Origin of the sequence: Pseudomonas sp. JY-Q (assembly GCF_001655295.1) — a bacterium.
GTDB classification, from domain to species: domain Bacteria; phylum Pseudomonadota; class Gammaproteobacteria; order Pseudomonadales; family Pseudomonadaceae; genus Aquipseudomonas; species Aquipseudomonas alloputida.
The window spans coordinates 5,440,001-5,496,957 of sequence record NZ_CP011525.1 but is presented as its reverse complement, the minus strand read 5'-3'; the positions used below and the strand labels follow the sequence as shown (position 1 = coordinate 5,496,957).

The window sequence follows — 56,957 nt, the reverse complement described above, 5'->3', positions numbered from 1 at the left end:
TGCCGAGTATGACGCAGAATGGGATCCTGAGACAGCGAGCCCCTGTGTCGGCGCACAGCCTTGGAACCTTGCGCGTGCCCTGTAGGAGCGGCTTCAGCCGCGAACACCGGCGAAGCCGGTGCCCTCGACCGTGTTGCTTCTTCGCGGGCCCGCCCGCTCCCACAGGTGCCACGTTACCTTCAAGGTGCAATCAGCGCACACCAGGTGAAACGATGATCTTCACGTTCTCCTCTTTGTTGTTCACCAGTTCCTCGAAGCCCAGCTCGACAATCTGCTCCAATCCGATCCGGCCGGTTACCAGCGGGCGAATATCCAGCCGACCATCAGCAATGAAGGCAATCACGTCAGCAAACTCGCCGTTGTACGCCAACGCCCCCAGCACCTGTTTCTCGGTGGACACCAGCTCGAAGAAGTTGAACTCGCTGGGCTCTTCGAAAATACCCACCAGCACGCACTTGCCTGCTTTGCGGATGGTGTCGATGGCCAGCTTGGCCGTATGTTTGTTGCCGATGCACTCAAAACTCACATCGGCGCCCAGCCCTGCAGTCAGTGCGCGGATTTCCGCCAGGGCATCGCACTGGCTGGGGTCCAGCACCACGTTGGCGCCAACCTCTTTGGCCTTGGCTTTGCGTGCTGAGGACATTTCCAGGGCGATAACCTGCGCTGCGCCCGCGGCTTTGGCGCACATGATGGTGCAAAGGCCGATGGTGCCGGCCCCCACCACTACAACGGTTTGCCCAAGCAGGCTGCCGGCCTTTTTCACCGCGTGCATACCCACCGCCAGCGGTTCGATCAGTGCCCCGGCTTCGGCAGGGAAGCCCTGCGGCAGCCGGTAGAGCAGGTTGGCGGGCACGTTGACCAGCTCGGCGAAGGCACCGTTGTTCATCAGGCCGGTGAACGCCAGGCGTTCGCAGATGTTGTACAGGCCATGGGTGCAGTAATAGCAGGTGCCGCAATGCTGGCACGCGTCTGCCGCCACCGGGTCGCCTACCGCATAGCCTTCCACGCCTTCGCCAAGCTTGGCGATGTGGCCGCAGAATTCGTGGCCGAGGATGCACTGGCCCTGAATGCCGGTCAGCGGGTGCGGGGCCTCTACCGGGATGAACACCGGGCCGGCAACATATTCGTGCAGGTCGGAGCCGCAGATGCCGCACCAGTCCACCTTGATCTGCACCCAGCCCGGCGCTGGGTCGGCCGGCAAAGGTACCTGTTCGACACGAATATCGTTGCGGCCATGCCAGACGGCCGCGCGCATGTGGGTGTGGCTCAGGTCATTCATTGTTGTTCTCCAGGCTCACGAAAAGGGCTTAGTGCTTGCGCAGGAATGCGAGCAGTTGCTGGTTGACCTGTTCGGCCGCCTCCATCTGCACCATGTGGCCGGCCTCTGGCAGCACCTGTACTTCGGCTTCCAGGCCCTCGGCGTGGCTGGCCGGGATGATCGCATCCTTGCCACCCCACACCACCAGTGCCGGGTGATTGCCAAGGACCCCGCGCAAGTCGTGGCGCTGCCGGTCGCCGTCGGCGAGCGCCCCTGCCAGCTGCTGCAGGGCCTGGTCCACACCTTCCAGGCGCTTGAACTTGAGCATGTCCTCCAGCATTTGCCGGGTGACCAGCGCCGGGTCGGCAAACAATTGCACCATCTGCGGTTTGAGTGCATTGCGGTTGGCCGCGGTGACGAAACCTTGCAAGTACTGCCCGTTGATCGCTTCGCCCAGACCGGCGCTGGCCACCAGGCTCAGGCTGGCCACCCGCTGCGGGGCCAGGCGCGCCACGTTGAGGCTGACGGCACCGCCCATGGAATGGCCGGCCAGGTGGGCCTTGGCGATGTCCAGGTGGTCGAGCAGGGCGAGCACGGTTTCGCTCAACTCATCCAGGTCGCCCCGCTGCAGGGCCTTGGCCGACTCGCCGTGGCCCGGCAGGTCGAGGGCGATGACCCGCCGCTCGGCAGCCAGTGCCGGGTGGTTGAACAGCCAGTTGTTGAGGTCACCGCCAAACCCGTGCACCAGCACCAGCGGTGTGCCGCCTTCACCCAGCTCGAACCAGCGCAGCAGGCGCCCGCCGACTTCCGCCTTCTGAGGGGCCGGCCCCTGGCTCTGGTCGGCGCCGCCTTCGGCGACGAACTCGGCCTGGAAGCGCTGTACCACGGCATCGATCTCGGCCTCTTCTGCTTCGCCTTCGACCACCACCGCCAGCAGTGCGCCGACGGGCAGGGTTTCATCCGGCTTGGCCACCTGGCGGCGCAGCACGCCGCTGAACGGCGCTTCGACGCTGCTGCTGATCTTGTCGGTCTCGACGTCCAGCACTTCGTCGCCCTTGCTGATTTCGTCACCTTCCTGCTTGAGCCAGGTGTCCACCCGGCCCTCGGTCATCGACAGGCCCCACTTGGGCATGGTCAGGGTATGGATCTGGCTCATGCGGCACTCCTTGCGGCTTCGATCACCTTGCGCACGGCGGCTTCGATCTTCGCCGCGTCAGGGATGTACAGGTCTTCCAGGGCGTCGGAGAACGGCACCGGGGTATGTGGCGCGGTGACCATTTCGATCGGCCCCTTGAGTGCGGCAAAAGCCTTCTGTGCCACCAGCGCGCTGATGTCGGTAGCCATCGAGCAGCGCGGGTTGGCTTCATCGATCACCACCAGGCGGCCAGTCTTCTCCACACTTTCCAGAATGCTGTCCTCGTCCAGCGGGCTGGTAGTGCGCAAGTCCAGTACCTCGCAGTCGATGCCCTGGCGGGCCAGGTTGTTGGCAGCCTCCAGCGCCACATGCACCATGCGCCCGTAGGTAACGAGGGTCACGTCGTCGCCATCGCGCAAGAAGTTGGCTTCGCCGAACGGTACGGTGTACACCTCTTCCGGCACCTCGCCCTGCATGCTGTACAGCAGTTTGTGTTCGCAGAAGATCACCGGGTCGTTGTCGCGGATCGCCTGGATCAACAGGCCCTTGGCATCGTAAGGCGAGGATGGGCACACCACCTTCAGGCCGGGGATGTGCGTCCATAGCGAGGTGAGCATCTGCGAGTGCTGGGCTGCCGCACGCAGGCCGGCGCCATACATGGTGCGCATCACCAGCGGGGTCACTGCCTTGCCGCCGAACATGTAGCGGAACTTGGCGGCCTGGTTGAGGATCTGGTCCAGGCAGCAGCCGGCGAAGTCGACGAACATCAGTTCGCACACCGGGCGCAGGCCCTGGGTGGCGGCACCGACGGCCGCGCCGACGTAGCCGATTTCCGACAGCGGCGCGTCAAGCACGCGGCCGGGGAATTGGTGATACAGGCCTTTGGTCACGCCCAACACGCCACCCCAGGCGTCATCCTCGCCGGGCGCACCGGCGCCGCCGGCGACGTCTTCGCCAATGATGAACACTGTGCTGTCGCGGCGCATTTCCTGGGCCAGGGCCTCGTTGATGGCCTGCTGGTAGCTGATCTTTCTTGCCATGGTGGTTCTCCTGTTGTTCTTGTAATCCGCGGCTCAGGGGTAGGCGACGTAGACGTCGGTGAGCAGGTCGGCGGGCTGTGGCTTGGGATCGGATTTGGCGCGGCGTACGGCGTCTTCGATCAGGTCCTCGACGCGGGCGTCGATGGCGTCCAGTTGCTCGGCCGTGAGCAGGCCGGCGCGGGTGGTCTTGTTGCGAAATTGCATGAGGCAGTCGCGGGATTCGCGCAGGTTCTTCACTTCATCAGGGGCGCGGTAGGTTTGCGCATCGCCTTCGAAATGGCCGTAGTAACGGCTGAGCTTGACCTCGATCAGCGACGGCCCTTGCCCGGAGCGGGCGCGCTCGATGGCAGCGCCGGCGGCCTCGTAGACGGCAAAGAAGTCAAAGCCGTCGATGGTGACCCCTGGCATGCCGAAGCCGGCAGCGCGGTCGGCAATGTGGTCGCAGGCTACGGACCAGTTGGAGGCAGTGGCCTCGGCGTAGCCGTTGTTCTCGGCCACGAAGATGCAGGGCAGGTTCATGATCGACGCCATGTTCATGGCCTCGAACACGGCGCCCTCGTTGGATGCCCCATCGCCGAAGAAGGCTACCGACACGTCATCGCGGCCCTTGAGCTTGGCCGCCAGCGCCGCCCCGGCCACCAGTGGTGCGCCGGCGCCGACGATACCGTTGGCACCGAGCATGCCCTTTTCCAGGTCGGCAATGTGCATCGAGCCGCCCTTGCCGCCGCACACGCCGGTTTTCTTGCCGTAGATCTCGGCCATCATGCCGTACACGTCCACGCCTTTGGCGATGCAGTGGCCATGGCCGCGGTGGGTCGAGGCGATGCAGTCGCTGTCGCGCAGGTGGGCCATGACCCCGGCTGCAGAGGCTTCTTCGCCGGCATACAGGTGGACGAAGCCGGGAATTTCGCCGGTGGCGAACTCCACATGCAGGCGTTCTTCGAAGGCGCGGATGGTCCGCATGACTTCATAGGCATGCAGCAGTTGATCAGTACTGAGTTGATTGGACATCTTGTTGTTCTCCGGGGTTGTCTCAACACGGGTTTGCAGGGTGCAGCCGGTGGCCGCGCGGGACGGCCAGCAGGTGGTGGCGGGCGGCATGCGCCAGCACGGCCTCGACGTCCACACTGAGTGGGCCTTGGTGGTCGAGGGTGATGGTGGGGGTGTCATGCTCGGCAAATTCGATTTCGCGTTCGCCGTCCAGGGCCAGGGTGCCGCTGGCGAGGCTCAGGCGCTGGGCGACGCCGGGCGTCAGCTGACCGCAGGCGGAGATGCCGCAGGCTTGCAGCAGGCCGGGCGCCAACGGCGCCAACAGCGCCTGTTCGGCGTCGGGGGCCAGGCGTACCCAGGCGCCGTGCGGGTCTTGCCGTGACACCGGGCACCACAGACCGCACAGGGCCGACAGGCCGATGGCGTGGGGTTCGGCGAAGCAGGCGAAGACTTCGCAGAGGTCCTCGCTGCGGCTGAGCGCACGGGCACCGATGAAGCGCTGCGGCGACACGGCCACCTCGACCAAGGCCCATTCGGCCAGCTGTTGTTCAGGCACGTTCACCAGTAAGCGTTTGTTGCGGCGCAAGCCGATGCTGGCCGGTACCCGGCCACTGGCAAGCAGGCCACCGGCCAGGCCCGCGCTGGTGGCTTCACGAAGTTCGGGGAAGGCGTTGTTGGTGCCGGTGGACAGGGTCAGCAGCGGCACGTCAGCGGCCTCGGCGGCGACCGCCTTGTGGGTGCCATCACCGCCCAGCACGGCGATCATCGCCACGCCGCGCTCGACCATGCGCCGGGTTGCCAGGCGGGTATCGGCCACGGTCTGGGTCAGTGGCAGGTCGAGGATCTCGATGGCCGGCCAGTGCTGGTCACGGGCCCCTGGGCCCTGGCTGGCCTTGAGCACTGCGGCAGCGATGCCGGTCATGTCGCTGGGCAACAACACCTGGCCAATGCCGGTGGCGCCGAAAGCGGCCAGCAGGCGCTGGATAGCCGAGGCCTTGTCGGTGCTCGAATAGAGCCCGGCATTGGCGGTCAGGCGGCGCAGGTCGCGGCCAGAGGCAGGGTTGGCAATGATCCCGACAATCGGGGCGGGTAGCGGCATGGCGCACCTCATATTTTTGTTTGCAAGGGGAGGAGCAAGCGGGGTGCCAGCTTTCTTCGCGATGGCTGAAGTGGCCGGGCTAGAGGGTTCTGGTCGTGTTCGGGCAGGTCTTCACGGGTGTGGCGGCGAGACGCCGGGTGCCAGCGCCGGGCCGGCGTTGCCGAGACGCTGAGACGCTGCGTCTCAAGCCAGCCGGTAATCACACAGTGCTTGTCGGGGCATGCCCAGAGGCGCTTAATGGCCGGACAACGATAAAAACAGTAACGAGAACCGGAGGGCCTGAATGCTTGCCGCGAACTCCCGAGCCCATGTGGACTGCGTCAGCAGGGTGTTGAAGAATGCCGACCGCCTGCCGCAGGCGCCGGTACCACCGCTGATCCTCGATTCATGGCGCCGCTCCATGGATGTGTACCGCCTCGACCCCGGTTCCCAGCAGGGGCCGCGGATCCTTTCCCAAAGCCTGCTCAACGAATGCCGCGAACGCGCCGAGCTGTTCCTGCGCATCGCCAGCGATGCCGTGGCGCGCTTGCACGAACGGGTGCGCGGCGCTGACTACTGCGTGCTGCTTACCGATGCCCAGGGGCGCACCATCGATTACCGGGTCGAGTCGGCCATCCGCAACGACTGTCGCAAGGCCGGGCTGTATCTGGGGACCTGCTGGTCGGAGGGCGAGGAGGGCACATGCGGTGTGGCGGCGGTGCTGACCAGCAAGGCCCCGGTCACGGTGCACAAGCGCGATCACTTTCGCGCCGCCTTCATCGGCCTGACCTGCACAGCGGCGCCGGTGTTCGACCCATTGGGCGAGCTGCTGGGCGTGGTCGATGTGTCGGCCTTGCAGTCGCCGGACGATCGGCGCAGCCAGCACCTGATCCGCCAACTGGTCGAGCAGACCGCCCGCGAGATCGAAAACGCTTTCTTCATGCACAGCGCCCAGGGCCACTGGGTGATGCGCGCGCATGGCACGCCGGGCTATGTGGAGAGCCAACCCGATTACCTGCTGGCCTGGGATGCCGATGGCCGTTTGCAGGCAATCAACAGCCTGGCGCGGCAACGGCTGGTGGAGCGCCTGGGGCGCTTGCCTGAGCATATTGGCGAACTGTTCGACATCGACCAACTGCGCCGGGTGAGCGCGTCGTCCGCCCAGCGCCTGCCTGGTCTGGGCGGTTTGTATGGCCGGGTCAGCGCACCGCAGCAACGCCAGCGTGCGCAGCCTTTGCGCCAGGCCCAGGACACCCGTATCGAGCAACACCTGCGGTTGGCCACGCGGGTCAAGGACTGCAACCTGGCGGTGCTGGTACTGGGTGAGACCGGGGCCGGCAAGGAGGTATTCGCCCGCCAGCTGCACCAGCAAAGCCAGCGCTGTGATGGCCCGTTCGTTACCCTGAACTGCGCGGCCATTCCGGAAACCCTGATCGAGAGCGAGTTGTTCGGCTATGTGGCCGGGGCCTTCACCGGTGCTTCCAGCAAAGGCATGCAAGGGCTGTTGCAGCAGGCCGATGGCGGCACGCTGTTCCTCGACGAGATCGGGGACATGCCGCTGAACCTGCAAACCCGCCTGCTGCGGGTGCTGGCGGAGGGCGAGGTGGCGCCGCTGGGTGCGGCGCGGCGGGAGCGGGTGGATATTCAGGTGATCTGTGCGACCCATCGCGATCTGGCGGCGATGGTGGAGGACGGGCGATTTCGTGAAGACTTGTACTTCCGCCTGGCCAATGCCCGCTTTGAGCTACCCCCCTTGCGTGAGCGTGATGACCGGCTGGGGCTGATTCACCAGTTGCTGGCCGAAGAGGCGGCGGCCTGCGGGGTGGAGGTGGTGTTGGCGGATGACGCGCTGCAGGCGCTGCTGGTTTATCGCTGGCCGGGCAATTTGCGCCAACTGCGGCAGGTGTTGCGGTATGCCTGTGCGGTGAGTGAAGGCGGGCAGGTGCGGCTTCAGGATCTGCCGCAGGAGGTGCGCGGTGAAGCGGTTGGCTCGGCTGAAAGCGGGGTGTCGTGCCCGGCACGGCAGTTGTTGCTGGACGCGCTGATTCGCCATCGCTGGAAGCCGGCTGATGCGGCGCGGGCTTTGGGTATTTCGCGGGCGACGCTTTATCGGCGAGTGCATGAGCATCGCATCGACATGCCGCGGATGAAGGGGTAGAGCCCTGGGGGCGCGCTGCGCCCCTTTCGCGACGCAAGGCCGCTCCCACAAGGACGGCGTCAGTCCTGAGGCATGCGCGCAACCTGTGGGAGCAACTGTCTTGCTCAATTTCTAAAAGCGGGCGCGATCCCTGTGGGAGCGGCCTTGTGTCGCGATAGGGCCGCAACGCGGCCCCAGCTTCAGGCAGGCAATAAAACAACCTGGCACAGAGCCGGGGTGCCCACAAGGACGGCGTCGGTCCTGAGGCACGCGCGCAACCTGTGGGAGCGGCCTTGTGTCGCGATAGGGCCGCAACGCGGCCCCAGCTTCAGGCAGGCAATAAAAAACCCCGGCACAGGGCCGGGGTTCTGGTACATCACACTACACGATCACTCCTGGTTGGCCAGTTTGTGCTCGAGGTAGTGAATGTTGACGCCGCCTTTGCAGAAGCCTTCATCACGCACCAGGTCGCGGTGCAGCGGGATGTTGGTCTTGATGCCGTCGACGACGATCTCGTCCAGGGCATTGCGCATGCGCGCCATGGCTTCGTCGCGGTCCTTGCCGTAGGTGATCAGCTTGCCGATCAGCGAGTCGTAGTTCGGCGGAACCGAATAACCGCTGTACAGGTGCGAATCGACGCGTACGCCGTTGCCGCCCGGGGCGTGGAAGTGCTTCACCTTGCCTGGGCTCGGGATGAACTTCTTCGGGTCCTCGGCGTTGATCCGGCACTCCAGCGAGTGGCCGCGGATCACTACGTCTTCCTGGCGGAACGACAGCTTGTTGCCAGCGGCGATGCTCAGCATCTCCTTGACGATGTCGATGCCAGTGACCATCTCCGACACCGGGTGCTCAACCTGCACGCGGGTGTTCATCTCGATGAAGTAGAAGCGGCCGTTTTCGTACAGGAACTCGAAAGTACCCGCACCACGGTAGCCGATCTCGATGCACGCATCGACGCAGCGCTTGAACACTTCCTGGCGGGCTTTCTCATCGATGCCCGGGGCTGGTGCTTCTTCCAGGACCTTCTGGTGACGGCGCTGCAGCGAGCAGTCACGGTCGCCCAGGTGAATGGCGTTGCCCTGGCCGTCGGACAGTACCTGCACTTCCACGTGACGTGGGTTGGTCAGGAACTTCTCCAGGTAAACCATCGGGTTGCCGAAGGCAGCACCGGCTTCGGTACGGGTGAGCTTGGCCGAGGAAATCAGGTCCTCTTCCTTGTGCACCACGCGCATGCCGCGACCACCACCGCCACCGGCGGCCTTGATGATCACCGGGTAGCCGACGTCACGGGCAATCGCCAGGGCGACTTCTTCGTCTTCCGGCAGTGGGCCATCGGAGCCCGGTACGGTCGGTACGCCCGACTTGATCATCGCGTCCTTGGCCGAAACCTTGTCGCCCATCAGGCGAATGGTGTCGGCTTTCGGGCCGATGAAGGCGAAACCGGATTTTTCCACCTGCTCGGCGAAATCGGCGTTTTCAGCCAAGAAGCCGTAACCCGGGTGAATCGCGGTGGCGCCAGTCACTTCGGCGGCAGCGATGATCGCCGGGATGTGCAGGTAGGAATCCTTCGACGATGCAGGGCCGATGCAGACCGACTCGTCTGCCAGGCCCAGGTGCATCAGTTCACGGTCGGCAGTGGAGTGCACGGCGACGGTCTTGATGCCCAGCTCTTTGCAGGCACGCAGGATCCGCAGGGCAATTTCCCCGCGGTTGGCGATCAGGACTTTTTCGAGCTTCCCAGACATCGTTGGCTCTCCGCGATTCAAACGATGGTGAACAGCGGCTGGTCGAACTCAACCGGCTGGCCGTCTTCTACCAGGATGGCGTCGATGACACCGCCAACATCGGCTTCGATGTGGTTCATCATCTTCATGGCTTCGACGATGCACAGGGTGTCGCCTTTCTTCACGGACTGGCCAACTTCAGCGAAGTTAGGCGAGGTCGGCGAAGGCTTGCGGTAGAAGGTACCTACCATTGGCGAACGGATCACGGTGCCTTTCAGGGCCGGGGCGGCAGCAGTGGCTTCGGCGGCTGGCGCAGCAGCGGCAACCGGCGCAGCGGCAGGGGCGGCGGCCATAGGCGCCGGTGCGTAGAACTGCTGGGCAGCTGGGGTCTTGCTGTGACGGCTGATACGGACCGACTCTTCGCCTTCCTTGATCTCCAGTTCGTCGATGCCAGACTCTTCCAGCAGCTCGATCAGTTTCTTGACTTTACGGATATCCATTAATCATCAACTCCCAAAGGTTCGGTCAGGGGGCGAAATACAAAAAAACGTATCTGAAACGTTTCTCTCGAACCCCGGCCCACTTAGGCCAGGGTTTTCATCATTTGGGCTGTGCGTTGGCAGCCAGTTGTTCCAGCGCGGACTCCAGGGCCAGGCGATAACCGCTGGCGCCCAGACCGCAGATCACCCCTACGGCAACATCGGAAAAGTAGGAGTGGTGACGGAACGGTTCGCGTTTGTGCACGTTGGACAGGTGCACTTCGATGAATGGGATGCTCACCGCAAGCAATGCGTCACGTAATGCGACGCTTGTGTGGGTGAAAGCAGCCGGATTGATCAGGATGAAGTCCACACCCTCGTTGCGTGCGGCGTGAATGCGGTCGATCAGTTCGTATTCGGCATTGCTCTGCAGGTACTGCAGATGGTGGCCTGCGGCGCGGGCGCGTTGCTCCAGGTCCTGGTTGATCTGAGCCAGGGTCACGGCGCCGTAGTGGCCTGGCTCGCGAGTACCGAGCAGGTTGAGGTTGGGGCCGTGGAGCACCAGTAGCGTTGCCATCTGCGGATTCCTTGGATTTGTAGGGCAATTCGACACAGCGCGGCGAGTGTGCCGTAAAGCAACGGCAAGTGTCCAGTTCCCGGCAATAGCCAGCACGATGTCCGAGGTTCGCGCGAAGTATGTGACCGAATAATTAAATCCGGTCACTCATTTCAGGATTTTTCCCGGCTCGCGGGAAGTTATAGACCGACTTTGCCGCGCACGCGCGTCAGAATCTGCGCAAATTCACCGGCATTTATCTCGCCAATCACCCGATCAGCGGTAATTTCGCTGCCGTTCGCAGCAAAAAACAGCAGGGCGGGGGGGCCGAACAGCTGGTAGCGGTCGAGCAGCGTGCGTTGCTCGGCATTACTGTCGGTGATGTCGAAACGCAGCAGTTTGAAGCCGGCCAGCTGTGTTAGCACCTGCGGTGCATTGAGCACCTCATGCTCGATCACCTTGCAGCTGATGCACCAGTCGGCGTACCAGTCCAGCAGCACTGGCTGGCCGGCGGCCTGGGCCTGCGCCAGGGCTGCGTCCAGAGCATCAGGTGTGGTGATGGTCTGCCAGGCATCGGCTTTTGCCGTCGGGAGGCTGCCGCTGGCGGCCAGTGACGCCCCCGGCAGTGGGCGCAGTGGGTCGCCCTGGCCAGTGAGTGCGCCGTACCAGCAAGCCAGCGCGTACACCAGCAAGGCCAGGCCGAGCAGTTGCGCCAGGCGCTGGGCCGCCGTCTTGACGACGAATTCCAGCGCGCCGAGGAACAGTGCCACACCCGCGGCGAGGAAACCGACCAGCAGCAAGGTCACAGGGCCTGGCAGTACACGGCTGAGCAAACCGATGGCCAGCCCCAGCAGCAGTACGCCAATGGCGTTTTTCACCGTGTTCATCCATGGGCCGCTTTTGGGCAGCCAGGCCGCGCCACCGGTGGCCACCAGCAGCAGTGGCGCACCCATGCCCAAACCCAGGGTGAACAGCTTGAGCGCGCCACCCAGGGCATCGCCGCTGGCGCTGATATAGAGCAAGGCACCGGCCAGGGGGGCCGAGACACATGGAGAAACCAGCAAGCTGGAGAGTACACCGAGCACTGCTGCACCCAGCAGCGAGCCGCCGCGGGTGTGGTTGGCGACGTTGTTCAGGCGGTTGCTCAGGGCCTGGGGCAGCCTCAGTTCGAAGAGGCCGAACATGGCCAGGGCGAACACCACGAAAAACAGCGCGAAAGGTACCAGCACCCAGGCCGACTGCAGGCGCGCCTGCAGGTTCAGGCTTGCGCCGAACAGGCCCATCAGTGCGCCGAGCACCGCGAAGCTGGCGGCCATTGGCAGCACGTAGGCCAGCGAAAGCGCCAGGCCGCGCACGCCACCAACCTGGCCGCGCAGCACCACACCGGAAAGGATCGGTAACATTGGCAGGACGCAGGGGGTGAAGGTCAGGCCGACCCCAGCGAGGAAGAACAGCAGCAGCGACTTCCAGTTCCAGCCGTGTTCGCGGGTGGCTGGCGTGTTTGCAACGCCCTCGCCATCGATACTCAGGCGTGCGGTTTCCGGCGGGTAGCACAGGCCCTTGTCGGCGCAACCCTGGTAGCCCACCAGCAGGGTGAAGGCGCGTGGGTCTTTGCGTGGCAACTCGATATCGAGCACGCCGTGGTACACCTCGACGTCGCCGAAGAATTCATCGTGCTTGGCCTCACCCTTGGGGATGTTCGGCGTGCCCAGGGTGATGTCGGCCGGTTCCGTGTGGAACTGGAAGCGGTGGCGGTAGAGGTAGTAGCCATCGGTGGCGACGAAGCGCAGCTTGATGGTTTGCGCATCGGCCTGGACCAGGTTGAGCTTGAAGGCCTCGTGTACCGGCAGAAAGTCGGCGTTGTTGGCCAGCGAAGCGGCGCCAAGGGTGGCGCTTGGGCGGTTGTCGAGCAGGCCTGCGGCGAAGGCAGGGCTGGCCAGCAGCAGGAACAGCATGAAAAACAGGCGACGCATGGCGGACTCGCGAGGTGGAACGTGCTCGGCATGATAACGGATGCGCAGGAATAATTGGCCCGAAACAAACGTAGGAGTGGGTTTACCCGCGAAGCGCCGCGCGGGCGGCGCTCGATCTCCCAGGCGCAGCACATGTCCCGTCAAACACCACCCAACTGCTACACCTGTCCTGGCGACCACCCCGCTGACTCAGACCCTGAACGCTCGCACGGCCCGGTTCAGCTCACCGCCCAGGCTCAGCAGCTGTTCGCCCTGTTCACGCCCCTCGCCAATGCGCTGCAGGTTGTCTTCACCCAACGCGTGAATCCGCTCGCTGTGGTCACGAATCTCGCTCACCGCGCCACTCTGCTGCGCCGTGACATCGGCAATCCGCACCGCCGTATCGGCAATCGTACGAATGGCACAGACAATCTCATCCAGTGCCCCATCCGCCGCCTGGGCTTGGTTGGCCGTGGCCTCGGCATGTTCCAGTTGCGCGCGCATCCCCGCCACCGAACTTCTGGCGGCCTGCTGCAAGCGGTCGATCAACGCCTGGATTTCGCCGGTAGCCCCCGTGGTGCGCTGGGCCAGCGAGCGTACCTCATCGGCGACCACGGCAAAGCCACGGCCCATCTCGCCGGCACGGGCCGCTTCGATCGCGGCATTCAGTGCCAGCAGGTTGGTCTGCTCGGCAATCGCGCGGATCACCGTCAGTACCCCGCCAATGGTGGCCGACTCTTCCGCCAATTGTTCGATCATGCGGGCGTTGCCTTGCACTTCATCGACCAGCTCACGCAAGCCCGACAGGCTTTGGCCGATTACCGCCTGGCCTTGTTCCACCGCACGCCCGGCATCGCGGCTGGCCTCGGCGGCTGCGCTGGCATCACCAGCCACTTGTTGAATGGTCGCTTCCAGCTCGCCCAAGGCATCGCGGATCTGCCCGGTATCGCCGGCCTGGCGCTCGGCGCCGCCGTGCAGCGCAGCGCTCATGCCGGCCAGGGCGTGGCTGCTGCCGGCCACCTGCTCGGCGTTATGGCGGATGGTGCCGACCAGCTCCACCAGGTACTGACGCAGGCGGTTGAGCGACTCCTGGATGTCGTGCAGTTCGCGGTTGGTCTTGCCCAGGGCGATGGCTTGGGCGAAGTCGCCCTCGGCCCAGCGTGACAGGGCCGGGGCCAGTCCGGTCAGGGTACGGGCCAGGCGCCGTTGCAGCGTATCGATCAATAGGGCGATCAGCAGGATCAGGCCGATCATGAGGCCTTGGATAATGCGCACCTCGGCAGCGATTTTCGCATGCTGGCCGCGCACTTCGGGTTCCAGCGCGGCGATGGCCTGTTGTACGGCTTCCAGGTGCTGGCCGGTGGTGGTGGCCAGCGCGACGCGGCGCTCGATCTGTTCGCGGGTGCGTTGCAGTTCGGCCGGGTAGCGGTTGAGCAGGCTTTGCAATTCACGCTTCAGGCCTACGGCAATGTCTTCCTGCTGGGCACTGGCCTGGGATTCCAGGCCCATCATTGCAGCGAAGTCGTCGGCACCGGATTCGGCAGTGCGGGTTACGCCGAGCAGTGGCAGGCCGTCGACCGTCTGGGCCTGGGCGCGGATCAGTTGCAGCTCGCGCTCCACCTCATCGGCCAGCTCCGGGCGGCCGCTGCTGACCAGCTTGTCGCGAGCCAATGACAGCCGCCCCAGGTGCAGGGTGGCGTCGAGCAAGGGCAGCAAGTAGCGATTGGCCTCGGCGTTGCCACTGTCGCGGGCATAGCTGGCCATCTGCTCGAAGTTCGCCCCCAGCTCCCGCTCGGCTTGCAGCAGCAGGGCTTGTGGGTCGCCGGCCAGCTTACCGGCGGCCAGCAGTTCGTTGGCGGTGAAGGCCTGCAGGCTATCCAGGCTGGGGCGCAACTTCTCGGCCAGCTCTACGGGCCAATCCGTCAGTGCGGCCTGCAACTGCTGGGTCGCCTCCATGGCTGCGGCCTGACGCAGGGCATCGCCACTGCCCAGGTAGGCCTGGATATTGCGCGCCGTCTGGTTCTGGAACTGCTGAGACAGGCCCAGATAGCGCTCCATCAGCTGGTAGGGGCGCTCGAGGGCGCGCTGCGACCACCACAGGGTGGCGCCCAAGGCGATACACACGGTCACCAGCAACAGGGTGTTGAAATTGGTCAGCCACTTCAGGCGCATAGCCGCGAATTTCCTGCGCAGGTGAGAGGTAGGCGCCTGAAGTTATTGCGATTTTGTGACGGGGTGATGACGCCGGGGGCTTGGTGTCAGAAAAAAAAGTGGCACAGTGCCTCTATTGGTGTGGCTGGCACAGTGAGTGCGAATCTCAGGGCTCTACACGAACGACGCAATTACGCCCCGCATGCTTGGCCCGGTACAGCGCCTCGTCCGCTGCACTGGCCATGGTCAGTGCATCCAGCCCCTCATCCAGTTGCACCACCCCTGCACTGAAGGTGCACTGCAAATCGCGCGGCTGCGCCGGGTAGAGAATTTCGGCAAAGCGCCGGCGAATTTCGTCCAGCACCTTGTGTGCGGCGTCCAGCGCGGTATTGGGCATGACGATGGCAAACTCTTCGCCACCGTAGCGGCCAATGAAGTCGGTCTTGCGCAAGCGCTGCTTGAGGAATAGGGCAAGGCTCTTGATCACTCGGTCGCCCATGGGGTGCCCGTGGCGGTCGTTTATCTTCTTGAAGTGGTCGATGTCGAGCATGGCAAAGCTCAACGGCTGCTGCTCACGGCGGGCGCGGAAGCTGCAGTCTTCCAGCAGCTGCAGGATATGGGTGTGGTTGTACAGCCCGGTCAGGCTGTCGCGGACCATGCGTGCCTTCAAATGACGGGCGCGGGCGGCGCGGTTGCGCACGGTAGTGATCAGGTGGCGTGAGCGAAACGGCTTGGTCAAAAAGTCATCACCGCCTTCGCTCATGGCATCCAGTTGCTTGTCCAGGTCGTCCTCGGCAGACAGGTAGATGATCGGCACGCTCACATAGCGGTCACTGTGGCGGATTACCTTGGCCAGCTCCGGGCCGGTGCAAGCCGGCATGTACAGGTCGAGGATGATCAGGTCAGGCTGGAAGTCGGCAAGCTCTGCCATCGTGCGGATCGGGTCGGTCAGGCTGCGGGTGAGCATGCCGGCGCCGGCCAGTACACGCTCGGTGTACAGGGCCTGGGTGCGCGAGTCGTCGATGATCAGCACGCGCAACGGGTCGTGCGGGGCGGTGTTGGTCAGCAGTTCGACCTTTTCCAGCAAGCTGGAAGCTTCCAGGCTGCCGGTGAGAAAGTCCTGACCACCGGCGCGTACTGCGGCAAGGCGGGTCGGGGTGTCGGCTTCGTGATGGCTGAAGAACAGCAACGGAATGGCGCGTGCCAGGCCCTGCTGCACTTGGGCGGCCAGCAGCAAGCCCAGGCCGGCGCCGGTGAAGTCGACATCCATGATGATGGCCGAAGGCGGGTACTCGCTGATCGAGGCGAGAAACGCCGCTGTGCTGGGCAACGCTTGCACCACCAGGCCAAAGAATTCCAGTTGCTGGGCCAGGCGCTGGGCACGCTCGTGGTCCTGCAGCAGGATATACACCGGTTTGCGCACGGGCAGCAGCAGCGGGTCGAGCGGGTCGTCCTTGCGCAGGCCGTTACGCGTCAGCTGTTGGACGGGGCACTGCGGGCTCGGCTCGACTGCTTGGCTCATGTCCTGGCTACTTATAGGTTGGGATGTGCAGGGGCAATGATGGCTCTATGCTAGCAGCTCTTTTCACGTGCGTGAGTGCCCTGCGTCAACAAAGCGGGCAGAACGAATATTCAGTTGCTGACTGAATGGTCGCTTATGCGTACGGTGGTGTCTGCTTTATAGTGCAGCCATTCGGGCTTCCCGTGGCACGCTAGCGCAGGCCTGTGGTCAAAGCCCCTGAACCGTCGTGACTGATTAAGGACAAAGCCATGCTGGACTGGAAAAACCGCGAGGCCAAAGCCGAGCCCCGTGAGCGTGTCGACGGGCGCGGCGCTGCCGCCCGTAGCTACCTTGGCGGCCTTTGGAGCCGTGCCCTGGGGACCCTGATCGGGTTGTACCTGCTGGTGTGTATCGGCCTGGGCTGGTACTGGAGCCAGGAGCCTGCTCTGTTCCCGGTGCAGCAAAACGCCCAGGCCGCAGCCGAACGTACTGGCCAGCAGATGGTGGTGGGCTATACCACCGTCGAAACCCTCAAGACCGTGGCCGGCACCTTGCTGAACAAGCCGGGCGGCTACATTTCCAACGACCGCTTCCCGCCAGGGTTGTGGATGGACAACATGCCAAGCTGGGAATATGGCGTGCTGGTCCAGGTCCGTGACCTGTCCCGTGCCCTGCGTAAAGACTTCGCCCGTTCGCAGTCGCAGTCCACCGAAGACGCCGACCTGGCCAAGGCCGAGCCGCGCTTCAACTTCGACAACAAGAGCTGGATTCTGCCATCGAGCGAGTCGGAGTTCGAAGAGGGCATCAAGTCGCTGACCCGCTACCAGACCCGTCTGGCTGCCGGGGACAAGGGCGCTATCTTCTATACCCGCGCCGACAACCTGAACAACTGGCTGGGTGACGTGGCCACCCGCCTGGGCTCGCTGTCGCAGCGCCTGTCGGCCAGCGTTGGCCGGGTCAAGCTCAACACCACGCTGAAGACCGAGTCGGTCGTTGCCGGCCAGGCGCCGCAGGTGGATGAGGAGTTGGTGGAAACCCCATGGCTGCAGATCGACAACGTGTTCTATGAAGCCCGTGGCCAAGCCTGGGCGCTGTCGCACCTGCTGCGAGCCATCGAGGTGGACTTCGCCGACGTGCTGGCGAAGAAGAATGCCACCGTCAGCGTGCGTCAGATCATCCGTGAGCTGGAGGCCTCGCAAGAGCCGCTGTGGAGCCCGATGGTGCTCAACGGCAGTGGCTTCGGCATGTGGGCCAACCACTCGTTGGTCATGGCCAACTACATTTCCCGGGCCAACGCTGCGGTTATCGATCTGCGTCAGCTGCTGTCGCAGGGTTGATGATGGCTATCAGCCCAACCGAGGCCGCCCATCGGGCGGCTTCCGACCGCGAGCTGGTCACCTGGGTGGACGAAACCGACCAGGTACTGGGCGCCTTGCCCCGTGCCGAGCTGCGCGAGCGTGGCCTGATCGGTCGCTGCACGTTCATTCTGCTGTTCAACAGTGCCGGTGAATTGTGTGTACACCGGCGTACCCTGAGCAAGGCGCTGTACCCCGGGTATTGGGATGTGGCGGCGGGCGGCATGGTCACGGCCGGGGAAGCGTATGCCGAGTCGGCCGCGCGCGAGCTGGCCGAAGAGCTGGGCATCGAGGGCGCCGAGCTGCGCTTTCACGAGCGGTTCTACTTCGACCAGCCGGATAACCGCTTGTGGTGTGCGGTGTATTCGGCGGTGTCGGATGCACCGTTGCGGTTGCAGCCGGAAGAGGTTATTGAAGCGCGCTTCATCGGTCTGGAACAGGCTGAGCAGGAAAGCCTGAGCAAGCCTTATTGCCCGGACTCGTTGGCGGCGTTGCAGCGCTATAAGGCCACTTTGTAGGCTCGGGTTTGCCCGCGAAATACCGGCCCAGACACCCGTTTCGCAGGGCAAGGGCTTTGCCCTTGTTCGCGGGTAAACCCGCTCCTACACAACCGGCGTATTTATCGTTACACTGCGCGCCCTTTTCGGGCTGCCGCAATTCTTGCAGCAGTAGCGCCGCCCCTGCCAGAGTGGGGCTTCGCGGTCGGCCTCAACCCCAAGGCACGACCAGTTTTTGTCCTCAGCACCGAGGAACAAAAGTGGCCAAGAAAGCTTCTTCCTTTTCCGCCCTTGGCGGTCTCGTGTACTCCACCGACGCCGGTCGGCACTGCCCCGACTGTGGCCAGCCGGTGGACGCCTGCACCTGCAAGCAGCAAATCATCCCCGAAGGCGACGGCATTGCCCGCGTGCGCCGCGAAAGCAAAGGCCGTGGCGGCAAGACCGTGACCACTGTCACCGGCGTGCCGCTGCCGCCCGACCAGCTCAAGGAGCTGGCGACCACGCTCAAGCGCCGCTGCGGTACCGGCGGCGCCCTGAAGGACGGGGTTATCGAGATCCAGGGCGACCATGTCGAGCTGTTGATCGGCGAGCTGACCAAACAGGGTTTCAAGGCGAAAAAGTCCGGCGGCTGAGGCCATCGCACGATTTTTTGCCCAGCGCTTTCTAAACTCGTTCCCGTGGTCAGAGTCTATGCCTGAGCACGGATGAATCGTCATTTTCAGCTTTTACACTCGCCCCGCTGCCTGCGGGCAGTGTCTTCGACTTATTTATAGGGGACTTGAATGTCCGTACGACGCACACGCAAAGACGATGGTAGCCAATGGACCGTGGCTGACAGCCGCAGTGTTTATGGCATCCGCCATTGGGGCGCTGGCTATTTCGCGATCAATGAAGCCGGGCGCGTCGAAGTACGCCCCAACGGCCCTCAAAGTGCTCCGATCGACCTGTTCGAACAGGTCGACGAACTGCGCCAGAGCGGCTTGTCGCTGCCCTTGCTGGTGCGCTTCCCTGACATTCTGCAGGACCGTGTGCGCCAGCTGACCGGTGCCTTCGACGCCAACATCGCGCGCCTGGAATACCAGAGCCAGTACACCGCGCTGTACCCGATCAAGGTCAACCAGCAGGAAGCGGTGGTGGAAAACATCATCGCCACGCAAAACGTTTCCATCGGCCTGGAAGCCGGCTCCAAACCTGAGTTGCTGGCAGTGCTGGCGCTGGCGCCGAAGGGCGGCACCATCGTCTGCAATGGCTACAAGGACCGTGAGTTCATTCGCCTGGCGCTGATGGGTCAGAAGCTTGGCCACAATGTGTTCATCGTCATCGAGAAAGAGTCGGAAGTGGCCCTGGTGATCGAAGAGGCTGCCGAGCTCAAGGTGAAACCACAGGTTGGCCTGCGCGTTCGCCTGTCGTCGCTGGCTTCGAGCAAGTGGGCCGACACCGGCGGCGAGAAGTCCAAGTTTGGTTTGTCCGCCGCCCAGTTGCTTTCGGTGGTGCAGCGCTTCCGCGATGCGGGCCTGGATCAGGGCATCCGCCTGCTGCACTTCCACATGGGTTCGCAGATCGCCAACCTGGCTGACTACCAGCACGGTTTCAAGGAAGCCATCCGTTATTACGGCGAACTGCGTGCGCTGGGCCTGCCGGTCGACCACATCGACGTGGGTGGCGGCCTGGGTGTGGACTACGACGGCACTCACTCGCGCAATGCCAGCTCGATCAACTACGACATGGACGACTACGCCGGCGTGGTGGTGGGCATGCTCAAGGAGTTCTGCGACGCACAGGGCCTGCCGCACCCGCACATCTTCTCGGAGAGTGGCCGTTCGCTGACCGCGCACCACGCCATGCTGGTGATCCAGGTGACCGACGTCGAGAAACACAATGACGACGTACCGACCATCGAGAACAAGGAAGCCCTGCCCGAGACCGTGCAGTGGCTGGTCGACCTGCTTGGCCCGACCGACATCGAGATGGTCACCGAGACCTACTGGCGCGCCACCCACTACATGGGTGATGTGGCCGCGCAGTACGCTGATGGCAAGATCAGCCTGGGCGAGAAAGCCTTGGCCGAGCAGTGCTATTTCGCCGTGTGCCGCCGTCTGCACAACTCGCTGAAAGCCCGCCAGCGCTCGCACCGCCAGGTGCTGGACGAGCTGAACGACAAGCTGGCCGACAAGTACATCTGCAACTTCTCGGTGTTCCAGAGCCTGCCAGACACCTGGGCCATCGGCCAGGTCCTGCCGATCATCCCGCTGCACCGCCTGGACGAAGAGCCGATGCGGCGTGCGGTATTGCAGGACCTGACTTGCGATTCCGACGGCAAGATCAACCAGTACGTTGACGAGCAGAGCATCGAAACCAGCATGCCGGTGCATGCGGTGAAGGAGGGCGAGGATTACCTGCTGGGCGTGTTCCTGGTGGGTGCCTACCAGGAAATCCTGGGTGACATGCACAACCTGTTCGGTGACACCGACTCGGTGAACATCTACCAGAATGCCGACGGCAGCGTGTACCACGCCGGTATCGAAACCCACGACACCATCGAAGACATGCTGCGCTACGTGCACCTGTCGCCGGAAGAGTTGATGACGCATTACCGCGACAAGGTCGCCAGCGCCAAGATCACTGCGCGTGAGCGGACCCAGTATCTGGATGCCTTGCGCCTGGGGTTGACCCGGTCTTCGTACCTGTCCTCCTGAAATGCAAAGGGGCCGTTGCGCGGCCCCTTTGACTATCACTCTCGGTGAGCCGTCGCGGTGAGTTCGATTGTGATGGGCAATACTGCGCCACCCTCTTCGAGAAGAGTGGTACTCGAATAGCTGTAGACCTGCTCCTCAGTCCGCGCCGTTATTTTCAGGCCCTCCACGTGCAGCACGGCGCCCGATTGGCGAGTGACCAGGAAAGGCGTCAGCCTTTCAAGGCCCTTCAAGACCCGATCATCGTGCTGTTGTTTTTCAGCCACAAAGTACAAGTAGGTCAGCGGCACTGTCGCCCCACCAGCATCGCTGAGCACCTCATAAATGGCACTCTGCTTGCCAATTGGAGTTTCAGAAACGATCTTGGTCAACACAGGCCTTGCATCTCTGGAGAAGATCCATAGGGTTTGACCGAGGATAAGCAGAAGCAGGCAAGCAATCAGCCATCTAATACCCGTATGATTTGGCATATTCGATCCCTTTTTTGATCCATTCCTGATCCTCGGGGTCGTCGCCATAAGGGGAGCTGCCCCACCATGATCCAAATGCTGAATTACTGGTCCCCGCGCGGCTCTGTGCCCATCCCGCCCCCCTCAACAGGAATTCCTCCGAAAGGCCAGCAGCAGTTCCAGTTGCACCATAATTGAAATTACCTAAAGCCTCATATTGCCTTCCCTGTTGCTTGTAATCCCTCTCGCCTCGATTACGAACCTTCGAATAGAACCACGACACTAGAAAAGCACTGCCGCCATTTTTAAAGTAGTTACGCTCTTTGCTTGCAGCGTGCATGTTGCTAAGTACTGAGACACCTGATGGCGCGGGTGGAGGGTACATGATGGCTCCTTGCTCATAGGCCGTTGGTGTGAGCCCCCTCCATGGGTTCTGCCTTTATCGGCCTGAGGCTTGGAAGCAGTCAATCGAGCATATTTTTCATATTGTGTTTCCGGGCCCTGTGACCCACTTGCCCTCCAGTTTCAGTTTCCATCCAACCCACCCCAACGTCACCGCCCGCAACCCCATGAACCCAAGAAACGCCATCCACAACCCATGGTTGCCCAACCCGCTCATGGCCAGTGCCACCGGCAGCGCAATCAACACCGAAACCAGCATTGCATTACGCATTTCCCGCGCCCGGGTCGCGCCGATGAACAAGCCATCCAGCAAGTAACTCCACACCGCAATCAGCGGCAGCAACGCCAGGTAGGGCAAATACGGATAAGCCGCCGCCCGCACACTGTCGATATCAGTCTGTAAGTCGATGAACAGGTGCCCACCCAGCAGGAACAGCCCGGCAAACCCCACGCTGGTGATCAGTGACCAACCACAAGCGACCACCAGCGAGCGGCGCAAAGTGTCGCGGTCACGGGCACCAATGGCATGGCCGCACAAGGCCTCCACCGCATGGGCCAGCCCATCCAGCGCATAGGCCGTCAGTAGCAGGCCATTGAGCAACAGGGCGTTGGCCGCCACGGTCGCTTCGCCCAGACGCGCGCCCTGCACGGTGATCAGCAGGAACACCAGTTGCAGCGCCAGGCTACGCAGGAAGATGTCGCGGTTCACTGCCAGCAGTGGCCTCCAGGCCTGCCAGCGCTTGAGCGCTGCCCACACGATCTGCCCCGGGTAAGCCCGCAGGGCCGGGCGGGTCAGGGCCAGGCCGAGCAGGGCGGCACTCCATTCGGCAATTACCGACGCCCGCGCCGAGCCCAGTACACCCCAGTCCAGGCCCAGCACGAACCACAGGTTCAAGGCGATGTTCAGCAGGTTGGTGGTCAGCAGGATGGCCAGTGGCGCCCTGGCGTTCTGGGTGCCGAGGAACCAGCCGACCAGCGCGTAACTGGCCAGCGCCGCAGGCAGGCCAAGCAGGCGGGTATGGAAGAAGTCTTCGGTGGATTGCTGCAGGGCTGCGCTGGGTTGCATCGCATGGAGTGCCAGCTGGCTGAAGGGCAGGGCCAGCAGGCCGATCAACAGGGCGAAGCCGACCGCCAGCAGCAGCCCTTGCACCAGTACCTGGCGTAGCGCTGCACCGTCGCCACGGCCGGCGCCCTGGGCAGCGAAGCCGGTGGACCCCATGCGCAGGAAGCCCATCAGGCCGACCATGAAGGTGAACAAGGTGGCGCCCACGGCCACGGCGCCCAGTTGGTGGGCGTGCGGGAGATGACCGATGACCGTGCTGTCGACCAGCGCCACCAACGGTACCGAGATGTTGGACAGGATCATCGGCGCGGCCAGCGCCCAGACCTTGCGGTGGGTGGGGCGGTGGCGCCAGTCGGCAGCGAGTTGGGGCATGTGCATTCCATGAGATTTTGGGGCCGCTGTGTGCCCCTTCGCGAGCTTGCTCGCTCCCACAGGAAAGTGTTGCTCTTGCGGCCGGCGCCAAACCTGTGGGAGCGGGCAAGCCCGCGAAGGGACGCCATGCGGCCCCTTTAACGAATGGCCACAGTGTAACGACCAGGCAACCATTTAGCGCGACCATGGTCTGACCTGGCGCGCAACGCCGGGTGCTGCACCTGACGTTGCGCTATAGTTGCTGCCCTCACGTACACGCTGCCCAAGAGTTCCTATCTCATGTTCAACAAAGGATTGTTGCTGGCCTGCGCGCTGGCGTTGCTCAGTGCCTGTGACTCTTCCACGCCGGGCAAACCGGCGCCGGTCGAGAAAACCGTGGCGCCCGCGCCCGCCGAAACCCCCGCCCCCAAGCGTGAGGACCCGGCCGTGCTCGCCAAGCGCTACGAGGGCCGCGAACTCACGGTGCTGGACGTATCGGAAGTGCAGCTCGATGGCGCGGCAACGCTGTCGATCAGCTTCTCAGCACCGCTGGATGCCAAGCAGGACTTCGCTACCAAGGTGCACCTGGTCGACACCGTCAAGGGTAAGCTAGATGGCGCCTGGGAACTCTCCGACAACCAGATGGAGCTGCGCCTGCGCCACCTGGAGCCGCAGCGCAAGCTGGTGCTGACCGTCGACAAGGGGCTGCTGGCAGTCAACGGCAAGCAGCTGGACAGCGAGTCGATCACCCGCCTGGAAACCCGCGACATGCAGCCGACCATCGGCTTTGCCAGCCGCGGCTCGCTGCTGCCTACCCGCCTGGCCGAAGGCCTGCCGGTGATTGCCCTGAACGTCGACAAAGTGGATGTCGAGTTCTTCCGCGTCAAGCCAGACATGCTCTCGACCTTCCTGGCCAACTGGGGACGCAACAGCAGCCTGTACTACTACCAGTCCAAGGAAACCCTGGACATGGCCGAGCTGGTCTACAGCGGCCGCTTCGATCTAAACCCGGCGCGCAACACGCGCGAGACCGTGTTGCTGCCGATTGCCGGCATCAAACCGTTGCAGGCGCCAGGGGTGTACCTGGCAGTGATGCGCGCCTCGGGTACCTACGATTATTCTCAGCCGGCAACCCTGTTCACCCTCAGCGACATCGGCGTGTCGGCCCACCGCTACCGCGACCGTATCGACGTGTTTGCGCAAGCCCTGGAAGGCGGCAAGGCGCTGAGCGGCGTCAACCTGGAAATCCATGACGAAAAGGGCAAGCTGCTGGCCCAGGCCACCACCGATGGCAAGGGGCATGCCCAGCTGCCGATCACGCCAAAGGCCGATACCCTGATTGCCACCCAGGGCGTGCATACCACGCTGCTGCGCCTGAACACCGCAGCCCTGGACCTGGCCGAATTCGACATCACCGGGCCTCAGGCCAACCCGCTGCAGTTCTTCATCTTCGGCCCGCGTGACCTGTACCGCCCGGGTGAGACGGTGCTGCTCAACGGCCTGCTGCGCGACCAGGACGGCAAGCCGGTCAAAGCCCAGCCGGTGAGCGTGGAAGTGCGTCGCCCGGATGAACAGGTGAGCCGCAAGTTCGTCTGGGAAGCCGACAGCAATGGCTTGTACCAATACCAGTTGCAACTGGCCACCGAGGCCCCGACTGGCCGTTGGCAACTGCTGCTCGACCTGGGTGGCGGGCGCAAGCAGGTCTATGAATTCCTCGTTGAAGACTTCCTGCCCGAGCGCCTGGCGCTGGAGCTCAAGGGCAGCAGCACACCGCTTTCGCCGGATGAAGATGCGCGTATCCAGGTCAATGGCCGTTACCTCTATGGTGCGCCGGCCGCCGGCAACCGCCTGAGCGGTCAGGCCTATGTACGCCCGCTGCGCGAGGCAGTACCGGCGTTGCCTGGCTACCAGTTCGGCTCGGTCACCGAAACCGATCTGAACCAGGACCTGGAACTGGACGAAGTCACCCTTGACCAGGCCGGCAAGGCGGTGGTCGATATCGAAAGCCGTTGGGCCGAAGCCCGCTCTCCGCTGCAACTGACCGTGCAGGCCAGCCTGCAGGAGTCGGGTGGCCGGCCGATCACCCGGCGCCTGGAGCAGCCTATCTGGCCGGCTGAGCGCCTGCCGGGCCTGCGAGGCCTGTTCGAAGGTGAGGAGACCGATAGCGACGGGCCCGTGGAATTCGAATTCCTGGTGGCCGACCGCGACGGTAACAAACTGGCGGCCGACGCGCTTAAGGTGCGCCTTGTTCGCGAACGCCGCGATTACTACTGGAATTACTCGCAAAGCGACGGCTGGAGCTACGCCTACAACGAGAAGTTCCTGACCCAGAACGAAGAGACGATCAGCGTCAAGGCGGGTTCCACCGCCAAACTCAGCTTCCAGGTTGAGTGGGGCCCGTACCGCGTCGAGGTCGAAGACCCGCAAACCGGTCTGGTGTCCAGTGAGCGCTTCTGGGCCGGCTACCGTGCCCAGGACAACGCTGAGGGCGGCGCGGTGCGGCCGGACCAGGTCAAGCTGGCGCTGGACAAACCCTCCTACACCGATGGCGCTACCGCCAAGGTCACCGTCACCCCGCCCGCTGCGGGTAGCGGCTACCTGATGATCGAGTCCAGCGATGGCCCGCTGTGGTGGCAGGAGATCGATGTGCCCGCCGAGGGCAAGACCTTTGACGTGCAACTGGACAAGGCCTGGGCCCGTCACGACCTGTACATCAGCGCGCTGGTTATCCGCCCTGGTGAGCGCAAGGCCAATGCCACGCCCAAGCGCGCCGTGGGCGTGCTGCACCTGCCGCTGGACCGCGCCGAGCGCAAGCTTGCGCTGAGCCTGCAGGCGCCGGAAAAAATGCGCCCGAAACAGCCTTTGACAGTGAAGGTAAAGGCCGCCAACGCCGATGGCAGTGTGCCCAAGCAGGTGCATGTGTTGTTGTCGGCGGTGGACGTGGGCATCCTCAACATCACCGATTTCAAAACCCCCGACCCGTTCGCCAGCCTGTTCGGGCGCAAGGCCTATGGTGCCGATCAACTGGACATCTACGGCCAGTTGATAGAGGCCGGCCAAGGCCGCCTGGCCAGCCTGGCGTTCGGTGGTGACGCAGCGATGGCCAAGGGGGGCAAGCGACCCAACACTACGGTAACCATCGTCGCCCAGCAGAGCCTGCCGGTGACGCTGGACGACAAGGGTGAGGGCCAGGCCACGGTCGACATCCCCGACTTCAACGGTGAACTGCGGCTGATGGCGCAGGCCTGGACCGAAGAGCACTTCGGCATGGCCGAAGGCAAGACCGTGGTCGCCGCGCCGTTGATTGCCGAGCTTTCGGCCCCGCGCTTCCTGGCCGGTGGCGACCGTACCAGCCTGGCACTGGACCTGGCCAATCTGTCCGGCCGCGCCCAGCAACTGAGCGTCGAAATCACCACGGATGGGCAACTGAGCCTGGCGGCCAATGCCGTGCAGAGCGTTAACCTGGCCGAAGGGCAGCGCTCGACGCTGATGATTCCGGTGCAGGCCCAGGGGGGGCTGGGGCAGGGCAAGGTGCATGTCCGGGTGACGGGCCTGCAACTGCCGAACGAGCCGGTCAATGCGTTCGAGCGTGAGTGGACGCTGGGCGTGCGCCCGGCCTACCCGGCAATGCTCAAGCACTACCGTGTGGCCTTGAAGGACCAGCCGTGGACTCTGCCCGAAGCAGACCTGGCCGCCTTCGAACCCGCAGGCCTGGAAGCCAGCCTGGCCTTGTCGAGCCGGCCGCCGCTGAACCTTGCCGAGCAGATTCGCGCGCTGCAAGCCTACCCCTACGGCTGCCTCGAACAGACCACCAGCGGCCTGTACCCCTCGCTGTACGCCGATGCCGACAGCCTCAAGCGCCTTGGCATCAAGGGCGAGCCGGCGGATGTGCGCAAACGCAAGATCGAAATGGGCATCGAGCACCTGCTGGGGATGCAGCGCTACAACGGCAGCTTTGGCCTGTGGAGTTCGGACAGCGAGGAAGAGTACTGGCTGACCGCCTATGTGACTGACTTCCTGCTGCGTGCCCGTGACCAAGGGTATGGCGTACCCGCCGAGGCATTGAAGAAGGCCAGTGAGCGCCTGCTGCGTTACCTGCAGGAACGCAACCTGATCGAAGTCGACTACAGCGAGAATGCCGACCACACGCGCTTTGCGGTGCAGGCCTACGCGGCGCTGGTGCTGTCGCGCAGCCAGCAGGCGCCGTTGGGTGCCCTGCGCGGGCTGTTCGAACGTCGCGCTGATGCCCGCTCCGGTCTGCCGCTGGTACAACTGGCAGTGGCGCTGGACAAAATGGGCGACAAACCGCGTGCCGAGCAAGCCTTGCAGGCGGGCCTGGGCATCAGCCGTGGCAAAGGCTGGCTGGCCGATTATGGCAGCGCCCTGCGTGACCAGGCACTGATCCTGGCGCTGCTGCAGGAAAGCAACCTGGCCAGCAGCCAGGTCGATCAGCGCCTGTTCGCCTTGTCGGATGAACTGGCGGCCAACCGTTGGCTGTCGACCCAAGAGCGCAATGCACTGTTCCTCGCTGGCCGTGGCCTGCTGGGCAAGCCGGAAGGCCAGTGGCAGGCACGCCTGGACAGCGCGGGTGAAGTGCGCGCGTTGAACAATGCCGAGGCCGGTATGAAGCTGGAAGGCCCGTTACTGGCCTCGCCTCTGAGCGTGCAGAATGAAGGCAACGAGACGCTGTACCAGCAACTGACCTTGTCCGGCTACCCACGACAGGCACCTGCTGCTGGCGGCAACGGCCTGCAGATTCACAGAGAGTACCTGGGCATGAATGGCCAGCCGCTGGACCTGCACAACCTGCGCAGTGGCGACCTTGTGCTGGTGCACCTGGCGCTCAAAGCTGAGGACCGCGTGCCGGATGCGTTGGTGGTGGACCTGCTGCCGGCCGGCCTGGAGCTGGAAAACCAGAACCTGGCTCAAAGCGCCGCCAGCCTGGACAACGCCAGCAGTGCAGTGAAGGCGTGGCGCGAGTCGATGCAGAATGCCAGCGTGGTGCATCAGGAGTACCGTGATGACCGTTATGTTGCCGCGCTCAAGCTTGACGGCTATGGCACCACCCACCTGCTGTACCTGGCGCGAGCAGTGACCCCGGGCACCTACCGCGTGCCGCCGCCGCAGGTCGAGTCGATGTATCGGCCGAACCTGCAGGCCGTGGGCGATGGGCAAGGGGAGATGACGGTGAAGGCCCGCTAGAGGCCCGCTCTACGCGGACAATGTGGGAGCGGCCTTGCGTCGCGATAGGGCCGCAAAGCGGCCCCGACAATTCAAACGGCGAAGCTGAAAGCCTGGGGCTGCTGTGCAGCCCTGTCGCGACGCAAGGCCGCTCCCACAAAGACCGCGCAGATCAGTGGATCACCCAGCTCATCACCCACAGCCCCAGCACCAGCCAGATGATTCCGAGGATGATCGAGGCGCGCATGAATGCGCGGATTGCCGAGTACAGCAGCATCAGGCCGATGATCAGGGCCAGGATGCTCAGCAGCGAAGTGTCCATGCCCAAGGTGCGCGACAGGCCATCGATGAAGTTGCCACCGGCATTGGCCAGCAGGTTGAACAACCCGCTCAATGCGTCGACGATGAAGCGGATCAACGACCCCAGTGCCTGGCCCAGCCACTCGAAAAAACCTTCTACATGCATAGTTGCTTCCTGATGAAAAAATCGGCGAGGTTGTCGTCCCAAAGCCTTTGGCCATTACCTGGCGAGGTCGGTTCCCGATGCCAAGCTTAGCGCGACCACGGTGCCGTGCGGGCAGGTTGTTGCGTGCCACGCTGATCAGTCTGCTGGTGCTCGGCAGCCTGTTCTGGCTGGCTGATCGTATCTGGCCGCTGCCGCTGCCGGGTGATGACCTGGCCCGGGTAGTGCTGGCCGAAGACGGCACACCCTTGTGGCGCTTTGCCGATGCTGATGGCGTGTGGCGCTACCCCGTGAGCCCTGAAGAGGTTTCGCCGCTTTACCTGCAGGCTTTGCTGACTTATGAGGACCGTTGGTTCTACAACCACCCAGGGGTCAACCCGCTGGCATTGGGCCGCGCGGCCTGGCTGAACCTGCGCGGCGGGCGTGTTGTGTCGGGCGGCAGCACATTGTCGATGCAGGTGGCACGCCTGCTCGACCCGCACGACCGTACCTTGGTCGGCAAACTGCGCCAGCTATGGCGCACCTTGCAGCTGGAATGGCACTTGTCCAAGCGCGACATCCTGCAGATCTACCTGAACCGCGCACCTTTCGGCGGCACGCTTCAGGGCGTGGCGGCAGCCAGCTGGGCGTACCTGGGCAAGTCGCCCCTGCACCTGACACCTGCCGAAGCGGCACTGCTGGCCGTGCTGCCCCAGGCACCCAGCCGGCTGCGCCCGGACCGCCACCCCGAGCGTGCCCAGCGTGCCCGGGACAAGGTGCTGCAGCGCCTGGCGGAATACCAGGTATGGCCGGCCCAGCAAATTCGCGAGGCGGCCGAGGAGCCGCTGGTGTTGGCGCCACGCCAGGAGCCGGCCCTGGCGCCATTGTTGGCCCGGCGCCTGAACAGCGCTGACAGCCCGCCTCTGATCCGTACCACGCTTGACGCTGCGCTTCAGCGGCGCCTCGAAGACTTGCTGCTGGGCTGGCGCGCACGGCTGCCGGAGCGTACCTCGGCCGCCATTCTGGTGGTCGAAGCGCAGAGCATGGCGGTGCGCGCGTACCTGGGCTCGATAGATTTGTCTGATGAGCGCCGCTTTGGCCATGTCGACATGGTGCGCTCGCTACGTTCGCCCGGCTCCACCCTCAAGCCGTTTCTTTACGGCATGGCGCTGGACGATGGCCTGATCCATTCCGAATCGCTGTTGCAGGATGTTCCACGACGCTATGGCGACTATCGCCCTGGCAACTTCTCCATGGGGTTCAGCGGGCCGGTGTCGGCCAGCTCGGCGCTGGCCCTGTCGCTCAACCTGCCCGCCGTGCAATTGCTGGAGGCCTACGGCCCGAAACGCTTTGCCGCACAACTGCGCATGGCGGGCATGCCGTTGATACTGCCACCCCTTGCCGAGCCCAACCTGTCGTTGATCCTGGGCGGTGCCGGCAGCCGGCTGGAGGACCTGGTCGGCGGCTACGCGGCGCTGGCGCGGGGTGGCAACAGTGCGCAGGTGCGCTTGCAGCCACAGGCCCCCTTGGTGGAGCACCGGTTGCTGTCACCGGGGGCGGCGTGGATCATCCGGCGTATCCTCAGTGGCCAGGCGCGCCCGGACCGCGACCCGCACGCCGAACTGGTGCAGCGCCCGCTACTGGCCTGGAAAACCGGCACCAGCTACGGCTTTCGCGATGCCTGGTCGATTGGCGTGGGGCCGCGTTACCTGATCGGCGTATGGATTGGCCGCCCCGACGGTACACCGGTGCCTGGGCAGTTCGGCCTGGCGTCGGCGGCGCCGCTGATGTTGCAGGTGCACGATCTGTTGAGCAATCGCGACAGCCAACGCGGCATCAGCGTCCCGGTAGCGCCGGTACCTGCGAATATCGGCGTTGCGGCGATCTGTTGGCCGCTGGGCCAGCCGATGAGCAAGCAGGACACCAACTGTCGGCGTCAGCGCTTTGCATGGACCCTGGACGGCACCACGCCACCCACCTTACAGGCAGCCGACCAGCCGCTGGGCCTGGGCTTGCGCGAAAAAGTGTGGGTCAACGAGCAGGGCTTGCGGGTGGATGGTAGCTGCCCGGGCGCCAAGGCGCGTGACATCGCCCTGTGGCCGGCGCCGCTGGAGCCTTGGCTCCCCCGTGTCGAGCGGCGCATGGCACGTTTGCCGGCCATCGACCCGGCCTGCCCGCCGCAGGCGCCGGCCAGTGCACCACCGCTGTCGATTGTCGGCGTGCGCCCAGGCGACAATCTGCGCCGCCCGGCCACCAGCACTGAGCCGTTGCAATTGCAGGTCTCTGCCTTGGGGGGTGGTGGACGGCGCTGGTGGTTCCTCAACGGCCAGCCGTTGGGTGAAACCCAGGGGCAGGACAGCCTGTTGCTGCGTTTGCCACAGGTGGGGCAGGCCGAACTCAGCGCGCTGGACGAAAGCGGTCAGACGGCGCGGGTGGCGTTCCAGGTCAGTGAGTAGGTGTTCGACGACAGCCGGGCCAGCACCTACGCTTGCAAGTGACGGGTGTGACCGGCTGGCGCCCCGCAACCCATGGGAACATGGAGTGCCCTATGCGTCCTCTGGTCGTGCCCCTGATGTTGCTGCTTTGGGCACTTGCTGCCCACGCCGACCCGTTGCCGGGGTTTCTCGACAGCCATGAGTACGAGCGGCGTCTGCCCAGCGCCAACCTGCCGATGACGGACTACTCCCCTGCGAGCCCCCGCATACGGCTGGCCGGGGCGGCTATCGACAACCCCGACTGGGCCCCGGCCAACACCCGGCTGGTACTGCATAAAGTGCGCTTCGAGGGCGGCACGGTGTTCCCCTTGGGCGACCTGCGCGAACACTATCAGCCGCTGATCGGGCGCGAAACCACGTTGGGTGAATTGCAGCAATACACCCAGCGCCTGACCCAACGCTACCGGCAGGAGGGCTACTTGCTGTCGTATGCCTACTTGCCTGCTCAGGATGTGGCCGATGGCAGGGTCAACGTGGTGCTGGTCGAAGGTTACGTACGTGATTACCGCGTGGACGGCGATATTGGGCCGGCCAGCGAGTATTTGCAGCAGCTGCTGGCGCGCATTGAGGCCGAGCGCCCACTGACCCGCGAAACGCTGGAGCGCTATCTGGGCCTGGCTACGCGCATGCCAGGGGTCGTGGTAGAGGCCGAACTGGCAATGGCGCGGGCTGCCGATGGTGTCGCCCAGCTGACCGTGCATGCACGGCGCAAGCCGCTCAGCGCCGCTGTGAGCGTGGCCGACTCCAGCCGTGATGCTGCACAGGCCCTGATCACCGTAGCCAGCAATGCCCAGACCCGCCATGGCGAACGCGTCACGGCCAGCTGGCTGCTGCCCCCAGGCAATGACCGGGTCTACTACCAGCGTCTCGATTACAGCCAGTACCTGGACGCCGCCGGTAGCCAACTGCTGCTGTCGGCGTCGCGCTACCGCAGCGAGCCCGGCACGCGCATACGTTTGGACGATGGCCGCGATATCACCCGCGAGCACGACAGTGAGCGCTATGCGATCGGCCTGCGTCAGCCGGTGGTTGTCAGGCCGAATGAGTGGCTGGCGGTGCAGGGCCACGTGTACTCGGTCAGTGAGCATGATGAAGACCGGATGGCCGAGCAGCCACCGTCTCGCAAGTACGACACCTATGTGCGGGCGCTGTCATTCGAAGGTGACTGGCGCAAGGTGGAGCAGGGGCGTTTGCGTATCGTCAGTGCCGGGGTCCATCAGGGGCTGGACTACCTGGGGGCACGCAGCGATGCTGACTACGATCTCGACTTCCTGCGCTTGCGGCTTTCCGGTTTGCAGAGCGACACCCTGTTGGAAAACGGGCAGGGGGTGGTGTCCGGGGCGTTGTACTGGAGTGATGATCGATTGCCCGACAGCGAGCGTGCGGGGTTTGGCGGGCAGCATTTCGGGCGCGGTTACCCGCGCGATCAGGCGGACGGTGACAAGGGCTGGGGTGTGGCTTACGAGGTCAACTACAGCGTGCGCAGTCGCTGGCTTGCGCGGGTTCAGCCCTATGCGGTGGTGGATACCGCTCAGGCCTGGCACAACCGGGGACCGGTGGAGGACGCCCATCTGGCGTCGGTGGCGCTGGGTGTGCGGTTAGGGGGTGGGCATATGTTCAATGTGGCGCTGGAAGTGGCCAAGCCGTTGGCGGATGTGGCGCTGGATAGCCTGGACCGTGGGCCTCGGCTGTCGTTGAACCTGGCGATCCAGTTGTAGCAGGCAATTGTGGGCTTGCAGGAGCAGCCTTTCGCAGCGCAAGGCCGCTCCAGAATGGTGTGCCGAGCCTTCACTCAATGGGTCGTGAACCGCTGGTGCACGGGCGACGAGCTGGGGGTCAGCGCCAGAGCCAGCTGGGTGCGGTTGTGCATATGCGTCAAACGCAATACCTGAGACACATACAGCTTCACGGTGTTTTCGGTAATGCCCAGTTCGCAGGCGATCTGGTAATTGGTCTTGCCCTTGCTAACCAGGCGCGCCACTTCCAGCTGGCGTGGTGACAGTTTCTCGAACGCTGCTGGCAGCTCGCTTTCGCTTTCTTCTGCATCACTGGCACGCCGGTGGGTGCCTTGGCCACGGGCTTTTTCCAGGTCCTGATACAGTTCGTCCACCGAATCGGCCAGTTCCTGCAAGCGCTGGTTCAATCCACCCAGATCGCGGATGTTGCGCTGGCGCTCCAGCAAGGCCTCTTCCTGCCGGCGGACGCCTGCCAGCAGTTCATCAAGGTCCATCGGCTTCTGGTAGTAATCGGCAAACCCTTCGCGTATCGCCCGGATCAAGTCCTGTTTCTCGGCACGCCCTGTCAACATGATGGCTTCGAACGTGCGCTGGCTGCCGTTGATTTCCTTCAAGGCGCGCACCAGCTCGATGCCATCCCGATCTGGCATGTGCAGGTCACAGATGAGCAAGCCGATGGTCGGGTCTGCCACATAGTGCTCGATGGCTTCGTCGGTTGAGAGGGCTGTAACGCAGGTATAGCCCTTGGTTTGGAGGAATTCACTCAGCTGTTCGACAATGACCGGTTGGTCATCAACCACCAACACCTTTACTTCACTCACTGATCTGGACACGATCAACTCCCTGTTCTTATACAGCCCTGCTCCCGTGCCAGACGCTCTGGCAGCTTAAAAGTAGTCGCACTCAGCGAATATGTACAAGGCGTGTACAGGTTATCGGACCACTGGAAGGCTTATTGGATCCATACGGCCGTTAGAAGAAAACCTGATAACACATAGGGGACGAACGCCTGCTTGTCGCCCATTTCCTCGGTCAGGGCCTGCAAACGCTTCTTTACCTTGGGGTTGAGCAGCGTCCACAGGCGCCGGCGGGTCAGTAGCCAGACCAGCACACTGACGCCCGCGCCTATGAAGGTGCCGAGCACATATTGCGGGCTAGTGGCCAGGGCCAGGGCCCCCATCAGCTTGACGTCGTCGGCGCCGAAGCGGCCGAGCATGTAGCCTGGCAGGGTCAGCAGCATGACGATGGCCAGCGCCCAACCGGCCTCGTTGGCTTCGGCGCCTATCCAGCTGTGGCCGGTGCTGAACAGCCAGGCCAGGGCGCAGCCAGCCACTCCCAGGGTCAGCACGTTGGAGATCTGGCGTTGACGCACATCCTGTTCGGAGCACAAGGCAAGCCACAGCAGGAGAACAATGCTTTGCATTGGCAGGTCGCCTTTCCCAAATGTTGAACACTTCTACCCGGTCAGTCAGGTTTCCTTAAATGAAGATAGACGGGAACGTGCGGGGGAGTGCGGTTGGCATCGGAAAAAAGGCGTGCGTGCAATGGATTTTGTCGCAGCTGACACAAGCCAGGTCGGTGATGCAGTCGTACTTCGAATCACGATCGCTGCAGGCGCGGGTTCAACCGCGAACACCCGCGAAGCCGGTGCCATGCACCGTGCCACTTTCTTCGCAGGTAAACCTGCTCCCGCAGGGGCACGGTGCATGCAAAGGCCGCGGTCCAACGCTATTTTTTGCTGCCCGGTGGGTAGTTGCCCAGCACCTTGGCCACGGTGTTGCGGATTGCGCTGTTACGTTCTTCCGGGCTTGGCGGGTAGTTGTTCATGATCTGCTCGGCACTGCCGCGCCATACCAGCTTGCCGTCACGCCCATCGAACATGTCGACCTGGATGGTGGCGACCTTGTAGTCGACACTGCGGGTTTCGTTGTACATCGGGCCACCCCAGTAGCCGCCCCAGTAGCCACCCCAGCCACCGCCGTAGTTGGTGGTGATCTGTTGTTGCCGCTGCTCCACGATCAGGTATGTGCGTACTGCCAGGTCGGGCCGCGCTCCGCCTTGTACCGGACGCAGGCCGCGTTGGTCGAGTTGGTCTGCCACCGCCTGGCGAATGCGCTGCTCGGTGAGGTCGCTCTTGATCCGCGGGTCATCCGGGCGGTACTGCAGGCCTGGCTCCTGCCATGCCCAGCTGCGGTAGGTGGCAAAATCGCGGCTGGCATCGAAATCCTGCTGGACGTTATTGCTCGAGCAGGCAGCGAGCAATAACGCGAATGACAGTAGAACGAGACGGCGCAACATGATGGTTCTCCGTTAGCTATTAACTGGGAGGATAGCCGCTGAGTGCCTTGTGCACAGAATCGCGCAAGGCACTTTCGCGTTCGCGGGGCGAGTCCTTGTTGCTGCTGCTTTCGGCGCTGGCGCTCCAGACCGGCTGGCCGCTGCGGGCGTCGTACAAGTCGATGCGCACCACCAGGACTTCGACCTCGTAGGTACGCACGATGGGCACGCTGGCATAGCCTCCATAACCGTGGCGGTAGCCGCCATAGCCGACCCCCCCATAGGGATACGGCCCGTAGTAGGGGTCGTAGGTGTCGTAGTCACGCACTTGGCGCAAACGTCTTTCCAGGCGCATATCGGCGCTCACCAGTAAGTCGCCAGGGCCTGCGCGAGAGGGGCGCAGGCCATGCTGGTCGAGCGCACCGCTGACGGCATCGGCCAGTTGCGCCGGGTCGGCATCGACAGCGCCGCTGGGCAACTGGCCGTTGCGCCAGCTCCAGCTGCGGTAGTGCCCATAGTCACGAGCGGGCGCAGGGTAAGCACTGGCGTCGAAGGTGGTGGCCGCCTGGGCGGGGGCCGGTGGTAACGGGCGGCTGCTGGCCACATACGGGTTGCTGCCCTGGCAGCCAGCCAGGGCAATGGGCAGCAGGGCCAGGTACAACAGACGGTACGGCATGTGTTCCTCCTGGCGCGGCGGATTAGCGGGGGCGGCAAACCCAGTGCAGGTAGCGGCCAAGCCCGGCGAAGGTGGGGTGGCGACGGTGGGCCAGTTCCATTTCCAACAGGTCGAGCAGCTCGGCCTTGCTCTGGAATTCCTTGGGCATATAGTCGTGAAACACCCGCACGCCGCTTTCGCCTTCAACCTGCCACATAGGCTCAAGTTGCGCCTTGAGTTCGCGTGGATCAAGCGGTTTCTGTGGGGTCAGGCTCTGCTTTTCACCTTCCAGCCGGTTGCTGCGCAACTTGCGGAAATGGCCCTTGAGCAGGTTGCGATAGACCAGTGCGTCGCGGTTGTAGAAGGCCAGCGATAACCAACCGCCGGGGGCCGTGAGCTGGTGCAGCACCGGCAGGATGCTCTCGGGTTCGGCCAGCCATTCGAGCACGGCGTGGCAGAGCACCAGGTCGTAGCGCTCGGTCAGCTGACCGAGCAGGTCTTGCCAGGGCGCCTGGATGAAGATCGCGGTCTGGCCGGCTTCGGCAAAGCGCGCCCTGGCGCCGTCGAGCATGGGCGCCGCGGGTTCGGCCAGGGTCAGCTGGTGGCCGCGCTCGGCCAGCCATAAGGCCATGTGGCCCAGCCCGGCGCCGATGTCGAGGATGCGTAGCGGGCGGTCGGGTAGCGCTTCGGCCAGGTCGGCCTGCAGCACGGCCAGGCGGATCGCACCCTTGGCGCCGCCATAGATCTTTTCGGCAAAGCGAGTGGCCAGCTCATCGAAATGACGGTCGTTCATCGGGCGAAGCGCCTCTCGCTGTCGGCCAGCTTGGCACGCACCACTTGGTCCATGTCCAGACCCAGTTCGCTGCACAGCAGCAACAGGTAGAGCACCACGTCACCGATTTCCTGGCCGGCGTGGGCCAGTTTGTCGGCAGGCAGCTGGCGCGATTCGTCCTCGCTCAGCCACTGGAAGATTTCTACCAGTTCGGCCATTTCGACGCTGGCGGCCATGGCCAGGTTCTTCGGGCTGTGGAAGCCGCGCCAGTCATTGGTATCGCGGATCTGATGCAGGCGTTGGGTGAGTTCTTGCAGGTTCATCGGGGGTCTCCTATTGCTGCATAGCTTCTGCCCAGGCCCGATGCAAAGCAAGCGTATACCGCCAGGACAGGCCCGGCCCTACAGGCACTCCCAACGGCCGACCATATGCAGCTCGTCCCCGTGCCCGTCCAGGCGCAGTTGGCCCGAAGGGCCCGCTTCACTGGCACTGAGCACCACCTCTGAAGGCAACCTGACCGGCTTGCGGAAGTCCACCTCAAAGGCAAAGCCACTGTGCGGCAAGTGCCCGCGCAGCGCGGCCAAGGCCATGGCCTTGGTCCACATGCCATGGGCAATGGCCGTTGGAAAGCCAAATAACCGCGCACTGACAGCACTGAGGTGGATAGGGTTGTAATCCCCGCACACCTTGGCATATCGCCGGCCGATATCACTGTCGGCATACCAGCGGGTGGCCTCGGGCAATGAATCAGGCGCCGTGTCGGCGGGCTCACTTGCCTCGCCTTCCAGGGTCAAGCCACGCACCAACATGCGGCTGGTCTCGCGCCAGAGCAGGCCGATGCCATCTTCAGCCTCGGTGACCAGGTCGAAGGTGCCACCTTTGGCATGGCGCTGCAGGTTGTGCGCGTACACCGCAAAACGCAGCCCTTCGACACCACCCAGGGGGCGCAGCACTTCGATGCGGTTGTGCAGGTGTACCAGACCAAGCAGCGGGAAGGGGAAATCATCGGCTGTCATCAGCTGCAATTGCAGGGCAAACGCCATCACATGAGGATAGGTCCCCGGCAGGCGGCCATCATCGGGAAAGTGGCAAAGCCTTCGATAGGCACCCAGATTGCCCGGTTGGACCCGCATGAAACAGCGCAGGCCATCGTCCGGCAGCCGGTCGCCGCTGATGGAGCGTTTGCTGGCTGCGCGCAGGTACAGGCTGGCGCGGGCGGCCGGGTTGTGCAGGTCGTGCCATTGTCGGCTCATGTTCAAGCCCCCATCAATGCCTGGCCGCACACCCGCAGCACCTGGCCGTTGACCGACCCGGAGCCTGGCTGGCTGAGCCACGCAATGGCTTCGGCGACATCCTGCGGGCGCCCACCCTGGCCCAGCGAACTCAAGCGCCGGCCCGCCTCGCGCAGGCCCATGGGCATGGCTGCAGTCATGTGGGTTTCGATGAAACCGGGGGCGATGGCGTTGATGCTGCCACCGCGCTCGGCGAGCCGTGGCGCCCAGGCCTGGGCCAGGCCGATCAGCCCGGCCTTGCTCGCGGCATAGTTGGCCTGCCCGCGGTTGCCGGCAATGCCGCTGACCGAGGCCAGCAGGGTGATGCGCGCGTTTTCCCCCAGCGCGCCGTTGTCATACAACGCCTGGGTGAGCACTTGCGGTGCCTTGAGGTTCACGGCCAGCACGGCGTCCCAGTATTCCGGCGTCATGTTGGCCAGTGTCTTGTCGCGGGTGATACCGGCGTTGTGCACCACGATATCGATGCCGTCGGGCAGGGCCGCGAGCAGTTGCGTTGCCGCATCGCTAGCGCATATATCCAGTGGCAGTGCCTTGCCGCCGAGGCGTGCAGCGAGGGCGTCGAGGTCCTGGCTGGCCTGCGGTACATCCAGCAGCAGTACATCGGCGCCGTCCCGTGCCAAGGTTTCCGCAATGGCGGCGCCGATACCGCGCGCAGCCCCCGTGACCAGCGCACGGCGGCCGCCGAGTGGGCGGGTCCAGTCCTCCACCTGGCCGGTGCAGGCTTGCAGGCGCAGTACCTGGCCAGAGATGAAGGCACTCTTCGGCGAGAGGAAGAAGCGCAGGGCGCCTTCCAGCTGATCTTCGGCACCGGGGGTGACATACAACAGCTGGGCAGTGGCGCCGTTGCGCAGTTCCTTGGCCAGTGAGCGGCTGAAGCCCTCAAGGGCACGCTGTGCAACGCTGGCCAGTGGGTCGTCGAGGCTTTCCGGTGCACGGCCCAGCACCAGGACATGGGCGCATGGGGCCAGGCTGCGTAGCAGCGGCTGGAAAAATTCACGCAACTGCTTCAGTGCATCGCTGTCGGACAAGTGACTGGCATCGAATACCACGGCCTTGATTTTCGGCCCCAGGCCGGCCACCCAGGCTTCAGCCTGCAGGTTGTCGGCATTGAAGCTGTATACCTCGTCAGTGAGGCGCTGGGCGATGGCTTCGACCTGCTTCGCCAGTGGCCCGCCACCCAGTACCAGGGCACCTTCCACCGGCCGCAGGCGGCCAGCCTGCCAGCGCTCCAGTGGCGCCGGGCGTGGCAGGCCAAGGGCATCCACGAGGCGGCGGCCGAGATTGGAGTTGGCAAAACCGAGGTAGCGATCGCTCATGAGTGGTCTCCCGAAAGGCAAGCTTGAAAGTGTGGACCAACTTTGCGGCAGGGTCGTTCGAATGCGGTAAAAACACCTAGGCTGTACCGAACAAATTGTTTCAGGAGGAACACGCGCATGCGTTCAACTCGCCGGGTCGCGATCCTGGGCGGCAACCGGATCCCTTTCGCCCGCTCCAATGGCGCCTACGCCACGGCCAGCAACCAGGCGATGCTCACGGCCGCGCTTGAAGGCTTGATCGAACGCTATCGCCTGCACGGCCTGCGGTTGGGCGAGGTGGTGGCCGGTGCTGTGCTCAAGCACTCGCGCGACATGAACCTGACCCGCGAGTGCGTGTTGGGTTCGCGCCTGTCACCGCAGACCCCGGCCTATGACATCCAGCAGGCCTGCGGTACCGGGCTGGAGGCTGCGCTGCTGGTGGCCAACAAGATTGCCCTGGGGCAGATCGAGTGCGGTATTGCAGGCGGTGTCGACAGCACCTCCGATGCGCCGATCGCCGTCAACGAAGGCTTGCGCCATATATTGCTGCAGGCCAACCGTGGCAAAAGCCTTGGCGAACGGTTAAAGCCCTTCCTCAAGCTGCGGCCTCATCACCTGAAACCCGAGCTACCACGCAATAGCGAGCCGCGTACGGGGTTGTCGATGGGCGAGCATTGCGAGCGCATGGCCCACACTTGGCGCGTTGGCCGCGCCGAGCAGGACGAATTGGCGCTGCTTAGCCATCAAAAGCTGGCCGCTGCCTATGCCGAGGGTTGGCAGGACGACCTGTTGACGCCGTTTCTTTCGCTGGTGCGGGACAACAACCTGCGCCCCGACCTGAGCCTTGAGCAGTTGGCCAGGCTCAAACCAGCCTTTGACCGCAGCGGGCAGGGCACGTTGACGGCGGGTAATTCCACGCCGTTGACCGATGGTGCTTCGCTGGTGCTGTTGGGCAGCGAAGCGTGGGCGCAGCAGCAGGGGTTGCAGGTGCTTGCCTATCTGGTCGATGGCGAAACCGCTGCGGTGGATTTTGTCACGGGGCGCGAAGGGTTGTTGATGGCGCCGGTGTATGCCGTGCCACGCTTGCTGGCACGCAATGGCCTGACGCTGCAGGACTTTGACTACTACGAAATCCACGAAGCCTTTGCTGCCCAGGTGCTGTGCACGCTCAAGGCCTGGGAAGATGCCGATTACTGCCGTGAGCGGTTGGGCCTGGAGGCGCCGCTGGGCGCGATCGACCGCAGCAAACTCAATGTGAAGGGCAGTTCGCTGGCGGCCGGGCACCCGTTTGCGGCAACCGGTGGGCGGATATTGGCCCACCTGGCCAAGCTGCTGGCGACGGCGGGTAAGGGGCGCGGGCTGATTTCGATCTGTGCGGCAGGCGGGCAGGGGGTGACCGTTATCGTCGAGCGCTGAAGCACCTCCAGGGTAACTGCAGAGGCGGTGAGTGCCTCGATCATGATCCAGCTGTTAGGCTTGTCTGGTCAGAACTACAAGAACATACCATGCCGATCATCGGACACCCCCGCGCTATCCCCGCGCTGGAACACCTGCCCAGACCGCTCTACGCCCGTGCCGAAAGCCTTGGCGCCGGTTCGTGGACTACCCGCCACCAGCACGACTGGGTGCAGTTCTCCTACGCCATCAGCGGTGTACTTGGCGTGTACACACGCGACGGCAGTTACTTCGCCCCACCGCAGTGGGGGGTGTGGATCCCTGCCGATGCCGAGCATGAAGTGGTCACCTCGATGCAAGCCGAGATGCGCAGCCTGTATGTGCGCCGCGATGCCTGCCCATGGGCGCCGGAACAATGCCGAGTGCTGGAAGTCACGCCGCTGGCGCGCGAGCTGATCAAGCAGTTCTGCCTGTTCCCGGCAGATTACCCAGAGGACGACAGCGCCGAATCGCGTCTGGTGGCAGTGCTGCTCGATCAGTTGCGCACCTTGCCGGAAGTCGGTTTTTCGCTGCCGTTGCCCCGCCACCCTGGTTTGCTGGCGCTGTGCAATGGCTTGATCGCTGCACCAGACCAGCCGCAGACCTTGCAGCAATGGGCGCGGGAGCTGGGGTGTTCGGAGAAGACGCTGATGCGGCTGTTTCAACGGGAAACCGGGTTGAGCTTTCGTAATTGGCGCCAGCGCATGCGGCTGTTGTCTTCGCTGGCGTTGCTGGAGGCGGGGGAGAATGTGACCGAGGCGGCGCTGGGGTGTGGGTATGACTCCACGTCGGCCTACATTGCGGCGTTCAAGCAGCTGTTTGGCGCGACACCGGGGGAATTGAAGCTCTGATTTTCGGTTGCCTGTGCCGGCCCTTTCGCGGATAACCCCGCGAAAGGGCCGGCACAGGCCATACTTCAGGTGCGGAACCTGCGCACCAGCGTATCCAGCTCATTGGACAGCCCGGCCAGGCTCTCGGAGTCCTGGCGCGCCGCCTGGGCCAGCTCGGCCACCAACTGCGCATCCCCGTGAATCTGGCTGATGTGCCGGTTGATGTCCTCAGCCACCTGATGCTGTTCTTCGGCTGCCGTGGCGATCTGGGTGTTCATGTCGCGGATCACATCCACCGACTCACGGATCTGCCCGAAGCTGTCGCGGGCCAGACCAATGCGGCTCACCGACTGCTGCGACACTTCCAGGCTGGCGTGCATCTGCTCGGCCACTTCGGCGGTACGGCTGGCCAGGTTGCCCAGCAAACCGTCGATTTCAGCGGTGGAGTCGGCAGTACGCTTGGCCAGCGCCCGTACTTCGTCGGCCACCACGGCAAAGCCGCGGCCCTGCTCACCGGCACGGGCCGCTTCGATGGCGGCGTTCAGGGCCAGCAGGTTGGTTTGTTCGGCAATCGAACGGATGGTGCCGAGGATCGACTGAATGGCGTTGCTGTCACGCTCCAGTTGCTGGATCGACTGGGCCGATTGCTCGATCTCCTGGCTCAGGCGATCAACGCTGTGTACCGCTGCATCGATCTGTTGCTGCCCTTCGCGGGCCTGCTGCTGGCCGCTGTCGGCCGACTGCGCGGCCTGGCTGCAGGACCGTGCCACTTCATTGGCGGTGGCGACCATTTCGTGGAATGCAGTGGAAACCATATCCACGGCTTCGCGCTGGCGGCCGGCCGCCTCGGCCATGTCGCTGGAGACGCGGGTCGAGCTGCTGGACGTGCTGAGGATCTTGCTGGCGGCAGCACCGATGTGCTGGATCAGGCTGCGAATGGCACCGAGGAACTGGTTGAACCAGCTGGCCAGTTGCGCGGTTTCGTCGCGGCCGCGGATTTCCAGGTTGCGGGTCAGGTCACCCTCACCTTGGGCAATGTCCTCCAGGCCGTTGGTGACGCTGTTGATCGGGCGCACGATCAGTTTGGCGAAGGCCGCACCGACCACCGCGAACAGCGAGGCCAACACCACAGCGATGACACCGATCAGCCAGGTGAGCCGGGTGGTGGTCTGCATCACTTCGCTTTGTTCGATCAGGCCGATGAAGGTCCAGCCCAGCTGCTGGTCTGGGTAGACGTTGGCCATGTAGTGCACGCCATTGAGTTCGACCTCGACCAGGCCTTTGCCGGCTTTGGCCAGCTTGGCGTAACCGTCGCCAAAGCTTCCCAGCTGCTTGAAGTTGTGGGCGGCGTCGCGCGGGTCGACCATCACGTTGCCGTTGCTTTCCACCAGCATCAGGTAGCCGCTTTCGCCCAGTTTGATCTGCTTGACGATTTCGGTCAGGCCCTTGAGCGACACGTCGATGTTGACCACGCCGCCGGGGTTGCCCAGCTGGTTGGCCACGGTGCGCACGGTGCTGACCAGCACCGCATCGTCGGCGGCCCAGTAGTAGGCGCCGGTACGCATCGTCTTGCCAGGGTTGGCCATGGCAAGTTGGTACCAGGGGCGCGTGCGTGGGTCATAATTGACAAACTTCTGGCCGGCCGGCCAGCCAGTGTAGCCGCCGTCATTCACCCCGTAGGACAGGTAGGCGTAGGCGGGGTGTGAGTTGGCCAGGCGAGTCATGAAGTCGAGAATTTTGCTGGCCTGCTCGCCCAGTTCGTAGGACGGGGTTGCGCTCATGTACTTGTTCAGCTCGCTGCCCGTGGCGGCAACCATTGGCTGGGAAGCCATGTACTCGACGTTCTGGTTGATCCCCTGGAAGAAGATGTTCATCGCGTTGCTGACCTGGCGGATTTCCCGGCTGCTGCTGTCGAGGAATCCGTCGCGGGCTTCGCCGCGCAGGTTGATGACCACCAGGGTGGCCACGAGAACGATGGGCAAGCCGGCGATGACCGCGAATGCCCAGGTCAGTTTCTGTTTGATGCTCATCGACGCTCCCGGAATTTTTGTTTTCGACACACGAGGCAGGTAGCAACTGCATCGGCAGCATCCGGGTTTTATGAAGCCAAAACGCCCGTATTTATTGGATAAAGTCGTGGTTGGTGACTATTCGGTCGTGTTTGGACATTTATGGCATGCCAAAGGCGCGTGGCAGCTCAGTGACAGCAGCTGCCCGCAGCGCCATTGGCCAGGTCTTTGAGGATCGGGCAGTCCGGACGGTCGTCACCCTGGCAGTGCGAAACCAGCTCGCCGAGGGTGTCGCGCAGGCTCACCAGCTCCTCGATGCGCCGGTTCAGTTCATCGATGTGGTGCATGGCCAGCGCCTTCACATCGGCGCTGGCACGTTGGCGGTCCTGCCACAAGGTCAGCAACTTGCCGACCTCTTCGAGGGAAAAGCCCAGGTCGCGGGAGCGTTTGATGAAGGCCAGGTTGTGCAAGTCTTGCGCCTGGTACAGGCGGTAGCCGCTGTCGCTGCGAGTGGCGGGTTTGAGCAGGCCGATGGACTCGTAGTAACGGATCATCTTGGTGCTGAGCCCGCTGCGGCGGGCGGCCTGGCCGATATTCATGGCGCCTCCTGGGTGCTGCTGGTGGGTTTCCACGTTTTAAGCCACAGTGCATTGCTGACGACGCTGACACTGGACAGGGCCATGGCAGCTCCTGCCAGTACCGGGTTGAGGTAACCCAGCGCGGCGAGCGGAATGCCGATCAGGTTGTAGATGAAGGCCCAGAACAGGTTCTGGCGGATCTTCGCGTAGGTCTTGCGGCTGATTTCCAGCGCGGCGGGCACCAGGCGCGGGTCGCCACGCATCAGGGTGATGCCGGCGGCCTGCATGGCCACGTCGGTACCGCCACCCATGGCAATGCCGATGTCGGCCGCGGCCAACGCCGGTGCATCGTTGATGCCATCGCCAACCATGGCGACCACCCCATCCTGCTTGAGCGCGGCCACGGTCGCGGCCTTGTCGGCCGGTAGCACTTCGGCGTGCACATCGTCGATGCCCAGTGCCTCGGCAACCACTTTGGCGCTGCCACGGTTGTCACCGGTCAGCAGGTGGCTGCTGATGTGTTGGGCGTGCAGGGTTTCGATGGCCTGCGCGGCGCCAGGCTTGAGGCTGTCACCAAAGGCGAACAGGCCCACGACTCTCGGTTGCGCGCCGCGCTCGATCAGCCACGACAGTGTGCGCCCTTCCGCTTCCCAGGCCTGGGCCTGGGCGGCCAAATCGCCGGGCTGCAGACCGCTTTCGTCAAGCAGTCGGCGGTTGCCCAGCGCCAGTTCACGGCCTTCAACGCGCCCGGCAATGCCGCGCCCGGTCAGTGACTGGCTGTCGGCAACGGTTGGCACGTCCAGCCCTTGCTCTGCACAGGCCACCAGTACCGCCTTGGCCAGCGGGTGTTCACTCCCGCGCTGCAGGGCGCCGGCCAGGCGGTGAAGGTCGGCACTGTTGCCGTCCAGCGCCTGACTGTGAACCACCCGCGGGCTGCCGGAGGTGAGGGTACCGGTTTTGTCGAACACTACGCGGTTGACCGCATGGGCACGCTCCAGAGCTTCGGCATCCTTGATCAGGATGCCGTGGCGGGCGGCGACCCCGGTGCCGGCCATGATCGCGGCGGGTGTGGCCAGGCCGAGGGCGCAGGGGCAGGCGATGACCAGCACGGCGACGGCGTTGATCAGCGCGGTTTCCAGCGGTGCCCCAGCCAGCCACCAGCCGATCAAGGTGATCAGGGCCAGTACCAGCACGGCCGGGACGAACACCTGGCTGACACGGTCGACCAGCTTCTGGATCGGTGCTTTGGCGGCCTGGGCGTCTTCCACCAGGCGGATGATGCGCGCCAGCACGGTCTCGGTGCCCAGCGCCTGGGTACGCACCAGCAGCCGGCCTTCACCATTGATGGCGCCACCGGTGACGCTGTCGCCGGGCTGCTTGGGCACTGGCAAGCTCTCGCCGCTGATCAGGGCCTCATCGGCATGGCTGCTGCCGTCTTCGACCACGCCGTCGACTGGGAAGCGTTCGCCGGGCTTGACCAGTACCAGGTCGCCCAAGCGCAAGTGGGCGATGGCCACGTCCTCTTCCACGCCGTCGACCACGCGCAGGGCGCGTTCCGGGCGCAGGGCTTCGAGGGCTCGGATGGCACTGGCGGTCTGGCGTTTGGCGCGGCTTTCCAGGTACTTGCCCAGCAATACCAGGGCAATCACCACGGCTGAGGCTTCGAAGTACAGGTGCGGGGCCATACCGGCGGGAGCCTGTGCCCATTGGTACAGGCTCAGGCCATAGCCAGCGCTGGTGCCCAGGGCCACCAGCAGGTCCATGTTGCCGGCACCGGCGCGCACGGCCTTCCAGGCTGCAATGTAGAAGCGGGCACCGAGAATGAACTGCACGGGTGTGGCCAGCAGGAACTGCGCCCAGGCGGGTAGCATCCAGTGCAAGCCGAACGGTTGTACCAGCATGGGTAATACCAGCGGCAGGGCCAACAGCAAGGCTGCACCGACTGCCAGGCGCTCGTTGCGCAGGCGGCGCTGGACAGCGCTTTGGTCGTCCTTGGTCGATTGCGGCAGGCTGGCGCTGTAGCCTGCCTTTTGCACAGCGTCGATCAGCAGGTTGTCATCAAGGGCCGCAAGCACTTCGAGGTGCGCGCGTTCGCTGGCCAAGTTGACGCTGACCCGCTCGACCCCGGCCAATTTGCCCAGGGCGCGCTCTACTCGGCCGACACAACTGGCGCAGGTCATGCCGCCTATCTGCAGTTCGAGGGTGCGGGTTGGTACCCCGTAACCGGCCTCGCGCACGGCTTCGACCAAGGCTGGCAGGCTGGCAGGCGGGGCTACAACCCGGGCTTTTTCAGTGGTGAGGTTTACGCTGACCTGTTCAGCGCCGGTGACCTTGCGCAGGGCGCGCTCGACCCGGCCAGCACAGCTGGCGCAGGTCATGCCGGAGATCGGCAGGTCGTATGTGGTGGATGCGGGCATGGCTCTCCTCCTTGGACAGGCCTCCAGCATCAACCTTGCCACGCAGGCAAGGTCAATAGCCCAGGTCGGCTCGTTTCAACTCCAGCCCATATTGCCCCATGGCGATGCGGTATTTGTTGATCTGGCCCGCCTGCAGATTCAAACGCGTGCTGCGCTGGTCCTCTATACCTGCGGCGCAACCCGGCATTTGCCCAGGCAGCAGGCGCAGGCGCACATCCACCGGGCCAGGCGGCAGGTTGAACGAGGTGGACTGCTCCTGGAAAACGCGCCCGGAAAGCTGGTCGTTGAGGTACACGCCGATTTCGCAACTGGTGGCCACTTCCAGGCGCTCCCGGGAAATGATCAGTACGCTGTAGGCCGAGTTGCCCTCGGCGAATGCCGGTGGCACCACAGCCAGCGCGCCCAAGAGCCCGACGACGCCCAATGCTGCCCTGAACATGAAAAATCTCCTGCTTGCCTGATCGTCAAAGGCGCAGCTTGGCCGACGCGGACGCGGATTTCCACCCCGGGCGTTGCAGGCAGGGCTTGACCTTGCCCTCATGGCAAGCTTGAAACTTGTGAAAAACCTGAAGGAGGTAACCCCCATGCAAGTGTTCAATGTACAAGGCATGACCTGCGGCCATTGCGTGAAAGCCGTGACCCGCGCGGTGCAGGAGCAGGATGCGGCAGCCAGGGTGGAAGTTGATCTGGCAGGTAAACAGGTGCGTGTGCAGAGCGAGTTGGCGCAGGAGCAGATTCTCACTGCGATTCGCGATGAGGGGTATCAGGCCGAAATCGCCTGAAGACCTGATTGCTCCCACCGGGGGTAACAGTGTTGCAAATGTTTTCACATTGACAGGGTCCACAGCAGGTAGAATCAGTCACTTGCTTAGCCTGCTATGGATTCCTGATGAACCTGCGAATGGTGCTCATCCTGGGCGCACTCAGTGCGTTCGGGCCCTTGGCGATCGACTTTTACCTGCCAGCCTTCCCGGCCATGGCGCAAGCGTTCGCCACCGATGAAAAACACGTCCAGGCCACGTTGGCCGCCTACTTCATGGGCCTGTCTATCGGGCAGTTGGCCTATGGGCCGGTTGCCGACCGCTTTGGCCGACGCAAACCGCTGATGTTCGGCGTTACGCTGTTCACCTTGGCATCACTGGCCTGTGCCTACGCCCCCAACCTCGATACCTTGGTGGTGGCGCGTTTCATCCAGGCACTGGGTGGTTGTGCCGGCATGGTGCTTTCGCGGGCCATCGTCAGCGACAAGTGCGACCCGGTAGCTTCAGCCAAAGTGTTTTCGCAACTGATGCTGGTCATGGGCTTGGCGCCGATCCTGGCACCGATGCTGGGTGGGGTGCTGGTGAACCTGGCCGGCTGGCAGTCGATCTTCCTTGCGCTGAGCCTGTTCAGTGCCGGCTGCCTGCTGGCGGTAAGCCTGGGCCTGCCGGAAAGCCTGCCCGAGCATATACCCCGGCAACCGCTGTCTGGCGCCTTGCGCCAGTACCTGCGGCTGCTGGCTGACCGGGTTTTCCTCGGCCATGCCCTGACCGGCGGTATCGCCATTGCCGGCATGTTTGCCTATATCGCCGGTTCACCTTTCGTGTTCATCAAACTGTATGGCGTGCCCGCTGAGCACTACGGCTGGCTGTTCGGCACCAACGCCGCAGGTTTTATTCTGGTGGCGCAGGTGAACGCCCGCCTGCTGGCCAAACGCGGGCCGGCCTTCCTGCTGGGCCGTGCGGTGTGGCTGTATCTGGTTGCGGGCCTGGTGTTGCTGGGCGTGGCGGCGTTGCGCCCTGCGCAACTGTGGCCGCTACTGGTGCCGCTGTTCATCTGTATCGCCAGCCTTGGTTGCATCATTCCCAATGCTTCGGCCTGCGCCATGAGTGGACAGGGCGCGCGTGCCGGCAGCGCCTCGGCACTGATGGGCTGTGTGCAGTTCAGCGTAGCTGCGGGTGCTGCGGCGCTGGTCGGGCTGCTGCATGATGGCAGTGCGGTGCCCATGGCAATCGTGATCAGCCTGTGCGGGGCGCTGGTGGTCAGTGTTGCGCTGTTGACCCGGCGTTTGCAGGCCAAGGCTCCCGCATGAGCGGGTGAGGTGCCTGCAGCCGGGTTTCCAGCGTGGCGACGAAGGCACGCGCCTCAGCCTCGCTGCGGAAACTGACCACATGCTGATCGAGCTGGACTTGCCAAGGGCAGGCGGGGTTTCGGCTCGACGCACTTACGATAATTTTCATCGCTGCATACCTCCAGGAAGGGGAGCCGCTCAAGTGTAGCGCTGGCCCGCCAGCCTGCCATGACACGGCTTCAGCGTCCTGACTGACGGTAAGTGTGTGCATTTTCCTGGCGGTGTCTCCTACTTTGGGCGCAATGCCTGCAAACCCGCAGAACCTTCGCTTTGTTTCGCACTATTTGTGGAAGGTTGCTGTGGGCCACATCTGAAATGGCTGCAAGTTTGTTTTCATCAAGATGTTTCAGCGCGTTTGTGTGGGCGTACCGGTGCCTTGATTGACTGGGTGCCGGGGCGTTTTCGAAGCCGCCTCGCTGCTTGCCATGGGTAGGCATACCCAGTGGTTTTTCGTCATGAGTACGATGGCACCTGGCCGTCTGAACCGGCGTTTTCTGCGGCTTATACTGGCGAGCCAGGCCAGTGCCAGCGAGAGGCGCTTCCCTGGCAGGGTTGGCCATCGCATCCCCACAGTGAACTTGCAGGGAGTTACAAGGACATGAACGCAGCCAGCAGTATCAGCCAGATCGCCAGCCTGATGGCCGACCCCAAGCGAAGTGCCATGTTGTGGGCATTGATCGATGGCACACCGCGGTTGGCCAATGAGCTCGCGATAATGACTGGCCTGACTTCATCGTCAGCCTGCGCGCACCTTTCGCTGCTGTCGTCGGCCGGTTTGCTCAGGCATGAAGCCAGGGGCCGCAAACGTTACTTCTGCCTGGCTACCCCGCAGGTCGGAGCGGCGGTAGAGGCCTTGGCCAGCGTACAGCTGGAAAGCGCCAGGGGAGAGCGTGCCGAAGCGCCGGTATCGTCGCTGCCGCTGTCGATGCGCCGGGCGCGTCGTTGTGGCGATCACCTGGGTGGGGAGTTGGCCAGTGAGCTGTACCATCGCATGGTGGTGGCTGGCTGGTTGGAAGGCAGCGGACGGCACTTGAGGGTCAGTGACGAGGGGCGGGCGCAGTTGGCCTTGGTCGGGGTGTACATCGATGCCCTGGCGCCACACCAGCAACGAGGTTGCGTGATCTGCCGCTGCACCGAATGGAATGACCAAGGCCCGCATCTGGGTGGCGTACTGGGTCAGGCCTTGTTCAGGTTGTTCCTGCAATCTGGCTGGATGCGCGAGATAGAGGACTCACGGGCACTGCATATTTCGGCGCTGGGTATCCAGCAGATCAATCGCATAGCCCGCGTGGCGACGTTGCAGGTCGGTTGAGCGCAACGTCGTCATGCTACTCAAACCAGCCGTGCGTCCAGGCTGTTCTGCGCCAGGCGACGAGCCTGGTCTTCGGTCATGCCCAAGTGGGTATGCAGAGCGTGGAAGTTCTCCGTGACGTAGCCACCGAAGTAGGCCGGGTCGTCCGAGTTGACCGTGACTTTCACACCACGCTCGAGCATGTCGAGGATGTTGTGCTGGCTCATGTGGTCGAACACGCAGAGCTTGGTGTTGGACAGCGGGCACACCGTGAGCGGGATCTGCTCGTCGATGATGCGCTGCATCAGGCGCTCGTCCTCGATGGCGCGCACGCCATGGTCGATACGTTTGATCTTCAGCAGGTCGAGGGCTTCCCAGATGTACTCGGGCGGGCCTTCTTCGCCAGCATGGGCAACGGCGACGAAGCCTTCGCTACGGGCGCGGTCGAACACCCGCTGGAACTTGCTTGGCGGGTGGCCCATCTCCGAGCTGTCCAGGCCTACGGCAATAAACGCATCGCGGAACGGCAAGGCCTGATCGAGGGTCTTGTGCGCTTCATCCTCGCTGAGGTGGCGCAGGAAGCTGAGGATCAGGCCGCTGCTGATGCCCAGTTGTTCGCGGCCATCCTTGAGCGCCTGGCTGATGCCGTTGAGCACCACTTCGAAAGCAATGTCGCGGTCGGTGTGGGTCTGCGGGTCGAAGAAGGGTTCGGTGTGGATCACGTTCTGGGCCTTGCAGCGTTGCAGGTAGGCCCAGGTCAGGTCGTAGAAGTCCTGCTCGGTGCGCAGCACATCTGCGCCCTGGTAATACAGGTCGAGGAACTCCTGCAGGTTGTTGAAGGCATAGGCACCGCGCAAGGTCTCCACATCGGCCCAGGGCAAGGCGATCTTGTTGCGCTCGGCCAGGGCGAACAGCAACTCCGGCTCCAGTGAGCCTTCCAGGTGCAGGTGCAGTTCGGCCTTGGGCAGGGCGTTCAACCAGTCATACATAGTGGTCATCTCAATCAGGTACGGTTGCGGCCATTCTACAGGGGCTGGCTGGGCAATGCGCCCAGCCGGGCTGCGACCTGGTGAATCACCAGACCAAGGGTTCGCCCTTGTAGTTGATGAAACGCAGGCCGCCCTTGCCGCTTTGGGCCTTGATCTGTTCGATCATGCCGCGGGTGCTGGTGAGCACATCGATTTCGGCGTTTTCGCCACCCATGTCAGTTTTCACCCAGCCCGGGTGCATGGCCAGCACGCACAGGTCCGGGCGCTGCTGCTCAACGAAGAAGCTGTTGATCATCGAGTTCAGTGCCGCCTTGCTGGCCTTGTACAGGCAGATTTCGCCACCGTCTGGGATGGTGACGCTTCCCAGGATCGAGCTCATGAAAGCCAGCACACCACTGCCTTCGCGTATTTGACCCACCAGGCGGCGAGCCACGCGTATCGGCGCCACAGCGTTGGTCATGAACAGATCGCCAATGTCGCTGTTGTGGACTGCCTCCAGGTCTTGCGGCAGGGGGCCCATGACTCCGGCGTTGACGAATATCAGGTCGAACACCTGGCCTTGCAGGCGTTGCTTCAGGCTGTCGAGCTGAACGGTGTCGTTCATTTCCAGCTGCTCGATATGCACGCCGGGCACGTTCGCCAGGGCGCCGGGCTGCTGCGGGTTACGGACGGTGGCAGTGATGTGCCAACCGTCTTCGTGCAGGCGTTGTACCAAGCCCAGGCCAAGGCCGCGCGAGGCGCCGATGATGAGGGCAGTTCTTGAATTGGCCATAGGAACATTCCTTTATCGGTGTAGGAGAAAGGAATTGAGCATACGTCACGGCGAATACGCGTGCCTGGTTTGCGTCTGGTTAAAAAATGGTCAGTTTTGTCTGGGCCTTGCGGGGCCGGGCGCTTCGCCTGTTGGCGCACGGGTTATCCACAAGCTGGTCCACAGTTATTGTGTGCAAGGTGAGCAAGCGGGGTGCGGCTTGGATGGGCGGTTCGCTGGGGATAAGTCGCGCACATTCAGCAGTTTACGACTGTCATCAAATAGTGATCAAAATATGATCAAAGCTCTGGGGGCCTCGAAATCACTAGCCTGCAAGAGAGTGCCCCAAGCTTATCCACAGGCAGGCCCACAGTTGTTGTGGGCAATGTTCAGCGTGCTTCGAGCAAAATACGCCCGCGGCTCAGGTCCGCCAGTTGCTGTTGCAATGGCGCCAGGTGGGCGTCACCGAGGGCAATCACCAGGTCCACACCATTGGCGGTGAACTGTTCATCCAGGACCAGGCCGTCAATCTCGGCCAGGCGCAACTTCACCAGCGCCAGTTCGCTGAAACTGCAACTGCAGCTGAAGTGGCTGCGCTGCACCAGTAGGCGCTTGGGCGCCTGTTGCAGGCACTTGTTGGCGCCGCCGCCATAGGCCCTGGCCAGGCCGCCGGTACCCAGCTGGATGCCGCCGTACCAACGGATCACCAGCACCACCACCTGGTCGCAGTCCTGCGCTTCAATGGCCGCCAGTATCGGCCGCCCTGCAGTGCCGCCGGGTTCGCCGTCGTCACTGCTGCGGTACTGCGCGCCGAGTTTCCAGGCCCAGCAGTTGTGGGTAGCGGCCAGGTCGCTGTGGCGTTCGATGAAACTCATCGCTTCGGCGGCGCTGCTGATCGGCCCGGCGAGGGTGATGAAGCGGCTTTTGCGGATTTCCTCGCGGTATTCGCAGAGGTCGAGCAGGGTAGAAGGCATAAAGGACAGTCAGGCAGCCGGCTTGATGCCGCAGCCCTTCAAAATGATGTGGATAAGGTTGTTGCTCGCGTCTTCCATGTCCTGCTTGGTCAGGCGGCTGCGGCCAGTCACCTGGCAGATCTGGGTGGCGAAGTCGGCATAGTGCTGGGTGCTGCCCCAGAGCAGGAAGATCAGGTGCACCGGGTCGACCGGGTCCATTTTGCCTGCTTCGATCCAGGCCTGGAATACCGCAGCACGGCCGCGGAACCATTCGCGGTAATCGGCACTGAAGTATTCGGTCAGGCAGGTGCCACCGCTGATCACTTCCATGGCGAAAATGCGCGAAGCTTGCGGGTTGCGCCGGGAGAACTCCATTTTGGTGCGGATGTACTGGCTCAGGGCTTCACCGGGGTCGTCATCGACGCTCAAGGCGTTGAAGGTGCTGTCCCACAACTCGATGATGTTGCTGAGCACGGCGATGTACAGGCCCAGCTTGTTGGTGAAGTAGTAATGCAGGTTAGCCTTGGGCAACCCCGCCTTGAGGGCGATGGTGTTCATGCTGGTGCCCTTGAAACCATGGCGGGCGAACTCATCTTCGGCGGCCTGGATAATGGCCTGTTCGTTCTTCTGGCGGATACGGCCCGCGGGCTTGCCCGAGGCGGAGAGGCGATGCGCAGGGACTTCTAGGGTCATGGACGATTCCGTACGGGGCAGTGGCTGCGGCTGTGGGACAAGATTACCTGCCTGTGCCGAAGTGACAAGCGTTTGCGGCACAGACTGGCATCAACGTGTCGCAGCCAGGCTTTCGAGGAAGCTTTCCAACACCAGGTTGGGGCGCCGGCCTTTGCGGGTAACCCAGCTCAGGCTCAGGTCATAAAAGCGCTCCTTGGGCTTGAGCGCACGCAAACGGCCTTGCTGTACCCAGAACATGGCGTAGTGGTCGGGCAGATAGCCAATATAACGCCCGGTGAGGATGAGAAACGCCATGCCCTCGCGGTCAGAAGCACTGGCTGTGCAATTCAGCGCCTGGTAGTGCGCCTGGATGTCGGCCGGCAGGCGGAAGGTGGGGGTGATGGCTTCCTGGCTGTTGAGGCGTTCGTCGTCTATCTGCTGGTCGTCGGCGTAGAACAGCGGGTGGCCGACTGCGCAGTACAGCAGCGAGCGTTCGCTGTACAGCGGTTGGTACTCAAGCCCCGATAGCGGGCTGGTCTGTGGGACGACGCCAACGTGCAGGCTGCCGTCGAGCACGCCGTGCTCGACCTGGCTGGGGGCGATCATACGGATCTGGATGCGTACATCAGGGCCGCGGTCCTTGAGTTCCGCCAGGGCATGGGTGATACGCATGTGCGGCAGGGTCACCAGGTTGTCGGTCAGGCCGATGTTCAGCTCGCCGCGCAAATGCTGGTGCAGGCCATTGACCTCGGTGCGGAAGGTTTCCAGCGCGCTGAGCAGTTGCAGGGCTGAATGGTAGACCTCGCGGCCTTCCTCCGTCAGCGAGAAACCGGCGCGGCCGCGCTGACACAGGCGCAGGCCGAGGCGTTGTTCGAGGTCGTTCATCTGCTGGCTGATGGCCGAGCGACCAATGCCCAGTACGTTTTCGGCAGCGGAGAAGCCACCGCACTCGACGACGCTGCGATAGATCTTCAGCAGGCGGATGTCGAAATCGCTGACTTGGGCGAGTGGATCGGGTCTTCGGCTCATCAGTTTAGTCTCGGCCTGCCTGAAGGTTAGAAATGTAGGCTTTTTCAGACTCTATCGCCGTGCCAACTTAGCTGCAACAACATCCATCGTTGCCTAATCGTCTTCCGAGGAACCGCCGATGAACATGCCCGAAACCGCCCCCACGGGTATCGCCAGCCAGCTCAAGCTGGACGCCCACTGGATGCCCTATACCGCCAACCGCAACTTCCAGCGCGACCCACGCCTGATCGTGGCGGCCGAAGGCAACTACCTGGTCGATGACCACGGGCGCAAGATCTTCGACGCCCTGTCTGGCCTGTGGACCTGCGGCGCAGGGCACACTCGCAAGGAAATCGCTGACGCGGTGACCCGCCAACTGAGTACGCTGGACTACTCCCCAGCGTTCCAGTTCGGCCACCCGCTGTCGTTCCAGCTGGCGGAAAAGATCGCCGAGCTGGTTCCGGGCAATCTGAATCACGTCTTCTATACCAACTCCGGTTCCGAGTGCGCCGATACCGCGCTGAAGATGGTGCGTGCCTACTGGCGCCTGAAAGGCCAGGCAACCAAGACCAAGATCATCGGCCGTGCCCGTGGTTACCATGGCGTGAACATCGCCGGTACCAGCCTGGGTGGCGTCAACGGTAACCGCAAGATGTTTGGTCAGCTGCTGGACGTCGACCACCTGCCTCACACCGTGTTGCCAGTGAACGCCTTCTCCAAAGGCATGCCGGAAGAGGGCGGTATCGCGCTGGCTGACGAAATGCTCAAGCTGATCGAGCTGCACGATGCCTCCAACATCGCAGCAGTCATCGTCGAGCCGCTGGCCGGTTCGGCCGGTGTGCTGCCGCCGCCGAAGGGTTACCTGAAGCGTCTGCGTGAAATCTGCACCCAGCACAACATTCTGCTGATCTTCGACGAAGTGATCACAGGCTTCGGCCGCATGGGCGCGATGACCGGCTCGGAAGCCTTCGGCGTTACCCCGGACCTGATGTGCATCGCCAAGCAGGTGACCAACGGCGCCATCCCGATGGGCGCAGTGATTGCCAGCAGCGAGATCTACCAGACCTTCATGAATCAGCCGACCCCGGAATACGCCGTGGAATTCCCACACGGCTACACCTACTCGGCGCACCCGGTAGCCTGTGCCGCCGGTCTCGCCGCGCTGGACCTGCTGCAGAAGGAAAACCTGGTGCAGTCCGCGGCTGAACTGGCGCCGCATTTCGAGAAGCTGCTACACGGCGTGAAGGGCACCAAGAATATCGTCGATATCCGTAACTACGGCCTGGCCGGCGCCATCCAGATCGCCGCCCGTGACGGTGATGCCATCGTTCGCCCATATGAAGCGGCCATGAAGCTGTGGAAAGCCGGCTTCTATGTACGCTTTGGTGGCGACACCCTGCAGTTCGGCCCAACCTTCAATACCAAGCCGCAGGAATTGGACCGCCTGTTCGATGCTGTAGGCGAAACCCTGAACCTGATCGACTGATCTTTCCGATTTTGATGCCAGGCGCATGCCCGCAGCGCGCGCCTGGCTCTCCTTTGTTTATCTGGAGTTTTGCATGAGCATTGTTCAGCACCTGATTCACGGCGAACTGGTTACCAAGGGTGAGCGCACCGCCGATGTCTTCAACCCGTCCACTGGCCAGGCCGTTCGCAAGGTCGAACTGGCCAGCCGCGCAACCGTGCAGGAAGCGATCGACTCGGCCAAGGCAGCCTTCCCGGCCTGGCGCAACACCCCTCCGGCCAAGCGCGCCCAGGTGATGTTCCGCTTCAAGCAACTGCTGGAGCAGAACGAAGCCAAGATTTCGCAGATGATCAGCGAAGAGCACGGCAAGACCCTGGAAGACGCCGCCGGTGAACTGAAGCGTGGTATTGAGAACGTCGAGTTCGCGTGTGCAGCCCCTGAAGTGCTGAAGGGTGAGTACAGCCGCAACGTCGGTCCGAACATCGACGCCTGGTCCGACTTCCAGCCGCTGGGCGTGGTTGCCGGTATCACCCCATTCAACTTCCCGGCCATGGTGCCGCTGTGGATGTACCCGCTGGCCATCGCCTGCGGCAACGCATTCATCCTCAAGCCTTCCGAGCGTGACCCGAGCTCGACCCTGTACATTGCCCAGTTGCTGCTGGAAGCCGGCCTGCCGAAGGGCATCCTCAACGTCGTGCACGGTGACAAGGAAGCGGTGGATGCGCTGATCGAAGCGCCGGAAGTCAAAGCACTGAGCTTCGTGGGCTCGACCCCGATCGCCGAGTACATCTATGCCGAAGGCACCAAGCGTGGCAAGCGTGTACAAGCCTTGGGTGGCGCGAAGAACCACGCGGTGCTGATGCCGGATGCCGACCTGGACAACGCAGTCAGTGCACTGATGGGCGCGGCTTACGGTTCGTGTGGCGAGCGTTGCATGGCCATTTCGGTCGCCGTGTGCGTGGGCGACCAAGTGGCCGATGCCCTGATTGCCAAGCTGGAGCCACAGATCAAGGCGCTGAAGATTGGTGCCGGCACCTCGTGCGGCCTGGACATGGGCCCGCTGGTGACTGCGGCAGCGCGTGACAAGGTCGTGGGTTACATCGATGACGGTGTTGCTGCTGGCGCCAAGCTGGTGGTGGATGGTCGTGGTTTCCGAGTGGCGGGTAATGAAGATGGCTACTTTGTGGGTGGCACCCTGTTCGACAAGGTGACCCCGGAGATGCGCATCTATAAAGAGGAGATTTTTGGCCCGGTGCTGTGCGTGGTCCGTGTGAATAGCCTGGAGCAGGCCATGCAGCTGATCAACGATCACGAGTATGGCAACGGCACCTGCATCTTTACGCGTGACGGTGAAGCGGCCCGTCTGTTCTGTGACGAGATCGAAGTGGGTATGGTGGGTGTGAACGTACCGCTGCCGGTGCCGGTGGCCTACCACAGCTTCGGTGGTTGGAAGCGTTCGCTGTTTGGTGATCTGCATGCCTATGGCCCGGATGG

At 63.5% G+C, this 56,957-nt stretch carries 48 protein-coding genes and 1 pseudogene (1 of these 49 cut by a window edge); 15 read left to right on the top strand and 34 right to left on the bottom strand.

Annotated elements, in window-relative coordinates; all coding sequences use genetic code 11:
* Positions 1-190: 190 nt before the first annotated feature.
* From AA098_RS24650 to AA098_RS24630, 5 genes are read right to left on the bottom strand one after another with little or no spacing between them, the layout of a single operon-like run.
* Positions 191-1,255 (bottom strand): 2,3-butanediol dehydrogenase, encoded by a 1,065-nt coding sequence (locus AA098_RS24650; RefSeq protein ID WP_223279163.1) that lies wholly within the window; start codon positions 1,253-1,255, stop codon positions 191-193.
* A gap of 52 nt (positions 1,256-1,307) precedes the next feature.
* Entirely contained in the window at positions 1,308-2,414 is a 1,107-nt protein-coding gene (locus AA098_RS24645) for an acetoin dehydrogenase dihydrolipoyllysine-residue acetyltransferase subunit (protein WP_010951828.1), read from the bottom strand.
* Positions 2,411-3,433 (bottom strand): alpha-ketoacid dehydrogenase subunit beta, encoded by a 1,023-nt coding sequence (locus AA098_RS24640; RefSeq protein ID WP_003255340.1) that lies wholly within the window; start codon positions 3,431-3,433, stop codon positions 2,411-2,413. The genes AA098_RS24645 and AA098_RS24640 overlap by 4 nt, the downstream gene beginning before the upstream one ends.
* 33 nt (positions 3,434-3,466) lie before the next feature.
* Positions 3,467-4,444, bottom strand: coding sequence for a thiamine pyrophosphate-dependent dehydrogenase E1 component subunit alpha (locus AA098_RS24635; RefSeq protein WP_003255338.1), 978 nt, complete (start codon positions 4,442-4,444; stop codon positions 3,467-3,469).
* Positions 4,445-4,466: 22 nt separating this feature from the next.
* Entirely contained in the window at positions 4,467-5,522 is a 1,056-nt protein-coding gene (locus tag AA098_RS24630; protein WP_003255336.1) for an ATP-NAD kinase family protein, read from the bottom strand.
* 283 nt (positions 5,523-5,805) lie between these two features.
* Here AA098_RS24630 and AA098_RS24625 point away from each other — a divergent pair, with 283 nt between their 5' ends.
* Positions 5,806-7,659, top strand: coding sequence for a sigma-54-dependent Fis family transcriptional regulator (locus tag AA098_RS24625; protein WP_003255335.1), 1,854 nt, complete (start codon positions 5,806-5,808; stop codon positions 7,657-7,659).
* A gap of 368 nt (positions 7,660-8,027) precedes the next feature.
* On the opposite strand, the gene accC is transcribed toward AA098_RS24625, so the two are convergent.
* From accC to AA098_RS24595, 6 genes are all read right to left on the bottom strand, one after another.
* The gene (gene accC, locus AA098_RS24620; RefSeq protein WP_003255333.1) at positions 8,028-9,383 is read right to left on the bottom strand and encodes an acetyl-CoA carboxylase biotin carboxylase subunit; all 1,356 of its coding nucleotides are present in this window, start codon (positions 9,381-9,383) and stop codon (positions 8,028-8,030) included.
* Positions 9,384-9,400: 17 nt separating this feature from the next.
* Positions 9,401-9,862 (bottom strand): acetyl-CoA carboxylase biotin carboxyl carrier protein, encoded by a 462-nt coding sequence (gene accB, locus AA098_RS24615; RefSeq protein ID WP_003255332.1) that lies wholly within the window; start codon positions 9,860-9,862, stop codon positions 9,401-9,403.
* Positions 9,863-9,962: 100 nt separating this feature from the next.
* On the bottom strand, positions 9,963-10,418 hold the full coding sequence (aroQ, locus tag AA098_RS24610) for a type II 3-dehydroquinate dehydratase (protein WP_003255330.1): 456 nt from the start codon (positions 10,416-10,418) through the stop codon (positions 9,963-9,965).
* 179 nt (positions 10,419-10,597) lie between these two features.
* Positions 10,598-12,370 (bottom strand): protein-disulfide reductase DsbD, encoded by a 1,773-nt coding sequence (locus AA098_RS24605; RefSeq protein ID WP_064615072.1) that lies wholly within the window; start codon positions 12,368-12,370, stop codon positions 10,598-10,600.
* Between the two features lie 189 nt (positions 12,371-12,559).
* Positions 12,560-14,113, bottom strand: a complete 1,554-nt coding sequence (locus AA098_RS24600; RefSeq protein WP_371914710.1) for a methyl-accepting chemotaxis protein — start codon at positions 14,111-14,113, stop codon at positions 12,560-12,562.
* Positions 14,114-14,666: 553 nt separating this feature from the next.
* Positions 14,667-16,022, bottom strand: a complete 1,356-nt coding sequence (locus tag AA098_RS24595; RefSeq protein ID WP_003255323.1) for a diguanylate cyclase — start codon at positions 16,020-16,022, stop codon at positions 14,667-14,669.
* Positions 16,023-16,270: 248 nt separating this feature from the next.
* On the opposite strand from AA098_RS24595, the gene AA098_RS24590 reads away from it, so the two are divergent.
* The 4 genes from AA098_RS24590 (at position 16,271) to speA (ending at position 20,549) form a co-directional block, all read left to right on the top strand.
* A complete protein-coding gene (locus AA098_RS24590) occupies positions 16,271-17,338 on the top strand; it encodes a DUF2333 family protein (RefSeq protein WP_003255321.1) in 1,068 nt (355 codons plus the stop codon).
* A 2-nt stretch (positions 17,339-17,340) separates the two neighbouring features.
* Positions 17,341-17,874 (top strand): NUDIX hydrolase, encoded by a 534-nt coding sequence (locus AA098_RS24585; RefSeq protein WP_003255319.1) that lies wholly within the window; start codon positions 17,341-17,343, stop codon positions 17,872-17,874.
* Between the two features lie 239 nt (positions 17,875-18,113).
* Positions 18,114-18,485: a translation initiation factor Sui1 gene (locus AA098_RS24580; RefSeq protein WP_003255318.1), complete on the top strand. Its 372-nt coding sequence runs from the start codon at positions 18,114-18,116 to the stop codon at positions 18,483-18,485.
* Between the two features lie 150 nt (positions 18,486-18,635).
* Entirely contained in the window at positions 18,636-20,549 is a 1,914-nt protein-coding gene (speA, locus tag AA098_RS24575) for an arginine decarboxylase (RefSeq protein WP_003255317.1), read from the top strand.
* A gap of 35 nt (positions 20,550-20,584) precedes the next feature.
* Here speA and AA098_RS24570 read toward each other — a convergent pair whose 3' ends face one another.
* From AA098_RS24570 to AA098_RS24565, 3 genes are all read right to left on the bottom strand, one after another.
* Positions 20,585-20,917 (bottom strand): hypothetical protein, encoded by a 333-nt coding sequence (locus tag AA098_RS24570; protein WP_014861035.1) that lies wholly within the window; start codon positions 20,915-20,917, stop codon positions 20,585-20,587.
* A gap of 76 nt (positions 20,918-20,993) precedes the next feature.
* Complete coding sequence (locus tag AA098_RS28955; RefSeq protein ID WP_087534831.1) at positions 20,994-21,380, bottom strand: polymorphic toxin type 44 domain-containing protein; 387 nt, start codon at positions 21,378-21,380, stop codon at positions 20,994-20,996.
* A gap of 96 nt (positions 21,381-21,476) precedes the next feature.
* Entirely contained in the window at positions 21,477-22,832 is a 1,356-nt protein-coding gene (locus AA098_RS24565; protein ID WP_064615070.1) for an MATE family efflux transporter, read from the bottom strand.
* Positions 22,833-23,111: 279 nt separating this feature from the next.
* Here AA098_RS24565 and AA098_RS24560 point away from each other — a divergent pair, with 279 nt between their 5' ends.
* Positions 23,112-28,013 carry an alpha-2-macroglobulin gene (locus AA098_RS24560; RefSeq protein WP_004577005.1) on the top strand — a complete coding sequence of 1,634 codons (4,902 nt, stop codon included), beginning with the start codon at positions 23,112-23,114 and terminating at the stop codon, positions 28,011-28,013.
* A gap of 151 nt (positions 28,014-28,164) precedes the next feature.
* Here AA098_RS24560 and AA098_RS24555 read toward each other — a convergent pair whose 3' ends face one another.
* Positions 28,165-28,458 carry a hypothetical protein gene (locus AA098_RS24555; protein WP_004577004.1) on the bottom strand — a complete coding sequence of 98 codons (294 nt, stop codon included), beginning with the start codon at positions 28,456-28,458 and terminating at the stop codon, positions 28,165-28,167.
* A 77-nt stretch (positions 28,459-28,535) separates the two neighbouring features.
* On the opposite strand from AA098_RS24555, the gene pbpC reads away from it, so the two are divergent.
* Both pbpC and AA098_RS24545 read left to right on the top strand, forming a co-directional pair.
* Complete coding sequence (gene pbpC / locus AA098_RS24550) at positions 28,536-30,890, top strand: peptidoglycan glycosyltransferase PbpC (RefSeq protein ID WP_033726053.1); 2,355 nt, start codon at positions 28,536-28,538, stop codon at positions 30,888-30,890.
* Between the two features lie 92 nt (positions 30,891-30,982).
* Positions 30,983-32,647, top strand: a complete 1,665-nt coding sequence (locus AA098_RS24545; protein ID WP_064615069.1) for a ShlB/FhaC/HecB family hemolysin secretion/activation protein — start codon at positions 30,983-30,985, stop codon at positions 32,645-32,647.
* Between the two features lie 74 nt (positions 32,648-32,721).
* Here AA098_RS24545 and AA098_RS24540 read toward each other — a convergent pair whose 3' ends face one another.
* From AA098_RS24540 to AA098_RS24505, 8 genes are all read right to left on the bottom strand, one after another.
* Complete coding sequence (locus AA098_RS24540) at positions 32,722-33,498, bottom strand: response regulator transcription factor (RefSeq protein WP_033726886.1); 777 nt, start codon at positions 33,496-33,498, stop codon at positions 32,722-32,724.
* 119 nt (positions 33,499-33,617) lie between these two features.
* Entirely contained in the window at positions 33,618-34,088 is a 471-nt protein-coding gene (locus AA098_RS24535) for a prepilin peptidase (protein WP_004577000.1), read from the bottom strand.
* 305 nt (positions 34,089-34,393) lie between these two features.
* On the bottom strand, positions 34,394-34,963 hold the full coding sequence (locus tag AA098_RS24530) for a DUF4136 domain-containing protein (RefSeq protein ID WP_003255304.1): 570 nt from the start codon (positions 34,961-34,963) through the stop codon (positions 34,394-34,396).
* A gap of 19 nt (positions 34,964-34,982) precedes the next feature.
* Positions 34,983-35,618, bottom strand: a complete 636-nt coding sequence (locus AA098_RS24525) for a DUF4136 domain-containing protein (RefSeq protein WP_054889228.1) — start codon at positions 35,616-35,618, stop codon at positions 34,983-34,985.
* A 22-nt stretch (positions 35,619-35,640) separates the two neighbouring features.
* On the bottom strand, positions 35,641-36,390 hold the full coding sequence (locus AA098_RS24520) for a methyltransferase domain-containing protein (RefSeq protein WP_064615068.1): 750 nt from the start codon (positions 36,388-36,390) through the stop codon (positions 35,641-35,643).
* Positions 36,387-36,692 carry a MazG-like family protein gene (locus tag AA098_RS24515; protein ID WP_003255298.1) on the bottom strand — a complete coding sequence of 102 codons (306 nt, stop codon included), beginning with the start codon at positions 36,690-36,692 and terminating at the stop codon, positions 36,387-36,389. Before AA098_RS24515 ends, AA098_RS24520 begins: the two co-directional genes overlap by 4 nt.
* A 78-nt stretch (positions 36,693-36,770) precedes the next feature.
* The gene (locus AA098_RS24510; protein ID WP_064615067.1) at positions 36,771-37,622 is read right to left on the bottom strand and encodes a MaoC/PaaZ C-terminal domain-containing protein; all 852 of its coding nucleotides are present in this window, start codon (positions 37,620-37,622) and stop codon (positions 36,771-36,773) included.
* A gap of 2 nt (positions 37,623-37,624) precedes the next feature.
* Positions 37,625-38,977, bottom strand: coding sequence for a 3-oxoacyl-ACP reductase (locus AA098_RS24505; protein ID WP_064615066.1), 1,353 nt, complete (start codon positions 38,975-38,977; stop codon positions 37,625-37,627).
* A 117-nt stretch (positions 38,978-39,094) separates the two neighbouring features.
* Between AA098_RS24505 and AA098_RS24500 the strand changes: the two genes are divergently transcribed.
* Together AA098_RS24500 and AA098_RS24495 are read left to right on the top strand one after the other, a co-directional pair.
* A complete protein-coding gene (locus AA098_RS24500; protein ID WP_060538847.1) occupies positions 39,095-40,372 on the top strand; it encodes an acetyl-CoA C-acetyltransferase in 1,278 nt (425 codons plus the stop codon).
* A gap of 89 nt (positions 40,373-40,461) precedes the next feature.
* Positions 40,462-41,241: a helix-turn-helix transcriptional regulator gene (locus tag AA098_RS24495; protein WP_003255291.1), complete on the top strand. Its 780-nt coding sequence runs from the start codon at positions 40,462-40,464 to the stop codon at positions 41,239-41,241.
* 65 nt (positions 41,242-41,306) lie between these two features.
* Here the strand turns inward: AA098_RS24495 and AA098_RS30330 are convergent, their stop codons facing one another.
* The 5 genes and pseudogenes from AA098_RS30330 to AA098_RS24475 all read right to left on the bottom strand — a co-directional run bounded on the left by AA098_RS30330 (position 41,307) and on the right by AA098_RS24475 (position 46,663).
* The gene (locus tag AA098_RS30330; protein ID WP_371914709.1) at positions 41,307-42,035 is read right to left on the bottom strand and encodes a methyl-accepting chemotaxis protein; all 729 of its coding nucleotides are present in this window, start codon (positions 42,033-42,035) and stop codon (positions 41,307-41,309) included.
* Positions 42,036-42,164: 129 nt separating this feature from the next.
* Positions 42,165-43,052, bottom strand: a pseudogene (locus AA098_RS30325) (cache domain-containing protein); the annotation flags it as partial.
* Between the two features lie 365 nt (positions 43,053-43,417).
* Entirely contained in the window at positions 43,418-43,828 is a 411-nt protein-coding gene (gene cueR, locus AA098_RS24485) for a Cu(I)-responsive transcriptional regulator (RefSeq protein ID WP_004576995.1), read from the bottom strand.
* Complete coding sequence (locus tag AA098_RS24480) at positions 43,825-46,224, bottom strand: heavy metal translocating P-type ATPase (RefSeq protein ID WP_060546073.1); 2,400 nt, start codon at positions 46,222-46,224, stop codon at positions 43,825-43,827. Before AA098_RS24480 ends, cueR begins: the two co-directional genes overlap by 4 nt.
* A gap of 52 nt (positions 46,225-46,276) precedes the next feature.
* Complete coding sequence (locus AA098_RS24475) at positions 46,277-46,663, bottom strand: hypothetical protein (RefSeq protein ID WP_003255287.1); 387 nt, start codon at positions 46,661-46,663, stop codon at positions 46,277-46,279.
* Positions 46,664-46,808: 145 nt separating this feature from the next.
* Between AA098_RS24475 and AA098_RS24470 the strand changes: the two genes are divergently transcribed.
* Both AA098_RS24470 and AA098_RS24465 read left to right on the top strand, forming a co-directional pair.
* On the top strand, positions 46,809-47,006 hold the full coding sequence (locus AA098_RS24470) for a heavy-metal-associated domain-containing protein (RefSeq protein WP_003255286.1): 198 nt from the start codon (positions 46,809-46,811) through the stop codon (positions 47,004-47,006).
* A gap of 107 nt (positions 47,007-47,113) precedes the next feature.
* Entirely contained in the window at positions 47,114-48,295 is a 1,182-nt protein-coding gene (locus AA098_RS24465) for a multidrug effflux MFS transporter (protein WP_064615065.1), read from the top strand.
* On the opposite strand, the gene AA098_RS29970 is transcribed toward AA098_RS24465, so the two are convergent.
* A complete protein-coding gene (locus AA098_RS29970) occupies positions 48,246-48,443 on the bottom strand; it encodes a hypothetical protein (RefSeq protein ID WP_003255284.1) in 198 nt (65 codons plus the stop codon). The genes AA098_RS24465 and AA098_RS29970 overlap by 50 nt on opposite strands.
* Before the next feature lie 489 nt (positions 48,444-48,932).
* Here AA098_RS29970 and AA098_RS24460 point away from each other — a divergent pair, with 489 nt between their 5' ends.
* On the top strand, positions 48,933-49,646 hold the full coding sequence (locus AA098_RS24460) for a helix-turn-helix transcriptional regulator (protein ID WP_004576993.1): 714 nt from the start codon (positions 48,933-48,935) through the stop codon (positions 49,644-49,646).
* 20 nt (positions 49,647-49,666) lie between these two features.
* Here AA098_RS24460 and AA098_RS24455 read toward each other — a convergent pair whose 3' ends face one another.
* The 5 genes from AA098_RS24455 to AA098_RS24435 form a co-directional block, all read right to left on the bottom strand.
* Positions 49,667-50,614 (bottom strand): adenosine deaminase, encoded by a 948-nt coding sequence (locus AA098_RS24455; RefSeq protein WP_064615064.1) that lies wholly within the window; start codon positions 50,612-50,614, stop codon positions 49,667-49,669.
* Positions 50,615-50,699: 85 nt separating this feature from the next.
* Entirely contained in the window at positions 50,700-51,386 is a 687-nt protein-coding gene (locus AA098_RS24450) for an SDR family oxidoreductase (protein WP_003255281.1), read from the bottom strand.
* A 368-nt stretch (positions 51,387-51,754) separates the two neighbouring features.
* Positions 51,755-52,339 carry a YigZ family protein gene (locus tag AA098_RS24445; RefSeq protein WP_003255280.1) on the bottom strand — a complete coding sequence of 195 codons (585 nt, stop codon included), beginning with the start codon at positions 52,337-52,339 and terminating at the stop codon, positions 51,755-51,757.
* Positions 52,340-52,348: 9 nt separating this feature from the next.
* Positions 52,349-53,011, bottom strand: coding sequence for a TetR/AcrR family transcriptional regulator (locus tag AA098_RS24440; RefSeq protein ID WP_003255279.1), 663 nt, complete (start codon positions 53,009-53,011; stop codon positions 52,349-52,351).
* 90 nt (positions 53,012-53,101) lie between these two features.
* Positions 53,102-54,022 carry a LysR family transcriptional regulator gene (locus AA098_RS24435; protein ID WP_029380767.1) on the bottom strand — a complete coding sequence of 307 codons (921 nt, stop codon included), beginning with the start codon at positions 54,020-54,022 and terminating at the stop codon, positions 53,102-53,104.
* Between the two features lie 115 nt (positions 54,023-54,137).
* Between AA098_RS24435 and AA098_RS24430 the strand changes: the two genes are divergently transcribed.
* Together AA098_RS24430 and AA098_RS24425 are read left to right on the top strand one after the other, a co-directional pair.
* Complete coding sequence (locus AA098_RS24430; RefSeq protein ID WP_004576992.1) at positions 54,138-55,484, top strand: aspartate aminotransferase family protein; 1,347 nt, start codon at positions 54,138-54,140, stop codon at positions 55,482-55,484.
* Positions 55,485-55,557: 73 nt separating this feature from the next.
* Positions 55,558-56,957, top strand: the 5' portion of a protein-coding gene (locus AA098_RS24425; protein WP_003255276.1) for a CoA-acylating methylmalonate-semialdehyde dehydrogenase. 94 nt of this gene lie beyond the right edge of the window; only the first 1,400 of its 1,494 coding nucleotides appear in the window; it begins with the start codon at positions 55,558-55,560; its stop codon lies off the right edge, out of view.

Coding starts and splice junctions, on each gene's coding strand:
- AA098_RS24650 (WP_223279163.1), bottom strand. CDS start 1,255: ATGCGCGCGGCCGTCTGGCATGGCCGCAACGATATTCGTGTCGAACAG.
- AA098_RS24645 (WP_010951828.1), bottom strand. CDS start 2,414: ATGAGCCAGATCCATACCCTGACCATGCCCAAGTGGGGCCTGTCGATG.
- AA098_RS24640 (WP_003255340.1), bottom strand. CDS start 3,433: ATGGCAAGAAAGATCAGCTACCAGCAGGCCATCAACGAGGCCCTGGCC.
- AA098_RS24635 (WP_003255338.1), bottom strand. CDS start 4,444: ATGTCCAATCAACTCAGTACTGATCAACTGCTGCATGCCTATGAAGTC.
- AA098_RS24630 (WP_003255336.1), bottom strand. CDS start 5,522: ATGCCGCTACCCGCCCCGATTGTCGGGATCATTGCCAACCCTGCCTCT.
- AA098_RS24625 (WP_003255335.1), top strand. CDS start 5,806: ATGCTTGCCGCGAACTCCCGAGCCCATGTGGACTGCGTCAGCAGGGTG.
- accC (WP_003255333.1), bottom strand. CDS start 9,383: ATGTCTGGGAAGCTCGAAAAAGTCCTGATCGCCAACCGCGGGGAAATT.
- accB (WP_003255332.1), bottom strand. CDS start 9,862: ATGGATATCCGTAAAGTCAAGAAACTGATCGAGCTGCTGGAAGAGTCT.
- aroQ (WP_003255330.1), bottom strand. CDS start 10,418: ATGGCAACGCTACTGGTGCTCCACGGCCCCAACCTCAACCTGCTCGGT.
- AA098_RS24605 (WP_064615072.1), bottom strand. CDS start 12,370: ATGCGTCGCCTGTTTTTCATGCTGTTCCTGCTGCTGGCCAGCCCTGCC.
- AA098_RS24600 (WP_371914710.1), bottom strand. CDS start 14,113: ATGGCCAGCTATGCCCGCGACAGTGGCAACGCCGAGGCCAATCGCTAC.
- AA098_RS24595 (WP_003255323.1), bottom strand. CDS start 16,022: ATGAGCCAAGCAGTCGAGCCGAGCCCGCAGTGCCCCGTCCAACAGCTG.
- AA098_RS24590 (WP_003255321.1), top strand. CDS start 16,271: ATGCTGGACTGGAAAAACCGCGAGGCCAAAGCCGAGCCCCGTGAGCGT.
- AA098_RS24585 (WP_003255319.1), top strand. CDS start 17,341: ATGGCTATCAGCCCAACCGAGGCCGCCCATCGGGCGGCTTCCGACCGC.
- speA (WP_003255317.1), top strand. CDS start 18,636: ATGTCCGTACGACGCACACGCAAAGACGATGGTAGCCAATGGACCGTG.
- AA098_RS28955 (WP_087534831.1), bottom strand. CDS start 21,380: ATGTACCCTCCACCCGCGCCATCAGGTGTCTCAGTACTTAGCAACATG.
- AA098_RS24565 (WP_064615070.1), bottom strand. CDS start 22,832: ATGCCCCAACTCGCTGCCGACTGGCGCCACCGCCCCACCCACCGCAAG.
- AA098_RS24560 (WP_004577005.1), top strand. CDS start 23,112: ATGTTCAACAAAGGATTGTTGCTGGCCTGCGCGCTGGCGTTGCTCAGT.
- AA098_RS24555 (WP_004577004.1), bottom strand. CDS start 28,458: ATGCATGTAGAAGGTTTTTTCGAGTGGCTGGGCCAGGCACTGGGGTCG.
- pbpC (WP_033726053.1), top strand. CDS start 28,536: ATGCCAAGCTTAGCGCGACCACGGTGCCGTGCGGGCAGGTTGTTGCGT.
- AA098_RS24545 (WP_064615069.1), top strand. CDS start 30,983: ATGCGTCCTCTGGTCGTGCCCCTGATGTTGCTGCTTTGGGCACTTGCT.
- AA098_RS24535 (WP_004577000.1), bottom strand. CDS start 34,088: ATGCAAAGCATTGTTCTCCTGCTGTGGCTTGCCTTGTGCTCCGAACAG.
- AA098_RS24530 (WP_003255304.1), bottom strand. CDS start 34,963: ATGTTGCGCCGTCTCGTTCTACTGTCATTCGCGTTATTGCTCGCTGCC.
- AA098_RS24525 (WP_054889228.1), bottom strand. CDS start 35,618: ATGCCGTACCGTCTGTTGTACCTGGCCCTGCTGCCCATTGCCCTGGCT.
- AA098_RS24520 (WP_064615068.1), bottom strand. CDS start 36,390: ATGAACGACCGTCATTTCGATGAGCTGGCCACTCGCTTTGCCGAAAAG.
- AA098_RS24515 (WP_003255298.1), bottom strand. CDS start 36,692: ATGAACCTGCAAGAACTCACCCAACGCCTGCATCAGATCCGCGATACC.
- AA098_RS24510 (WP_064615067.1), bottom strand. CDS start 37,622: ATGAGCCGACAATGGCACGACCTGCACAACCCGGCCGCCCGCGCCAGC.
- AA098_RS24505 (WP_064615066.1), bottom strand. CDS start 38,977: ATGAGCGATCGCTACCTCGGTTTTGCCAACTCCAATCTCGGCCGCCGC.
- AA098_RS24500 (WP_060538847.1), top strand. CDS start 39,095: ATGCGTTCAACTCGCCGGGTCGCGATCCTGGGCGGCAACCGGATCCCT.
- AA098_RS24495 (WP_003255291.1), top strand. CDS start 40,462: ATGCCGATCATCGGACACCCCCGCGCTATCCCCGCGCTGGAACACCTG.
- AA098_RS30330 (WP_371914709.1), bottom strand. CDS start 42,035: ATGGTTTCCACTGCATTCCACGAAATGGTCGCCACCGCCAATGAAGTG.
- cueR (WP_004576995.1), bottom strand. CDS start 43,828: ATGAATATCGGCCAGGCCGCCCGCCGCAGCGGGCTCAGCACCAAGATG.
- AA098_RS24480 (WP_060546073.1), bottom strand. CDS start 46,224: ATGCCCGCATCCACCACATACGACCTGCCGATCTCCGGCATGACCTGC.
- AA098_RS24475 (WP_003255287.1), bottom strand. CDS start 46,663: ATGTTCAGGGCAGCATTGGGCGTCGTCGGGCTCTTGGGCGCGCTGGCT.
- AA098_RS24470 (WP_003255286.1), top strand. CDS start 46,809: ATGCAAGTGTTCAATGTACAAGGCATGACCTGCGGCCATTGCGTGAAA.
- AA098_RS24465 (WP_064615065.1), top strand. CDS start 47,114: ATGAACCTGCGAATGGTGCTCATCCTGGGCGCACTCAGTGCGTTCGGG.
- AA098_RS29970 (WP_003255284.1), bottom strand. CDS start 48,443: ATGAAAATTATCGTAAGTGCGTCGAGCCGAAACCCCGCCTGCCCTTGG.
- AA098_RS24460 (WP_004576993.1), top strand. CDS start 48,933: ATGAACGCAGCCAGCAGTATCAGCCAGATCGCCAGCCTGATGGCCGAC.
- AA098_RS24455 (WP_064615064.1), bottom strand. CDS start 50,614: ATGTATGACTGGTTGAACGCCCTGCCCAAGGCCGAACTGCACCTGCAC.
- AA098_RS24450 (WP_003255281.1), bottom strand. CDS start 51,386: ATGGCCAATTCAAGAACTGCCCTCATCATCGGCGCCTCGCGCGGCCTT.
- AA098_RS24445 (WP_003255280.1), bottom strand. CDS start 52,339: ATGCCTTCTACCCTGCTCGACCTCTGCGAATACCGCGAGGAAATCCGC.
- AA098_RS24440 (WP_003255279.1), bottom strand. CDS start 53,011: ATGACCCTAGAAGTCCCTGCGCATCGCCTCTCCGCCTCGGGCAAGCCC.
- AA098_RS24430 (WP_004576992.1), top strand. CDS start 54,138: ATGAACATGCCCGAAACCGCCCCCACGGGTATCGCCAGCCAGCTCAAG.